This is a genomic window from Deinococcus sp. AJ005, from assembly GCF_009017495.1.
Lineage (GTDB): Bacteria > Deinococcota > Deinococci > Deinococcales > Deinococcaceae > Deinococcus.
The window spans coordinates 1,331,302-1,386,169 of record NZ_CP044990.1; the positions used below are offsets into that span (position 1 = coordinate 1,331,302).

Consider the following 54,868-nt stretch of genomic DNA (forward strand, 5'->3'; position numbering starts at 1 on the left):
GTTCGGGTGGTGCTGGACCTGGGACCGGGCATCCCACGCGGCAGCCCAGCGATTCTGGAGCGGGTCACGCGCCCATTAATCGTGCTGGACCCGGTCAAGGTGGTCGGAATTGGTCGCGATCCCACGCTGGACGTGGCCCGCCGCGCCGCCGAGATGCTGACCAAGGCAGGTTGGCAGGTGCAGGTGACCCGTGACACGGCCAGCGCCCTGAGCCGCGATCAGAAACAGCAACTGGCCCGCCAGAGCGACGTGTATCTGGCCCTGGACCTGGGGCGCTTTCCCGGCTCGCCCCGCAGCGGCGTGACCGTCTATGAGCCGAGCGGCAAGGCCCCGTCCCAACTGGTCAACGGTGTGCGCGTGGGCAGTACGTTGCCCTACGGCTCGTTGGTGGTGGGCGATACCGGGGGCACACGCCGCCTGAGCGAACTGCTGCGCGGCGAACTCAAGGGCGGCAACATCACGGCGGGGCAGGGCAGCCTGTCCAGAGTTATGACCCTCAGCGAGGCCCCGCAGGCCGCGCTCCTGCTGGAACTGGGCTGGGCCAGCAACTCTAAGGATCTGGCGAACCTGAGCGTCGAGCGGCGCTTGCAGGCGCTGTCGGTGGCGGTGGCCCGCTCGGTGGCCACCTACCTGACCGCCCGCGCCAATAACAACGCCAACGTCACGGCCACCACGTCTGGAGCGACGCCATGATCCGCCGCCTGTTCTCGCTGTTCAACGTGATCTGTGCCGCGCTGCTGGCTGCCGCCGTTCTGGCCTATCAGGCGGTGCAAAAGCCCCCCGCGCTGCCGGAAGCCCCCAAATTGCAACTGGCCGAGCGCACCGCCATGAAGGTGCAGGTGTATTTCACTGATCCACAGGTCCGCGCCCTGAAGCCTGAGACCCGCACCGTGCAGGTGACTCAGAGCAACCCGCGCGCCGTGGCCCAGGCCGCCCTGAACGTCTGGGCGGCGGGTCCCAGCAGTGCGGCCAATCTGGCGGTGGTGCCTGTGGGAACGGCGGCCCCCAAGGTCTACCTGCGCGGCACGCATTACTACGTCGATCTGCCGGCTGCCTATGCCAACCTCCGCTATGGTGCCAGCGGCGAGCGCATGCTGCTGTGTACCCTCACCCGCACCCTGCTGGACACGCGCGGCGACGACGTGTCTTTCGTGTTGAACGGCCAGCCGGTGGACACCTTGGGCCAGATCAACATGCGCGATCCGTTTACGCGGCAGGACTGTGCTGATGAATAGGGAGGGAATGTCAAACCGTCTAACGGTCTAACCGTCTAACCGCCGAAGAGATAAGGACTTTAATTTTTGGTCCTTTTGCGGTTTGACAGTTTGACGGTCAGACGGTTTGACCCGCAGCCATGCTGAGGTCCATCACCCTGCAAGGTTTCAAGAGCTTCGCCGAGCGCACGCGGCTGGAGTTCGGCCCTGGTGTCAGCGCCGTGATCGGTCCCAATGGCAGCGGCAAGAGCAACGTCGTGGAGGGCCTGCGCTGGGTCACGCAAGGGGCGCGGGCGCGCGAGTTGCGGGCCGGGCGCGGCAGCGAACTGATCTTCCACGGCAGCGGCGGCAAGGCTCCGCTGGGGTTGGCCGAGGTGCAACTGGAATTGCAGACGCCGGAGGGCCGCGTCAATCTGTCGCGCCGCATCTACCGCGACGGTGCAGGCGAACAGGATCTGAACGGCAAGCCTGTGCGCGCCCGCGATGTGCAGGCGGCCCTGCGCGGCACCGGGCTGGGGCCAGGGGGGCTGGCGGTGATCGGTCAGGGCGAGGTCAGCGGCGTGGTGGGCGCGGAGGGCCGCACGCTGCTGGGCTACGTGCAGGAGGCCGCCGGGCTGTCCCGCGCTGTCAGCGCCCGCCAGGAAACCGAGGCGCGGTTGAAGGAGGCCGATACCCATCTGGCCCAGTTGCGTCTGTTACTGGATGAGCGGGAGGGGGCGGTTTCAAGGCTGGAACGCGCCGCACAGCAGGCTCGACGCTGGCGCGAATTGACCCTGCGGACGCTGACGCTGGAGGATGCCCTGAAGCGCGAACGTCAGGCCGCATTGCACCGTGAAATTTCCGGGGCGCGGGGGGAAACGGTGCAGCTTGAGCTTCAGAGTGCCGCCCTTGCCGCTCAGGTCCAGACCGCTGCTGCCGGAGTGGAGATGGCCCGCGAAGCCGCTCAGGATGCCCGCGCCCGCCGCGATGCCCACGCTGGGGCTTTGGACGCGCTGAAAGCTGCCCGTGACGCGCATGCCCAGGCCGAACGCTACTGTGAACATCTGCGCGGGGAAGTCGCCGCATTGGTGTCTGAACTGTCTGGCCTGCCCACCTCGCCCCCGGCCCAGACTGCCCCCGATCTGGTCGCGTTGGAAGCCGCCTCCGCCCGGATTCGCAGCGACGCTGAGAATGCCGAACGCCGCGCCCGTACGCTGGACGCCGAACTCACCCGCGCCCGCATGCTGGCCGCCCGCGCTGCCGAGGGGCTGGCCCGCGCCGACGCCAGCCGCGAAACCCTGCGTGCTGAATTGGAGCGGGCCGAGGGGAATCTGGAAACGGCCTCTCAAGGACTGGAGGCGGCTGCCGAACGCCTCGCCACCTCGCGCCATGCCCGCGAGTATGCGGAGGGGCAGTACGCCGCACTGGCCGCCGAGCGGGAGGCTGCCGTGAATCAGGAACGCCACCTGGCAAACGAACTGGCCCGCGTGAATGCCAGTGTGGCCCCCTTAAGGCGCGAGCGTGAACGCCTGCAAACCGCTCTCAACAGCTATGCCCGCTACGGCGAGGGCGCGCGCAACGCCCTGCGGCTGGACCATCCCGGCATCGTGGGTTCGGTGGCGGACCTGCTGACCGTGCCCGCGGAGTACGAGACCGCCATCGGCGCGGCGCTGGGGCGGCGGCTGGAGCAGGTGGTGGTGGGCCGCGCCGACGACGCCCGCGACATCATTGAGGAGCTGAAGCGTTCGGGCGGGCGGGCCACCTTCCTGCCGCTGGACCTGATCCGCGCCCGCCCCCGCCGCGACGCCCAGTTTCTGCACGAGCTGGGTGTGATTGGCAATCTGGTAGACCTGTGCCCCAGTGATCCGCCGCTGGTGGGCCAGGCGATTCTGGCCGATACGCTGGTGGTGCAGGACCTGCGTGCCGCCAACCGGATTGCCCGCTCTCACAGCAACCGCCCGCGTCTGGTCACCCTGGACGGCGAACTGGTGGAACCGGGGGGGGCTATCACCGGGGGCAGATTGCGTGACAGCGGGGCGGGTGTCCTCGGGGATCAGCGCCGTTTTCAGGAACTGGAGGCGGAACTGGAAGAGGCCGATGCACTCGGAACGCGCTTCTCGGCGGATCTGGAGCGGCTCAGGCTGACCCTGGAAGGCGGTTCTGAGCGACACGACGCGCTGGTGGCGGCCCGCGAACACGCCGCACGCGAGGAACGAGATGCAGAGCGTCGCGTCACCGAACTGACCGCGCAGGCCCGCAGTCTGGGCGAGAACCGGGACCGTCTGCTGGCGCGATTGGGGCCGGACGTGGAGCTTGTTTCTCTCCCAGAGTTGCCGGATGTGGAGGGGTTGGAAGCTGAATTGACCGCTGCGCGTCAGGCTGCCGAAACAGGCCGGGCATCTGAACGGGAAGCTGTCGAAGCGCTGGCGCTGGCCCGCGAACTGTCTGCGGCGTGGCGGGCTTACGAATCGGCCCAGAACCGCGCCGCCGACCTGCGCTCCCGGCTGGACGCCAATACCGCTGCTGCCATCACCCAGGACACGCATCTGGGTGCTGCCGCCGCAGAACTTTCGCGCCGTGAGGTTGCCCTGGGCGAACTGAACGAATCGGAGTTCCCCCGCGCCGAGGCTGCCCGCGAGGCTGCCGCCGTGGTCTACGCCAACCTGATCGGCAGCCAGAATAAGGTGCGCGCCCGCCTGGACGACTTGCGCTTATTGATCGCCCGCCGCGAGGGTAGCCTGGAACCGTTGCACGACGGCTGCACCCCATTCGGCACCCCGCGCGAGTGGACGGCGGAACTGGCCCGCGCCCGCGCCGAACTGGAAACGCTGGGCACCGTCAACGCCCGTGCCGAAGCCGATCACGCCGCCGAACTGGCCGAACTGTCCACCCAGCGGGCCGAGGCCGCCGACGCCGACGGGGCCACTGCCGAACTGCGCGTTCACCTTGGAGAGTTGCAGGATGCGGAAGGGGCCGCTACCCGCGCTGCCTTCACCCGTGTCAATGCCGCCTTTCGTGAGTACAGCACCGAGCTGCTGGGCGGCGAGGGCGAGTTGGAAGGCGAGAGCGACGAATCGGGCCGCCTGACTGGCCTGCGCTTGGCCGTGCAGCCAAAGGGCAAGCGCACCCGTAACCTCAACCTTCTGAGTGCCGGGGAGCGCACGATGGCGGGTCTGGGTTTCCTGTTCGCGCTGAACCACGCGGGCGGCGACGGCGGGGCGGGAGGATTACCCCTGGCCGTGCTGGACGAGGTGGACGCCCCCCTGGACGAGGCCAACATCCGCCGCTTCACAGCCTTTCTGGAGCGCTTCAGCGCACGCGGCGCACAATTTCTGCTGGTCACGCACCAGAAGGCCACGATGGAAGTCGCCACTGCCCTGTGGGGCGTCACCACCGACGGCAGCGGGGCCAGCCGTGTCCTGAGCATCAAGCAGGCCGAGGACGGCGTGCGGCGCGTGCTGGTGGAGGGTTAGGGCGTGGGTATGAAACCGTCCAGCTCCCGTTGCAACTCCTGATAAAACTGCGCGATGTGAAAGCCGTCGCAGGCCGCATGGTTGGCCCTTAGTGCCACTGGCATCAGCAGTCGGCCCGCGCTTTCCTCATATCGTCCTACCGTAAAAATGGGCAGGAAATAATCCGCTCCATCCTGAAGGTTCAACTCGAAGGCGCTGAAGCCCAGCCACGGCGCGACGGAGATATTCAGCGCGTTGGGTGGCGTCCCTGGTTTGGGCAGATAATCCGGCAAAGAGCCGTAGAACTGCGCGTCGGTGCGATGATTTTCGAGAAACTCCTCGAAACTGCTTCCCAGCTCCGTCCACAGGGCCGAGAAGGTTTCCGTCTCCGGGTGGAAGACCGTGTAGAGGGGCAACACGCTGTTCCAGACGCCGGGTTGATCCTCGTCTATCAGGCCCATTCGTAGCGCAGGCAGCCGGTTGACCACCGCGCAGATGCAGTAGATCAGGGCGGGGACGAAGGGCAGCTTCAGCTCTCGCAATCGGTTTCTGAATGCCGTCACGTCCACGGAAACGGTGACATTGAAGGTGCAGGGGTTCTGCCGGAAGTGCTGGTAAATCTGACGACGCGGCCAGACAGTCAGGTCAAGTGGACGGAGCATTTCAGCACTTTAGCGGTTGCTCTCACTGAGCCATTTTGCCGACCCCCCCGAATACGCCACAACGCTCAAGGCAACGTGAGACCGGATTTGAGATAATGGCCGTATGAATACTCTCACTCCGCAACAGGCACTGACCGAATTCCTGTCCTGCTGGCAGAAGCGGGACTATTCCAGCATGTCGCGGCTGCTGCCCGTCCACGGCACGCCGCCCAAGAAGCAGACTGTCAAGGCCACCAAGGAGCTGTACGGTACCCAGAAACTGACCGATTTCAACCTGCTGGCCGCCCGCGATACGGACCCCGCTGCCACCAACCTGGACGTGGAAATGCACTACCGCGAGGCCGGGGAACTGGAGGTCAAGCGCTGGCGCTTCCGCATGGTCTATGTCAACGACGCCGGGCAGCCGATTCCGCGCAACCAGCCGTCGGGGAGCTGGAAGCCGTACATCACGCGCGTCTTGCCGGACCCGCCTGCGCTGCGGGCCTGAGCTGGGATAGAAGAGAGGCACCGCAATTTGCGCGGTGCCTTTTTTGATGCCTGCACGTTTTGAGAAATGCGCGGGGAAGATCTACTTTTTCTTGGCCTTTGGAACCGCCACAGCCAGATCGGCGGCAGTGATCGGATGTTCCTGCGCGCCGAAGCCAGTGGCGGCCAGCGCTCCGGCGGCGTTCGCGGCGCGGGCACTCTCGGCCATGCTGCCCCCGGACAGGATCGCGTGGGCAAAGGTGGCGGTGAAGGTGTCGCCCGCGCCGGTGGAATCTACCACCGCGCCCTCGGGCGGCACGGCGTCTACCAGTTCGGTCTCGGTGGGGGTCCAGATGATGCTGCCCATCTTGCCCACCTTGACCACCACCTTCTGCGCCCCGGCTTCGCCCAGTTGCTTGAGGGCCGCGCTGATCGAGCGCGTCCCCGTCAGCGCCTGCAACTCGTGCTGGTTGAGGGTGAGGTAGTCCGAATTCAGCGCTTCTTCACGCAGGCCGGTGCCCACCTTGTTGACCGCGCCCGTGCCCAGGTCGATAAAGATGGGCACGGGTTTCTTGGCGCTACGGGCGTACTCGACGGCCTGCAAGGTGAACTCGCGCTGCGGCCCCTCAATCAGGCTGTAGGCGTTGACGATCAGGGCGTCGCTGGCCTCCACGTCCTTTTTCTTCAGTTTGGACGGATCGAGCTGGCGGTTGGCCGCGCCGTCGCTGATCATGGTGCGCTGGCCGTCTGCCGTCTGCATCAGGGTGATGGTACTGGTCAGGTGATCGGTGCTGCGCTGGATGGCGGCCTCGCCCACGCCGCTCTCGCGCACGCGGCTCAGGGCATAGTCGGCAAAGGGGTCGTCTCCTACACATGCGGCCAGCGTGACCGTGTGCCCCAGCCGGGCCAGTGTGACGGCGATGGTGCCGCCCGCGCCGCCGGGTTTCATGCTGGAGCGCAGGGGCGTGACTTCCTCGCCGGGCCGGGGCAGTTTGTTCAGGTGGTACAGGTGGTCAACGGTCACGTCGCCGATTACGTAGAACTTCAAGGGGAAACCTCCAGGGCGGACCCCGTATCGAGAAGAAGTTGGTGCTGGAGCGGGCTGATGGTCACCGGGCCACTCAAAAACCGGGACATGCGAGGCGAGCGGCCCCATCACACAGAGGGTCAGATAGAACGTTCACAGGCATAGAATCGTACCTGTTACCCTAGCACGCCCAGCCGCTCTGCCAGTTCCCGCAGGGCGTCCAGCGGCACGTCCTCGGCGCGCACGTCCGGGCGCAGCCCCCCTGCTTCCAGTGCCGCATCGATGGCCGCTCCGTCCTGGCCGATCATGCGCAGGTTGTTCCGAAGGGTCTTGCGGCGGTGGGCCAGGGCCGCCTCCACGAATTTCAGCAATTCTGGCGGTGGCGGTGGCCGCGAGCGGTCAAAGTCCAGCCGGATCACGCTGCTGGTCACGTCCGGGGCCGGGAAGAACGCCCCTTTCGGCACGTCGCGGACATGCTTGACCGTGCCGTACAGCGAGGCCAGGGCCGTGAGAAAACCGTAGTTGTCCTCGCCGGGCCGGGACGCCAGCCGCTGCCCCACTTCCTTCTGCACCAGCACGGTGGCCGACACGATGGCGGGCGCACGCATGAAGCGTGACAGCAGTACCCCGGTGATGTAGTACGGCAGGTTGGCGATCACGCGTGTGCCCTGAGGCAAAGAGGAATAGTCGAACTCCAGCGCGTCGCCCCACACCACGTTCACGTCCAGCCCGGCCAGTGTCTCAGCCAGCACCGGGCGCAGTTTCTGGTCTTTCTCCAGCGCCGTGACCTGTGCGCCGCGCGTGGCCATTTCACGGGTCAGGACGCCCAGGCCGGGGCCGACTTCCAACACGGGTGTGCCCTGGGCTGGGCCGCCGCTCAAACCCGCCTCGGCAATCGCGCGCAGGATGTTGCCGTCGATCAGAAAATTCTGGCCCAGGCTCTTGGTGGGTTTTAACCCGTGCTGGGTCAGCAGTTCCCGCACCCGCGCGGGCGAGTACAGTGGGGCGCTGGAGCTGGGGGAGTCGGTGGTATCGGGGGACAGATCATCGGGCATGGGAAAAATCTCCGTGGTGGGGGCCAGAGCAGATGGACTGTCGGGGCGCGTCAGTATACCCGCGCTGCCAACAGCGCCGCGTCGCATATTCGCGCCCTGCGCCTCGCACAAGGCTGGACGCCGTTTCTCACCCTTCCCATCCAGTTTCAGTGCGTGTCCTCTCCAGCCTTGATGCTCCCTTGCCCATTCCGGTTTCTGGAAAACCTTCCGCTACAGTCGTGACACGCTGGTTTTGCCAGTGGGAGGGAAGATGAACGGACAGGATATAACGAATCTTTTTGATCTGGACGGCAAGGTGGCTGTGGTAACCGGGGGTGGCAACGGTATTGGCCGCGCCTCCGCGCTGATGCTGGCTGGGGCGGGTGCGGCGGTGACCGTGGGTGACCTGAAAGTGGGTGACGCCCAGAAGGTGGCCGATGAGATCACGGCGGCGGGTGGCCGCGCTATTGCCGTGGCCTGCAACGTGACCGTGGACGCGGAGCTGGTGAACCTAGTGGAGCGCACGGTGGCCGAACTGGGTGGCCTGCACATCCTGGTCAACAATGCTGGGGGCGGCGGCGCGGGCCGCGAGAATCCCTTCAAGATCGGGGTGGAGGACTTCGCGCGGGTCTTTGAACTCAACGTCTTCAGCGCGTGGCGGCTGTGCCAACTGTGCGTGCCGCATATGAAAGACGCGGGTTACGGCTCGGTCATCAACATCACCTCGATGGCCAGCATCAACCGCAGCCCCAACATCAGCGCCTATGCGTCCTCCAAGGCGGCGCTGAACCACATGACGGCCAATCTGGCGATGGACTTTGGCCCGGAGGTGCGCGTCAATGCTGTCGGCCCCGGCGCGACGCGCACCCACGCCCTGTCCACCGTCCTGACACCCGAGATTGAGGCGCAGATGCTGGCCCACACCCCCATTAAGCGTCTGGGTGAGCCAGAAGACATCGCCGGGGCGGTGCTGTACTTCGCCGCGCCGATTTCGGGCTGGGTCAGCGGACAGGTGCTGTTCGTCAACGGCGGCGGCGTTCAGACGCTGGAGTAGCAGGAGTTGTATCGGGGGTGCGGCCTTCCCGTCGCCCCCGCCTACAGGGTCACACAAAGCCCCTCTGCCTTCACAGGAGAGGGGCCATTTTCTGTCGCAGGAGGTCTGGATCTCCGTTTCTGATGGGTATCAGTGCAGTTCGGCCATCGCCTCGATTTCCACGCGCACATCACGGGGCAATCTGGCCACCTGCACGGTGCTGCGGGCCGGGGACGGGGCGAGAAAGTGGCGCTCGTAGACGGCGTTCATGTCGGCGAATTCGTTCATATCGGCCAGGAACACGGTGGTTTTGACCACGCGGTCCATATCGGTGCCTGCCGCCCGCAGCACGGCGCGCAGGTTCTGCATGACCTGCTCGGTCTGGGCAGTGATGTCCTGCGCCACCAGTTGGCCGGCGGGGGTCAGCGGAATCTGGCCGCTGGTGACCACCAGATTGCCAAAAACGACGGCCTGGCTGTAGGGGCCGATGGCGGCGGGGGCGTCGGCGGTCTGGACAATGTCTTTCATGCCCCGAGCATAGCGGTCTGTTGGGCGGGGTGCGAGACCTTCTGTCGAAGCTGTTTAGGCGTCAGGTGTGCAGGGGTAGGATCCGTGTTCAGGTGTCCTGGGTGGAGTGCTGCGATTTGGGTGTGGATGGGGGCCGGATGGGCACGCTCCTGGCCTGCTCAAGGACAGCGCTGGGACGGCCCAACTGTCCGCTGGCCCGGCGGATCAGGGCCAGCCGCTGAATCAGCAGAATCCCGGCCAGCAGCGCGGTGCCGACAACAGCGATCAACACGCGCTGGCTGGGCAGCAGGATTACGCCCAGCAGCGTGAAATAGGCCAGCATCAGCAGCAGGTAGGTGTTCAGGCTGTTGCCCCGTTGCGCGCTCAGCAGCGCGTCCACGTAATCGGGACCGCTGTTCTGGGGGGCGGGCAGGTTGTAGGTGGGCAGGTGCTGGTCCTGCTGCACGTCGATCACCAGCGCCGTGATGTTGTCCGGGCCGCCCGCGTCGTTGGCGGCGTCGATCAGGCAGCGCACCACCGAGTCCGGGATCAGTGGACGGGCCAGCAGTTCCAATAGTTCAGTATCGGTGACCACGCTGCTCAGGCCGTCGCTGCACAGCATCACGCGGTCCCCGGCGCACAGCCGCAGCCCGAAGAGTTCCAGCCGCACCCGTTCCTCACCGCCCAGCGCGTTACTGACCACGCTGCGCCACTGGTGGTCCCGGGCCTCTTCCTCGGTCAGGTGGCCCAGGCGCACCTGTTCGCTGACCCAGGAGTGGTCCTCGGTCAGGCGGTGCAGTTGGCCGCCGCGCAGCAGGTAGGCGCGCGAATCGCCGACGTGGGCGATCATCAGCGCGCCCCGGTCGATCAGCGCGGCAATCAGGGTGGTGCCCATGCCCATGTACTCACCGACGGCGTGGCGCAACACGGAGACATTAGCCGCCTGCACGGCCTCCGCCAGCCGTGCGGGCGGCGAGGTGCGGCGGGACAGATAGTGGCTGCTCAGGGCTTCCAGCGCCAGCGTGGCCGCGAGTTCTCCGGCGGCGTGTCCCCCCATACCGTCGGCCACCGCAAAAAGGCCGCCCTGGGGCAGGTTCAGCGCCAGGGCGGCGTCCTGATTGACCCCACCTCGTCGCTGACGACCCACATCCGTCAGCAGGCCGTATGACCAGTTGGACGCTCCAGCAGCCTGCATGCGCCCACTATATGTCACGCGCCCTTACGCAACTCTATAAAACATCTCATCTTTCTGATGAAGCGTCGTTCGCGACATTTTTGTGTGTTTAGAGGCTGAATTTTTGCCGGACACGGTCAGGAAAAGTATCATTCTGGAGCTGTTTTCTGAAGCGGGTGTCGACTTGCGTGAAGATCGGCAGGGTGCGGATGAGCTGGTCCCGCAATACGGATTCCATCTGGAACGCGGCAGAAAGCGGGACTGGGCCGACGCCCATTCTCCACGCCCTGAACCTGTTTTCCCCCGCTCATTGTCCGGCCCAGAACAGCGCCCACGGCTGGGACAGCTCAGAGAGTGGACGCCTGAACGCCTCGCCTGTTCAGATCTCTGGCATTTTCAATCGGAGTTCGTATTGCCTGCGGAGTTGTGCCGGGATGCCCTTGATCCGGTCAAGGCTGAATAGACATGTTTGCGGCGGTCTGCGGCAAGGCAGCACTTCTGGTGGCGGCACTTGCCCCTGTTCACAGCCCAGTACACTGGCGCGGTATGCCGTCCCCGTCCACTGACCCCCACTCTGCCGCCGAACTCATCCGCACCGTGCAGGCGGGTGAAACCACCGCTGCCGCCCTGCTGGCCGCCGCCCGCGCCCGCGCTGAAGCGGCCAGCGGGCTGAATGCGCTGATCAGCCTGAATGACCGCGCCGATGAACAGGCGACGGCGGTGCAGTCGCGCCGGGATGCGGGCGAACCCCTGCCGCTGGCGGGTCTGCCCATCATCATCAAGGACAATCTCAACCTCTCTGGCACGCGCACCACCTGCGGCAGCCGGATGCTGGAGCAGTACGTCAGCCCCTATACCGCCACTGCCGTGCAGCGCCTGCTGGACGCGGGCGCGGTAGTCGTGGGCAAGGCCAACATGGACGAATTTGCGATGGGCAGCTCCGGCGAGAGCAGCGCTTTTGGCCCCACCCTGAACCCCTGGGACACGTCGCGTGTGACGGGCGGCACCAGCAGCGGCAGCGCGGCAGTGGTGGCAGCGGGTCTGGTACCCGTGAGTCTGGGCAGCGACACGGGCGGCTCGGTGCGGCAGCCTGCGGCGCTGTGTGGGGTGTACGGCCTCAAGCCCACTTACGGGCGGGTCAGCCGTTATGGGCTGGTGGCCCACGCCAGCAGTCTGGATCAGATCGGCCCCATTGCCCGCAGCGCCGCCGATCTGGCCCTGCTGATGAACGTCATCGCCGGACATGATGGCCGAGACGCCACCAGTCTGGACGCGCCGCCCGCCTTTGCCGCCGGAACGTCCGAAGACCTGCGTGGCCTGCGCGTGGGCGTGATCACGGAAAGTCTGGGCGGCAATACGGCTGGGGTCAGCGCCGTTCTGGTCGCCACCCTGGACGCCCTGCATGGTGCGGGCGCAAGCGTGGGCGAGGTCAGCCTGCCCGCCCTGAGACACGCCATCGCCACCTATTACCTGATTTCCATGCCGGAAGCCAGCAGCAATCTGGCCCGCTACGACGGCATGGTCTACGGCTCCCGCGAACCAGGGGGCGACGTGCTGGGCAGCATGACCCGCACCCGTGAACGCGGTTTTGGGCGCGAGGTCCAGCGCCGCATCATGATCGGCACCTACGCCCTCAGCAGCGGTTATTACGACGCCTATTACAGCAAGGCCACCCGTGTGCGAAGGTTGATCGCCAACGAATTCAGTGCCGCCTTCGCCGACTTTGACGTGCTGGTCACGCCCACCAGTCCATTCCCAGCCTTCCGCCTAGGCGAGAAGATGAACGATCCGCTGACCATGTACGCCGCCGACGTGGATACAGTGGCCGTCAATCTGGCTGGCCTGCCTGCCCTGAGCGTCCCCGCCGGATTTGAAGAGGTGGACGGCAAGCGGTTGCCCGTGGGCATCCAGTTCATCGCCCCTGCCTTGCAGGACGAGTTGCTGGTCAGGATCGCGGGCGGGTTGGAAGGGATTGGGGCAGTTCGGGCAGAAGTGGCTCCAGCTTTTTAAGTTGCAGGATGCGGTGTCCGAACCCCGCTCATGCCCACACCCGCACCACCTTCAACTGCTCCCCATTCCCGTCCACCACGGCCACCAGTTCGCCGCCCAGCGTGACCACGTGCCGTCCCACTTCCGGGCGCTGGGGGCGTTTGCCCTGGCGCAGTTCGCGGGCCATCAGGTCGTCGGCTTCAATGCACGGAAAGTCCAGCGCGTTCAGATCGCTCAGGCCAGTCGCGGCCTCTAAATTCTCCATCTGCACGGCGTCGGCGAGTCTGTAGCGGCCCACGCGCGTCCGCACCAGACCCGAGAGGTGGGCGGGCAGACCCAGAGACGCGCCCACATCCCGCGCCAGCGAGCGCAGATAGGTGCCGCTGCCCACGCTGGCGCGCACCAGCAGGGTGGGAAACTCGCCCAGCGCGTCCGGCAAGGTAAAAGTCAGTCCCGTTTCGGCAGGAGTCCAGCTTTGCGGGTCAAAGGTGCGCGGCGCGTCCTGCACGCGGTCATAGACGCCCAGCAATTCCAGCGAGTGAATCATCACGTCCCGTGCAGGCAGGTCCAGTTCGCCCCCCGCCCGCGCCACCGCGTAGGCCCGCACGCCGCCCACCTGAATGGCGCTGTACTGCGGAGGAATCTGTTTCTGGGGTCCAGTGAACTGCGCCAGGATTGCACTGACTTCATCAGCGTCCAGTGGAGAAACGTCTACCGTCTCGCTGATTGGCCCCTCGGCGTCCAGCGTCGGCGTTCCCGCGCCCAGGCTGATCCAGGCCAGATAGTCCTTGCTGTCGGCCTCCATGAACTGCACCACCTTGGTGCTGCCATCCACCGCCAGCACCAGCACCCCGGTGGCCAGCGGGTCCAGCGTCCCGGTGTGGCCCACCCGCTTAGTCTTGCGGGCGCGGCGGGCACGGTTCACCACGTCGTGCGAGGTGAGGTGCAGGGGTTTATCGACGGCAATCACGGGCATGTTGGGAGTGTAAAGGGTTGAAGGTTGATGGAAGGGCAGTCCTGACCGTCTGTCCGCCTCTGGACCCTCCCGTCTGTCCGCCCACTGATTCTCCTGACCTGACCCCCTAAACTACCGGGCGTGCTGCGTGCCTCGTTCTGGTTGACTGCCCTGCTGTTTATTCCGCTGGGGCTGCTGTTGTATTTCCTGCCGCCTGCGCTGGCGGCCACGCTGGGCGTCTCGCCGCTGTGGCTGCCGCGCGTGGCGGGCGGGCTGCTGCTGGCCTGGGGAGCCTTTCAGGTGGCGGCAGGTTTTGCCCCGGACGCGGTCAGGGTGGGGGGGCTGGCCGGGGGCAATCTGCTGACGGTGGCGGCTTTGCTGCCCGCCGCCCTCCGTGGCGACGCATTGCCGCCCGCTGTGCGGACGCTGATGCTGGCGCTGTCGGGGGCGCTGCTGCTGCTGGCGGTGGTGGCCCTGCTGTCGTTGCCGTCCCGCCGCAGTTCGTCCGCTAAGGTGGAGCAATGAGCGCTGAGAGATTACAGAAGCGGCTGGCCCGTGCCGGAGTCGCCTCACGCCGCGCCGCCGAGGAAATGATCAAGGCCGGGCGCGTGCAGGTTAACGGTATGGTGGCCACGCTGGGCCAGACGGTCACCGAGGCCGACGATATTCGACTGGACGGCCAGTTGCTGGACACCGGGGCGGTGCAGAAGGTGACCTACGCGCTGTACAAACCGCGCGGCTATGTGACCACCGCCAGCGACGAGTACGGGCGCAAGAACGTGCTGGACGCCATGCCGAACATTCCCGGCCTGCATCCGATCGGACGGCTGGACCGCGATTCGGAAGGGTTACTGCTCCTGACCACCGACGGCGATCTGACCCTGAACCTGACCCATCCGCGCTATGGCCACGAGAAGGCGTACCGCGCGTGGACGCATGGCGAGGAGCCGCCCACCCAGGACGAGCTGGACCAACTGGTGGCGGGCGTGATGCTGGAAGACGGTTTGGCCACCGCCATTACCGCCACCCCGGCCAGCGACGGCGCGTTTATCACGCTGGGCGAGGGCCGCAAGCGTCAGGTGCGCCGGATGCTGGAAGCCATCGGGCATCCGGTGGGCCGCCTGATGCGCTACCGCGTGGGCGGCTACTGGCTGGGCGACATGGACGTGGGCGAATACGGCGAACTCAGCGAGCGCGATTTGCAGGGGCTGCTGGACCCGCAGACCATCCCGGCGGCAGTCTGGGACGGCAAATGGGAATTGATGGGACGGCGCTGGGGATAGGGGAAGGGTCAAACGGTCTGGCCGCAGGATAAGCTTCCGATACTGACTTGACGTGATCGTGACCTCTCTCCATCATCCCGCGTCTGCTATCCTTCCCCGCGCGGGGGAACGTTCGGCCACGCTACCCCAGTTCATTCGTGGGCTGGGGGGTGAGGAAAGTCCGGGCACCGCAGGGCAGGATGCCAGTTAACGGCTGGTCGGCGAGTCAAGTGCCCACATGCGCGCCTGCGGGTGGGTGGCGGCGAAGCCGAAGGACAGTGCCACAGAAACTTAGACCGCCAGTTCCATATAGGCCGGGCGTGGGCCGGGGCTGGTCAGGGTGAAACGGTGCGGTAAGAGCGCACCAGGCCGCAGGGAGACTTGCGGCGTCTGGTAAACCCCATCCGGTGCAAGACCCGATAGTGCGCGAGGAACGGCCCGTTCCTTTGACCGCCAGGATGGTCGCAACGAGGCGCGGCGGCGACGCCCGCCCCAGAGAGATGGCCGAACAGTCACGTCAGTGATGGACAGAACCCGGCTTACAGTTCCCCCGCACCACCCGCCGCCTCTTCCTTTCCGGGAGGGGCGCCTTCTTTTGCTGGTTTCTGTCCAGGCTGGGCCAGTTTCAGGCCGATCAGCACGGCGATCAGCAGCGTCAGCAGCACCATACGGATGGGGGAGAGGTCTTCCCCGAACATGCTGGCCCCGACGATCACTGTGCCCACCGCGCCGATGCCCGTCCACACGGCGTAGGCGACGCTCAACGGAATGGTTTTGATGGCCCGCGACAGCGCTTCAAAGCTGAGGACGGCGCAGATCAGGAAAGCGACGATGTATCTGGAATCCTGCTGCTCCAGCTTCAGCGCCGTGGTGAAGCCCACCTCAAACACGCCCGCCAGCGCCAGCCACAGCCAGCCGTTCACGAGGTCACCTTAAGTCCGATAATCAGCAGCACGGCGACGCCCAGCAGGCCCAGGCTCAGGGCGTTGGTGCGGTCCTTGAAGATCAGCGTGCCGACCAGGGTGGTGCCCACCGCGCCAATTCCGGTCCAGACTGCGTAGGCTGTGCCCAGCGGAATGGTCTTGATCGCCTCGGCCAGAAAGCTGAAGCTGACGACGGCGCACAGCAGGAACAGCCAGACATACTTCTTATTCTTCTGTTCCATCTTCAGGGCGGTGGTGAAGCCGACTTCAAATAGTCCGGCCAGCAGCAGGGCGATCCATCCCACGGGGGTCTCCTTTCGGATTTAGCACACTTTTGCTAAATCCATTCAGCAGGGATACCACAGGTTCACGGTTATCGCAAGAGTGTGCTAAAACGTGTGGATATGCCCCGCATCGTCGATCACGATCAGCGCCGCACCGAGTTGACAGAGGCGGTCTGGAGTCTGATCCGCGAGCAGGGGCTGTCCGGGGTGACCATCCGCAACCTGTCGAAGCGCAGTGGGTGGTCCAGCGGGGCCATTCGCCACTACCTCCCCAACCGCGAGGCCATCCTCAATTTTGCGGCGCAGCAGATCGGTGAGCGGGCCTGGCAGAGGCTTCAGGCCATTCCCGCCAGTGACGATCTGTTTCAGGATTTTCTGAACCGTCTGGAGGTCACGCTGCCGCTGGATGAAGAAGGACGCGTGTGGCTGGAGGTCTGGTTGGCTTTTGTGGGTGCGGCGGTCAGCGATCAGGATTTTGCGGATGCCCAAGGCGTGCTGTACCGCGATCTGAACGCCATTTTCGTGGAGGCGTTCACTGAGTTTGCTCGGCGCGGCTGGCTGCCTGCGTCTACCCCCCAGGCGTCGGCCACCGAGATTCACGCCCTGCTGGACGGCCTGAGTGTGCATCTACTTTTGCATCAGATCACGCCTGGGCAGGCCAGAGAAACCCTAAAAATCGCACTGGCCCGGATGCTGGTCAGGCCAGAAACTTCAGCCTGATCGCCGGAAGTCCACCGCTGCCAGCACGAATCCGGCGATCAACAACACACCGCCAATCGGGGTAATCGCGCCCAGCCATTTCACGCCCGTCAGCGCCAGGATGTACAGCGTGCCGCTGAAGATCACGGCCCCGCCCAGCAGCAGCATGGGTGCGCGCCGCTGCTCCGGCTGCGTGCCCAGCGCCAGCAGGGCCAGCGCGGCGTACATCTGATAGCGCACGCCGGTCTCGAAATCGACCAGCAGTCCCGGCTCCAGCGTGCCCTTCAGCCCGTGCGTGGCAAAAGCCCCCAGCGCCACGCCCAGCGCGGCCAGAATGGCCCCGGTCTGAAACGCGGGCAGCGAGGCGGCGGGGCTGGCGGAACGGGTCATTCGCATGTCTTCAGCTTAGGCGGGCGGTGGTGGGGATTTGTCCTGACAGGTGGGGGAGAGGCGGAACCGCGCGATGCCCCCACAGGTGTTCGCGGAAGTGCTCATTTGCCGTCAATAGCGGCTTTCCCTAGCCCGCGCAGCACCCGAAGCCCCACTCTTGGCTCCAGTGTATGGGGAAGACAGGTGGGAAAAAATGGAGGATCAGGGGGAATCTGGAGAAAATTGTGGGAGCAGGTGGTAATTCGTGGGTGGGCTTGTTACACTCCTTAAGACAACCTGAAGTCCTCCACATTGCGCCTTTCAGGTTGAGAGGCTGGCCTCGCCCCTGTGCCTGCCATGTGGGAGCGGGTGGGAAAAGCCGAACTGGGCTTCAAAAATGTAGTGCTTCAAAAAAACAGTACTTCAGAGAATTGTGCTTCAGAGAACAGCGCTTGACAAGAGGAAAAAGGAGAGGAAAAGGATTTGCCGTTCGGAGAATATCCCTACACCATCGACGACAAGGGGCGCGTGGTCATGCCACCAGCCTTCCGGGAGTTCGTCGAGGACGGCATGATCCTGACGCGTGGGATGGAAGGCTGCCTGTACGTCTTTCCGCTGGCCAGTTGGCGGCGGGTTGAAGAACAGCTTGAGGGTCTGCCCCTGACCGACGCTCAGTCCCGCTCCTTCGTCCGTTTCTTTTACTCCGGGGCCAGCAAGGCGCGGCTGGACAACCAAAGCCGCGTGTCCGTGCCCCAGCCCCTCCGCACCTTCGCGGCCCTTGACGGCGACGTCGTCGTGGCGGGCGCACCGGGCCGTCTGGAACTGTGGACCCCGGCCCGCTGGGACGCTGCCATCAGCGCCGTTCAGGACAATCCCCCCCAACCCGATCTGCTCATCAACTTCGTGGCGTGACCCATGAACAACAATGTTTCCGACCCTTTCCGCGATCCCCTTGACGAAACTGCCTCTGCCACCCTCTCTCCCGCCCTGTCCCACACTCCTGTTCTGGCTGCCGAAGTGCTGGCGGCGCTGAACCCCGCCCCCGGCAAGACCATCGTGGACGGCACGCTGGGCGGCGCGGGCCACACCCGCCTGCTGCTCTCGGCGGGCGCAACCGTCTACGGCATCGATCAGGACCCCTTTGCCCTGGCCCGCGCCCGCGAGGCCGGTCTGGACGGCCTGAACGTGCTGGAAGGCAATTACCGCGATATGCAAAAGCTCCTTGCAGATGTCGGCGTGTCCGAGATCGACGGCGTGCTGCTCGACATCGGCGTCAGCTCGTTTCAGCTCGATGATACGGACCGGGGCTTCTCGTACCATTCCGAAGCCCCGCTGGACATGCGCATGAGCCAGTCTGGCGAGAGCGCTGCCGAGGTGGTCAACACCTACCCCGAAGAGGAAATTGCCTCGATCATCTACGAGTTCGGCGAGGACCGCCTGTCGCGCCGGATCGCGCGCGGCATCGTGTACGCCCGCGAGAAAGCCCCGATTGAGACCACTGTGCAACTGGCCGAGATCGTCAAGCGGGCCTACCCAGGCTTCAGCAAGGGCATCCACCCGGCGCGGCGCACCTTCCAGGCGCTGCGGATTCACGTCAACGACGAGCTAGGGGCCTTGCGCGACGGGCTGGAAGCTGCCGAGGCACTGCTCAAACCCGGCGGACGGCTGGCCGTGATCAGCTTCCACTCGCTGGAAGACCGCATCGTCAAGCGCTTCTTGCTGGGTAGCGCCAGCCTGCGCGCGCTGACCAAGCGCCCGGAAATCGCCTCCGAGACCGAGCAGGCAGGCAATCCGCGCGCCCGCAGCGCCAAGCTCCGCAGCGCCGAGAAGCTTGAGCCAGTAGAAGTGGTGGACCCGGAGGGGGCGGCATGACCTCATTGCCCCCGCTGCGCCCGCGCCTGGACCATCTGGACCTTACGGAAGCCACCTGGCGGGGCCGGGCCATCCGCTACGTGGCGATCTATCTGGCGCTGGCGCTGCTGCTGGTGGGCGCGCGGTATCTGACCCAGGACATCCGCCCGGCGTTGCGCGACGTTCAGGATCAGGAAGCGAAGTTGCTGACCCAGCGCAACGATCTGGCCGTGACAGTGCAGACGCTGGAAAACCCGCAACGCATCCGCGACTGGGCCTTCGCCAACGGCATGATCCGTTTCGCCGAGGCGCCCAAGGAGTCGCAGGTCATCCTGCCGCTGCCACCTCCGGGTCAGGAAGCTGTTCCAGCCAGCTCAGAGATTGCCCCCCCCACCTCGCCTGACAGCCCGGCTCCGCCCTCCATATCAGCCCAGCCCGCCACTTCGACCTCGTCAAGCAGTTCAGCCTCGTCCGCCAGCCCAGCCCAGAGCAGCCCAGCCCAGAGCAGAAACGATGTGCCCGACAACACCGTGGAGGTGAGAACGCAGTGGAAGTAAAGATTCGCAACCGGTCCCGATTGATGCAGTTTCTGGCGACGCTGATGTTCCTGAGCCTGGTGTGGGCCTACGCGCAACTGGAGTGGAACGCGCCACAGGGGGTCAGGCGCACGCTGGTGCAGGCTCGCGGCACCATTACCTCCAGCGATGGCAAGGTGCTGGCCCAGAGTGTGGACGGCAAACGCGTCTACCCGCAGGGGCATCTGGCCGGGCAGGTGCTGGGCATGATGGGCACCACCAACGGCCTCGAAGGGCTGGAGTACGCCTATGACCGCCCGCTGGAAGCCGGACAGAACCTGAAACTGACCATCAATACCGGGGTGCAGGCCGCCGCCGAGTCCGCGCTGAGCAAGGCCATTCCCGAGCATCAGGCCGACTACGGTTCGGTGGTGGTCATGGAAACCCGCACCGGGCGCGTGCTGGCCGCCGCCAGTTACCCGCAGTTCGATCCCAACCGCTGGCGCGACTTTCCGCTGGAAGCCCGGCGCAACCGCCCTTTTCTGGACGTCTACGAGCCGGGTTCGGTGATCAAGGGGTTGGTGGTGGCCGCCGCGATCAACGAGGGCCTGACCACCCCGAAGACCACCTACGACACGCCCATGAACCGCCACGTCGGCGGGCGCTGGGGCAGCGTCATCCACGACGCGGTAGACCATCCCGCCACCCTGACCACCAAGCAGGTGCTGCGCTACAGCAGCAATGTGGGCATGAGCCACATCGTCGAGAACTTTGGGTCCGAAAAACTGCGCAATTACTACACGGAGTACGGCTTCGGCAGCTATCCGGACATGCCCGTGGTTCCCGCCGCCACCGGGCAGCTTCAGCCGCTGCGCAAGTGGGACGATCTGGTGCGCGTGACCAACGCTTTCGGGCAGGGGATGAGTACCACCACGCTGCAACTGGCTTCCGCCTACAACGCCCTGGCCAATGACGGCCTGTACTTGCCGCCCCAGCTCATCGAGGGCGTGGCCGCCAGCGGTGAGCGGCGCGAGATCCTGCGTCCAGAGGTAGCCCGTACCACCCGCGACATGTTGCAGGCCGTGATCGAGGAAGGCATTCCGCACGCGGCTGGGGTCAAGGGCTACGCGCTGGGCGGCAAGACCGGCACGGCCCAGGTCGTGGTGGACGGGCGTTATTCCTCTACCGTCTACAACAGCGTCTTCACAGGCTTTTTCCCGGTCGATGCCCCCAAGATGACGGTTGTGGTGATGGTCCACGGGGCGAAGATCAACTACCACGGCTCCATGCTGGCCGCCCCGATCTTCAAAGAAATCTCGACGGAAGTGCTGTCGAGCTTGGGGGCCGCACCGAAAATGGAGACGCCCAAGACCACCGAGAAGTAGATCAGAAGTAGATCAGAAAGAGTGCCGTTGACCAGAGGGGTGGATGTGAGTTCGGGCATCCATCCCTCTGCTTTGTGGTGAGCTTTTACTGAGGGTCTGTGTCCTGATGGGGATAGGTGAGGTTAGAGGAAGGCCCCAGGTCCTGATATGGTCTTGAAGTGTGATCTTCCGCACTAAAGGGACTGAAAAAATGGAAATTCACTGCGAATCTGATTAAAAATTTATGTAACGGCTCGTTTGAAAATGAGAGAAGGGCAGTCCTGTTGAACCTCGTCTCATCTTCGGAATTCCATATCAGCCGTCATTTTCTCTTTTTTTTGAACCTGGAAAAATATTTGCGCGGCAATTTGTGAGACTGGAGACAGGTCAGGCTCATAAGCTAATGATGTTGTCCCTCTAGGCTCACTTCTGAGGTCGGGGGTGTCTTGACTGCTGCCCTCAGACTTGATGACGACCCAATTCATACCGTGCGGCCTGTCTTTTGACGGCGCACCGGAGGCGGGCTGCCCCACCGCCCATGCCCCAAGGAGAACACATGGTTTCAAAACTTAATCGCTGGACCTTTGCCGCTCTGTTCGGCTTTGCGGGTCTTGCCTGCGCCACCCCAGCCCTGCCCGCCAGCTCTGTCGCCAGCGACGCCGTTCGTCAGGCGATGGTGGTGACCCCGCCCCCCGCACCCGCGGTGGTTCGTGCCCCGGTTCAGGTGGCGCGTCCGCAGCCCGCGCAGGCTTCCGCACAGAGTACTGTGGCCGCTAATGCCGCTGCCCAGGCCCGCGCCGCCGCCATTGCCCAGACGCAGCGGCAGCAGGCCCAGCAGGCCGCCGCACCTGTGGCTGCCATCACCGCGCGCGGCAGAACGGCCATCGTGCGCGCCACTGCCTATAACAGCCTGGCGGGGCAGACCGACAGCACGCCGTTCATCACGGCGACCGGCACCCGCACCCGCCCCGGCGTGGTGGCCCTGAGCCGCGACATGCTGCGCTCCTTTCCTTACGGCACCCGGATCACCATCGAAGACCTGAGTGGGCGCTACAACAACCTGCTGCGGGGCCGGACCTTTATCGTCGAGGACACGATGGCCGCCCGCAAGACCGGCAGCCTGGACATCTGGATGAGTACCCACAGCCAGGCCATCAACTTCGGCGCACGCCAGGTGCGGATTACGGCCCTTCGCTAAACTGCTTCTCCGCAATTGAGAGCCGTCCAGATGGGCGGCTCTTTTGTTGGTCTGTTCAGCCCGGTGGTCCCGCTGCACAGGTGGAATTGGGGACCATATGAAGCTGGAGGGGGACTTATTTTTGCCGTCCCCACAGGCCACACCAGATCTTTCCCGTTCTGGCCAGTAATGGGATCGACAAAACCCGCCGTCCCTAGCGTTCAGCGTCCCGTCTGCTATCCTCCGCTTCGCATGGCTTCCGTCCGCCCCACACTGCCGCAGACCTCCGCACCGCGCCCCTCGGGTCTGGCGTGGTCCATCGCGCGGGCGCACCTGTCGCGGCGGCGGACCCAGAACATTCTGACCATCGGCGGTATCGCGGTGGGCGTGATGGCCCTGATCGCCGCCCTGAGCCTGACCAACGGCTTTACCCGTGCGCTGGTGGACGCCACGCTGCGCGCCAGCCCTCACCTGAGCCTGTCGTCATTCAGCCCTGAAGGCCGTGACCCCGAGATGGAACGGGTGCTGAAGGTAGACCCGCGCGTGGCATCGTTTACCCCCTTTCTGGCCGACAAGGGGCTGATCACCCGTCCGGCGGGCCTGGGCAACCGCGCGGGCGTGGACTTTGCCACCCTGTTCGGGGTGACACCGCAGGCCGCGAAGGTGCTGCAACTGCCGCCGGGACAGAGCGAGTTGCTGGAAACGCTGGGGCCGGGCGAGATCCTGCTCGGCTCGGCGCTGGCCCGCAGCATCGGCGGCTTTACTGGCGACGAGGTGCGGCTGCTGAACAGCAGCTATCGCCGGGGCAGTTTCAAGGTCAAGGGGATTTTCACCACCGGCAACTACCTGATCGACAGTGCCTACGCCTTTACCAGCCTGGGAACCTTGCAAAAATTGCAGGGCACGGGCAACATCACCGGCTATCAGGTGCGCCTGACCGATCCCAATCTGGCCCCTGTTGTCGGCACGGACCTGACCCGCAGCCGCGCCTACAGCCCGCTGCCATGGCAGAGCATCTACGGCACGCTGCTGGATCAACTGGCGTTGCAAAAGAAGGTGATTGGCTTTGTGGTCTTTCTGATCGTGATCGTCGCGGCCTTCGGGATCGCCAACGTGCTGACCCTGGCCGTGTTCGAGAAGACGCAGGAAATCGCCATCCTGCGCGCCATCGGGGCCACGCGTGGGCTGATCACGCGCATCTTCTTGCTCGAGGGGCTGGTGCTGGGGCTGGGCGGTCTGCTGGTGGGCAACCTGCTGGGCCTGGGCATCAGCGCGTATTTTACCGTCAGGCCCTTTCAGATCCCCGGCGACCTGTACTTCATCACCTCGCTGCCCGTGGAGGTGCGCTGGACCGATCTGCTGGGCGTGAACGCGGTGGGTCTGATCACCACGATGCTGGCCGCCCTGATCCCCGCCCGCCGGGCCGCCAGCATCGAACCAGCGCGAATTATTCGCTGAGAGGGTGTCAATTTCTAACTGATATGTCAGCGGTTTTCGTGCCCAGCACAGGCTTTTTTGGCTGCATAAGGCAGGATGTCAGCACAGGGCGGAAAGCCTGGAATGTCATCTTTCGACTGTGACGAGGCTGTAGTGGCGCGCTACATGTGCCATTTTTTCGATCTGGACATGAAAAACCCGCCTTTGTGGCGGGCCTGCGAACGGGCAATAGCCTTCTCAAGTTAGTTCAACAAAATCACTGGCTGAGCGTACCGATGATGCTGAACATCGGCAAAAACATCCCCGCCACGATGGTCCCCACAATGCCGCCCAGGAAGACGATCATGATCGGTTCGATGGCCGCCGTCATGCTCTCGACGGCCTCATCCACTTCGCGGTCATAGAAGTCGCCCACCTTGCTCAGCATCGAGTCCAGCGCGCCGGTTTCCTCGCCGATAGAGATCATGCTGACCACCATCGGCGGAAAAACCTTGCTGGTGGCCAGGCTGGAACTCATCTGCTCGCCCACCATCACCACATTCTTGGCGTTCTCGATGGTTTCCTCGACGATGGCGTTGTCCGCCGTGCCCTTGGTGATTTCCAGCGCCTCGATGATGTTCACGCCGCTGCTGATCAGCAGGCCGAAGGTGCGGGCAAAGGATGCGATGGCGCTCTTCTGGGTCAGGTTGCCGAACACGGGCAGCTTGAGCTTGATGTCGTCAATGATCACCCGGCCCTTGGGCATCTTGTACACCCAGCGGTAGGCGAAGGTGATGATCACCGCGAAGACCACGAGTAGCCACGCCGAATGTTGCAGGAATTCCGAGACTGCCATCAGCATCTTGGTAATAAAGGGCAGCGGCGCGTTGAGCTGTGCCAGGATGCCCGCGAACTGCGGCACGATGGTGGTCAGCAGGAAATAGGTGATCAGGATGGCGAAGACCAGCACCACCACCGGGTAGGTCAGCGCGCTCTTGATCTTGCCGCGCAGGATCAATTCCTTTTCCTGGAAGGCAGCGATGCGCTCCAGCACCGAGTCCAGGGTGCCGCTGGTTTCCCCGGCGCGCACCAGATTGACATAGAGGCGGTTAAAGACCTTGGGATACTTGGCGATGGCCTCGCTCAGGGGCGTGCCTGCCTCTACCTCGCTGCGCAGGGATTTGACGGTCTTCTGAAAGCCCTTGTGTTCGATCTGGCCCTGCAACACCGCCAGCGACTGCACCAGCGGCACCCCGGCGTTGATCAGCGTGGCGAGCTGTTTGCTGAAGATCGACACCTGCTTGAGGCTGGGCGGGCGGTCATCCAGAAAGGGAATCTTGAGGTCCGCGTTCAGGCCGGACTTGGGGGCCTTGATCTCGACGATCATCAGGTTCTTGGCCCGCAGCGTGTCGCGGACCTGGGCCTCCGTTTCGGCCTCCATCTGGGATTTGAGGATCTTGCCAGAGCGGTCGCGTGCGCGGTATTCGAAGACGGCCATATTGGGGCCAGTATAATCTGGAGTGGTCTTGCGCTGGCCTTACAAGCGCCCCCTTCTATGCCTGAATCCCTGAATCCCCTGACTGAAAACGAAGTCGCTCTCGCCGTAGACACCGCCTGGGCTGTCCTTCAGCGCGGCGGCGTGGTGGCCTATCCCAGTGAGACGGTCTGGGGGCTGGCCGCTGTGCCGGATCACCTGGAGGCCGTGGAGCGCCTGTACGCGGTCAAGGGCCGCGCTGCCCACCGCCCGGTGCAGGTGTCGTGCCAGGACGCCCGCGCCGCGCTGGAACTGGCTCGGCCCAGTGCGGCCCTCACGGCGCTGTCTGTCCTGTGGCCTGGCCCGCTGACGCTGGTGACCCCGGCCCGGCCCGGGACCCCGCCCACGCTGGCCCCCGGCGGTCTGGTGGGCCTGCGCGTGCCGTCGCATCCGCTGGCGCTGGCCCTGCTGCGGCGCTGTGGCGGACGGCTGCTGACCACCAGTTGCAATCCCAGCGGCCTGCCCCCAGCCCTGACGGCGGCCCAGGCGCAGGACATGGCGCTGGCGGATTTCGTGTTGCCCAATGTGCAGGCTGCGGAGGGGGAGCCGGTGGGCGGGCAGGCCAGCACCGTGGTGCAGTTGCCGGAAGGGACGGTGCTGCGCTCTGGCCCGCTGGACGGCGCAGTGGCCGCGCTGCTGGCTGGACTGCGAGAGTGACCGACTCCGGCTCCCCGCCACGATTGTCCGCCTTGATCGGCGCGGCGCTGTTGGCCGCCGGACGCCCTGTGAGCGCACGTGAACTGGCTGAAACGCTGGATATTCCCGAGGGTACGGCCCAGCGTGAACTGGAAACGTTCGCAATCACCCTCGCGTCGGCCCATCTGGGTTTTGTCGCTGAGGCGGTGGCGGGAGGCTGGCGCCTGATCGTGCCTCCCGCGCTGGCTGCCCGCCTGTCGCCGTTGCTGGCCGCGCCGCCGCTGCCCGCGCTGAGCAGCGCCGCGCTGGAGGTGCTGGCGGTGATCGCCTACCGTCAGCCGGTGACCCGCGCCGAGATTGAGGCCATGCGCGGCGGCAGCGCAGGCACGGTGGTCACCTTGCAGGAGCGCGAACTGGTCAAGGTGGTGGGTCGTTCGGACGCGGTGGGCGGCCCCCTGCTGTACGGCACCACCGCGCGCTTTCTGCTGGACTTTGGGTTGGGCGGCCTGGAAGACCTTCCGGCATTGCAGGACGGCGGGTTCTCCCATCTGTTGCGCGGCTAGAGCGGGGCGGACCATACCGCGCCTGGGCTGCTGTCGGGGGTATCTGGGTGGAGTCCCCCCCGGAGGGCGTGTTGACTTCTGGCCTTTGCCGTTACACTCACTGTGCAAATAGACCCACTGTGTAAAGGGATTCACCTTGCAAACGTGACCTGCCCCCCAACACCCCCATGAACAACACCACCAGCCTCGAAACCTTTGATTTTCTGCAATTGATGTACCTGCTGAGCGAGCAGGGCCGCACGGGCGTGCTGACCGTTCACCGGGCAGACGGGCCGTTTCAGGCGTTTCTGGAAGGCCAGCGGGTGCGGCATTTTCAATTCGCTGCCCAGACTGGGGTTCCCGCCTTGCTGCGGTTGCTGCGCGATCCGCAGGGCCGTTTTCAGTTCGACGAGGGTGTGGTGCATCCCAATCCGCTGCTGAACGTCAATCTGGACGACGTGGCGCTGGAGGTACTGGACGACCTGCCGGAAAAGCCGCTGCCGTACACTGGCCCGGCCAAGATCACCTCGCCGGAGCGGGTGGCGCGCATCCGCTGGGGCCTTAAGGAGCAGGCGATCCTCAAGCAGATCGAGGTCCAGCGGCCTGTGTCCGTGCTATCCCAGGACCCCGACGCCCGCAAACTGCTGCAAAAGATGCACCAGATCAAGCTGATCGCGCCGCGCAAGTCCCGCGTGGCCCGCCTGAGCGTGGCCGTGACCCGCGAGGTCCGGGGCGTGGCTGTTATCGACGAACTGATCCTCAAGCGCTGGAAGGAGGACATGCTGCGCCCACCGCAGAACATCGCTATCCGAACCGATGATGGGCAGGTCCACACCCTGCCGGTGCGCGGCGGCCCGAACCTGTCCAACTCTTTGCTGATTCCTGCCGAACTGCTGATGAGAACCGGCCTGCGCGCTGGAGACAGCGTGCTGGTGCGCCCTGCATGAGCTGAGCTGGGTGAGTTGGCTTCCGCTCAGCGTGCCGTAAATCGGGTAGCCTCGGCGCATGACCAGAACTGCCCAACTCCCCGCCCAGACCGTGAAACTGGCCGTGATCCAGATGCATGTGACCGATAGGCTGGACGACAACGTGGCCCGTGCCGAGGCGCATGTGCGCGACGCTGCTGCTCAGGGGGCGCAGGTGATTCTGCTGCCCGAACTGTTCGAGAACCTGTATTTCTGTCAGGTGGAGCGCGAGGACTACTTTGCCCTAGCCCACCCGCAGGAGGACCATCCCTTTATCGGACGCTTCCAGAATCTGGCGCGCGAACTGGGCGTGGTGCTGCCGCTGAGCTACTTCGAGCGGGCCGGGCAGGCGCACTACAACAGTCTGGTGTGCATCGACGCAGACGGCACGGTACTGGGCAACTACCGCAAGACCCACATCCCCGACGGTCCCGGCTACGAGGAAAAGTATTACTTCAACCCCGGTGACACCGGCTTCAAGGTCTGGCCCACCCGCTATGGACGCGTTGGCGTGGGCATCTGCTGGGACCAGTGGTATCCGGAAACCGCCCGCGTGATGATGCTCCAGGGCGCGGACTTTCTGCTGTACCCCACCGCCATCGGCAGCGAACCCGCCGAGGTGGACACGCCCAACACCCACCACATGTGGCAGCGCGCGATGGTGGGCCACGCCGTCAGCAATTCGAGTTACGTGGCCGCAGCCAACCGCATTGGCACCGAGACGGTGGAAGGGCTGAGCCAGACCTACTACGGTCACTCTTTCATCAGCGACTACACGGGGCAACTGGTGGCCGAATTCGGTGACACCGACGAGGGTGCGCTGACCCATGACCTGAATCTGGCCGAGGCCCGCAAGTTCCGCGCGGGCATGGGTTTTTTCCGGGACCGCCGCCCGGAGTTGTACGGCCCTCTGCTGACGGTGGACGGCGTGACGCGCCGGGGCTGAAGAAGAAACTGCTCAGGTCTTCTGGCCCTCCCGCACTTTCGTTCGGGAGGGTCAGTCTTTCTGTTCTTGGCCCAGCCAGAAGTTCGGCGCGAGACGGTTTGCAGCCTCCAAGCCCTCAACGCTGATTACGGAGCCTGCCCCGCATACGGCCCACTCAATACGCGTCTGGCTCCCCGGTAACGCGGTGCCCAGTAACGGTCCGCCATCAGGGTGTCCAGCGAGACCTTGCCCTGGTAGCTGTTGGCGCTGACGAAGGTATCGCCGCCCAGATAGATGCCCACATGCGAGATGCGCCCGCCGCCCGCCGTGTCGAAGAACACCAGATCGCCGGGTTGAAGTTGGTCCGCCGCCACTGGCTGGCCCACCCGCGCCTGATCGGCACTGACGCGGGGCAGCCGCACGCCCAGCGGCGTGAAGACCTGCAACACGAAACCGCTGCAATCCAGTCCGCTGCGGGTGGTGCCGCCGTAGCGGTACGGCGTGCCCAGCAGCGCCATCGCCATGCCGCGCCAGTCGCCGGGCAGCGTGGAGGGCACCTCCGGCTCTGTCGGGCCGGGTGTGGGGAGAACTGGCCCCTCCGAGACGGGCAGCGGCTCGCCGTGGGAGGGCTGGCTGGGCAGGGGCTGCACAGGCAGTGGCTCGGGCGGCTGGGGAACGCTCAGAACAGGCGGAAGCGTCAGGGTAGAGGCCAGCGAGAGGACGGGCACGACAGCAAGTGGCCCCGGCGTGGGAGCCAGGGCGACGGGCTGAGCTTGCGTGTTGGATGGCAACGTGGCGTTCGTGGGCAACAGCAGCACCTGACCCACGCTGAGAATCGCGCCTTCGGGCAGGGTGTTTTCTGCCAGCAGCGCGTCCACGCTGACCCTGTAGCGTTTGGAAATGGCGTACAGCGTTTCCTTCGGCCCGACGACATGCCGCGCCGCACTCGACACCCGCAGCACCTGCCCGACTTTCAGATCAGGGCTGTGCAGGCCGTTCAGCGCCAGTAACGCGTCCACGCTCAGGCCCGCGCGCTTTGCGACAGCGTAAGCGGTGTCTTTGGCCTGAACCGTGACGGTCATGCCCTGAAAGCCGCCAGTCTGCGCGCCCGCCAGCCCGCCCAGGGACAGCAGGGCGCTCAGGAGCAGGGCTGGAATAGACGGAACAACTGAGGGCTGGGGCATCAGGAATAGGCTCGCAGGGGGCGAAAAAGTGAATTGACTCGGACACAGGAAGAAAAAGATTGTGCGTACCGTAACACATCATGAAGGATTGAAAAAGGAGAGGGAGATGAGAAACGTCATCCGAAAGATGGTTGACAGGTGGCCCGCCACGCGGTGGATGAAGATTCCCGCAGTCCTCACAGCCCCTCTCATCGGCTGTGCAGCCTGACATTCTCCCAGGCGGCGGGCGTATGGTGGGCGGGTGTTTGCGCGTGTAGGCGAGTGGCGGATCAATACTTTCAGGGCGCTGGGGCATCCCAACTACCGCCGCTACTGGCTCTCGCAGTTGCTGTCGCTGGTGGGATCGTGGATGCAGACCACCGCGCAGCAGTATCTGGTACTGGAACTGTCCGGGGGCAGCAGCGCGGCGCTGGGCTACGTGACGGTGGCGCAGTTTATGCCCAGCCTGCTGCTCTCTCTGTTCGCCGGGGCCATCGTGGACCGCGTCCCCCGGCGGCGGGTGCTGCTGACCACCCAGTTCGTGCTGCTGACCACCGCCCTGACGCTGGCGATCACCACCCACCTAGGCGTGGTGTCGCTGCCCTTGGTCATGATCCTGGCTTTCGTGTCGGGCTGTGCCAATGCCTTCGACATGCCCGCCCGCCAGAGCATGGTGGTGGACTTCGTGCCGCGCGAGGCTGTGACCAACGCGGTGGCCCTGAACAGTCTGTCCTTCAACGTCAGTCGCACGCTGGGGCAGGCGCTGTTCGGGGTGGTGGCGGTGCTGGGCGTCCAGCTTCTGGCCGGTGGGGACGCCACGAACATCGCCCGGCTGGCCTTTCCCTTCTACCTGAACGTGGCGTCGTTCGGGGCCGTGATCTATGTGCTGGCCACGCTGCCTTTCCCGGCGCGTCCCGGCGTGCAGCGCGGCAAGGTGGGCGACGACATCCGCGAGGGCCTGCGCTACGTACGCGCCACGCCCAGCGTCCGCAACGTGATGTTGCTGGTGGGACTGCTGAGCCTGACCGTCATCAACTTCAACGTGATCATCCCCTACTTTGCCCGCGTGGTCTACGGCGAGCGTGAGGCGGCCTTCGGCCTGCTATCGGCGTTCTTCGGTGTGGGCGCGATGGGCGGCGCGCTGTGGCAGGCCAGCAAGCCCAATCCGGTGCGGAACCTGCGGTACGGCGCACTGATTCTGATCGCCAGCACCGTTGCGCTGGCCCTGACCCCTGGCTCCACGCTGGCCGCGCCAGTCCTGGCCGCCTGCGGTTTCGGGATGCTCACGCTGCTGGTCAGCGCCAACAGCACCGTGCAACTGACCATCCCGGACCACCTGCGCGGACGGGTGATGAGCCTGTATTCCTTCGTGCTGGTGGGAATGGGACCGCCCGGCGCGCTGCTGTCCAGCGCATTGATCAATAAAGACGGCCCGCTCGGCTCGCGCTGGGGATTGATCGTGCTGGCGGCGCTGGGCCTGATCTCTCTGCTGGCGCTGTGGCGCAGGCTGCCGCGCAAGTTGGAAGAGCCGAAAGTGGCAGCCGACTGACCTGGCCGCCATCTCACCCCCTCTTTCTCAACCCGGTTCAAATCCTGCCCCGCGCGCAGACTGTTATGCTTCACACATGGTTTCAGACCGCACCCACGAACATTCGCAAGTGCTGATCACCTGGACGCTGATCGTGATCGGCATCGGCGCGGTGATCGGCATCGGCACCGCCGCCGCTCTGATGGCGCGCAAGGATCGGCCCCTGCTCGACGATCCCGACGCGCCGCTGTTCATCTGAGGGCACTGGCCCCTCGCCCCCAACCCCTCTTCTCAGTGAAGAGGGGTTTTCTTCTGCCCTCCCGCTCTGCTGGAACTCGATCTGCCGGAACTCGCTCTCCTAGAACGGCCACACGCGGGGAATGATCAGCAGGGAGACCGCGAACGTCACCAGCGTCAGGCCAGAGCCGACGCGCACGAAATCCATAAAGGTGTAGCGTCCGGGGCCGTAGACCAGCATGCACGACGGCTCCAGCGGCGTGATGAACGAGTTACTGGCCGCAATCGTGATCCCGATGATGAAGGGGCGCGGATCGTAACCCAGCGTCTTGGCCGTGCCAATCGCCAGCGGCAGCATCACCAGGGCCGCCGCCTGATTGCTCATCGGCTGGGTCAGGGCCACCGTGACCACGAACAGCGCGGCCAGCAGGCCATAGGGTCCCAGCGGTTCCAGCACACCCGACAGCGCCCCGGTCAGCACGCCCGCCGCCCCGGTGGCCTCGAAGGCCGTACCGAAGGCCAGCATGGAAGCGATTAGCACGATGATCGGCCATTCCACCGCGCCGTACGCCTCCTCCGGCGAGATCAGGCGGAAGATCAGGCTCAGGGCGACGGCCACCACCACCGCCACCGACAGGGGCACGACACCGAATGCACCCAGACCCACGGCCCCCACGAACAGGGCCACCGCCAGCGGCGCGCGGCGCGGGTCACGCACGCGCTCGGTCAGGTCACCCATCACCGCCAGATCATCTCCCAGCGAGTCGATGCGGGCCGCATTCCCCTGGATCAGCAGCAGGTCGCCCACGGCCAGCCGCACCCCCGCCAGCCGCTCGAAGTTCTGTGCGCGGCGGTGCAGCGCCAGCACCGAGACGCCGTAGCGTTCGCGGAAGCGGCCCTCCTTGAGCGTGCGCCCCAGCAGCGGCGAACCAGGGAGGACGACGGCCTCGATCAACCTCACGTCTCCGTCCTGGCCCGGCTCTGCGCGCAGCTTCTGCTCGGACTTGCTTACCACGCCCAGCGTACTTTTCCCGGCCAGGATGCGCTCGGTCTGGCCCTCCACCGCCAGCGTGTCGCCGGACTGGACCATAAAATCTGGCCCCGGCGCGTAGAAAGTCTGGTTGCCCCGGCGCACGGCCACCACCGTCAGTCCGTAGTCGCGCCCCAGCCCACTGTCGCGCAGCGCCCTGTCGGCCAGCGCACTGCCGGGGGCCACGGTCAGGTCGGCCAGATAGTCGCGCAACGAGTCTTCCAGCGCGGGTTCGCGGTCTGGCAGCAGGCGGGGGGCTACGAAAAACAGATACAGCAACCCCACCACGGCCACCGGCAACCCCACCCAGGCCAGCTCAAAAAAGCCTAGAGGTCTCTGCCCGGTGGTGGGCAGCGCTCCCGAGACCACCAGATTGGTGGTGGTGCCGATCAGGGTGATGGTGCCGCCCAGAATGCTGGCGAAGGCCAGCGGCATCAGTGCCCGGCCCGCGCCGATGCCCGCCCGTTTGGACAGGCCCGCCACCACAGGTAAAAAGACGGCGGTGGTGGCCGTGTTGCTGGTAAATGCGCTGATCCCGGCCACCGTCCCCAGCAATCCGCGCAGCATGGCTGGGGCGTTGCGGGCGCGGCGGGCCAGTGACGTTCCGATCCACTCGATCACCCCCGCCCGCAGCAGCACCCGCGTCAGGATGAACAGCGAGGCCAGCGTGAGTACGGTGTCGCTGCCAAAGCCCGCGAATGCCTGCTTGGGTGTGACCAGCCCGGTCAGCAGCAGCCCCGAGAGCAGGCCCAGCGCGGTCACGTCCACCGGCAGCCATTCGGTGGCGAACAGCACCAGCGCGGCCACGAACAGGATCAGAATCAGGGTTACGGGGTCCATACAGTCACCTGTGGATCATCGGAAGTAGGGGAGGAGCAGGGAAGTGGGACAAAGGGGGTCTGGAACTGTCCAGAGTGTGCGCGGGGCCAGGGTTGGTCAGATGAGACGGTCTAGATCAGGTCTGATGGTGGCCCGGCTCCACTCCTCTGGGCAACCTGCTGCCGCGCGGTGGCACGGAAACGGCGGCGCTGATACTGTGATCCGACACAGGCCGCCTATCCCCGCCACCCAAAGGAGTCCCCATGCCCACCGTCCATGTCTTTGCCCGCGATCACATCAACACCGACGAGATCATTCCTGCCCGCCATCTGACCACCGACGTGGAGGCCGAACTGGCGAAATTTGCGATGGAGGATTACGACAAGACCTTCGTGAAGCGCGTCCAGCCCGGCGATCTCATCGTGGCCGGGGCCGACTTCGGCTGTGGCAGCAGCCGCGAACACGCCGTCTGGGCCTTGCGCGGTGCGGGTGTCAGCGCAGTGATCGCGCCCAACTTCGCGCGTATCTACTACCGCAATTCCATCAACAACGGCTTTCTGGCGCTGGAATGTGACGGCATCGTGGAAGCTTTTCAGGACGGCGACAATGCCGATCTGGACTTGCAGGCGGGTACCATTACCAACACGCGCACCGGGCAAGCTTTAACCTTCGTTCCTGTGCCGCAGTTCGCGCTGGACGTGCAGAAAGCGGGCGGCTGGCTGGAATACATGAAGGAACACGACGCCGCCGATCTGGAGGCCGAGACGTTGAAGGCAAAGAGTACCGAGGCAGGCCACGGCCACCCCGGCGAGCGTTCGGAAGAGGAGAAAACCCATGCCTAAGATTGTTACGTTGCCCGGCGACGGAATCGGCCCTGAAGTCACCGCCGCCGCCGTGGAAGTGCTGCGCGAGGTGGCCCCGGACCTGACCTTTGAGGAACACGCCATTGGCGGGATGGCCTACGACGCGCATGGCGATCCTTTTCCCCAGCGCACTCGCGACGCGCTGGCCGACGCCGACGCCGTGCTGCTGGGCACCGTGGGCGGGCCGCAGAACAGCCCCTGGAACAGCCTGCCGCGCCCGATGCGCCCCGAGAGCGGGCTGCTGGCCCTCCGCAAGGCGCTGGGCTGCTACGCCAACCTGCGCCCGGTGCGCGTACAGCCGGGGCTGGAACACCTCTCGCCCCTCAAGCCCGAACTGGCGCGCGGCGTGGACATCCTGATCGTGCGTGAGCTGCTGGGCGGCGTGTACTTCGATCAGGACCGCAAGATCGACGGCGACACCGCCTACAACACCATGCGCTACACCACCCCCGAGGTGGAGCGCGTGGCGAAAATGGCCTTCTGGGCCGCCGAGCAGCGCAAGGGCCGCGTGACCAGCGTGGACAAGGCCAACGTGCTGGAGGTCAGCGAGTTGTGGCGGCGCGATGTGCAGGCGCTGCGGGACCGCGAGTACCGCAACATCCACCTGAACCACGAGTACGTGGACAGCGTCGCCATGCTGATCGTCTCCGATCCCAGCCGCTATGACGTGATCGTCACCGAAAACCTGTTCGGCGACATCCTGAGCGATCTGGCCGCCGTGATCCCCGGCAGCCTGGGCCTGATGCCCAGCGCGAGCTTAGGCGACGGTGCGGGCCTGTTCGAGCCGATTCACGGCAGCGCCCCCGACATCGCTGGAAAGGGGATTGCCAACCCCGCCGCCGCGATCATGAGCGCCGCCATGCTGCTGCGCCACGGCCTCAAGCGCAGCGACGCCGCCAACCAGATCGAGCGCGCCGTGGCTCTGGCCCTACGCGAGGAACCTACCCGCGATCTGGGCGGCAAGGCGGACACCAGAACGTTCACGAACGCCGTGCTGGAAGCGATGGGTACGCCCGTCGGCTGACCGAACCAGGCAGTCCGGGGGCGGGGTGCTGGTTGGCCCCGCCTCTTTCTCGTTTTCCCCATGCCAGCCACACGCTATCCTGCCCGCATGCGACTGGTCAGAATGCAACACGGCGGCGGGGCTTCCTGGGGAGAAGTGGAGGGCGAAACGGTGCAGTTCACCGACGGTATGGGCGGGCCGCGCACGGGCCAGAGCGCTCCGCTGGACACGGCGGCGCTACTGGCTCCCGCCGAGCCGTCCAAGATCGTCTGCGTGGGCCGCAATTACCTGGACCACATCCGTGAGCTGGGCAACGACACGGGCGACTTGCCCACTGAACCCGGCATCTTCCTGAAAGGCCCCAACACCCTGGCCGAGCCGGGTGGCACAGTGGACGCCCCCGACTGGAGCGACAACTTCCACTTCGAGGGTGAGCTGGCGCTGGTGATGGGGACGCGGGCGCAGGGGCTGACGCCGGAGAACGCGCTGGACGCCATTGCTGGGTACACCTGTGGGCTGGACCTTACCGCGCGGGACCGCCAGAAGACGGACCTGCAATGGTTCCGGGCCAAGGCGGCGGACCGCTTCTGCCCGCTGGGACCGTGGCTGGAAACCGAGCTGGACCCGGCGGACCTGCGCGTGCAGACCCGCGTGAACGGCGACACATTGCAAGACAGCCGCACCAGTCTGATGATCTTTGACGTGCCCGCGATCCTGGCCTACGTGACCCGCTTCGTGACGCTGGAGCCGGGCGACGTGGTGCTGACTGGTACGCCCTCGGGCGTCGGTCCCCTGAAGTCGGGCGACATGGTGGAAGTGGAGGTGGAGGGCATCGGGGTGCTGGTCACGCAGATCGGCTGAGGTCTGGTACCACCCGGATCTCGGCTGTTCCCCCAGCCCAGGCGCTAGCCTGTGTGCGTGACTCCTGCCGACAAGCATGACTATGACCTGACCACCCTGGCTGCCCGCGCGGGCGAGGAGGCCAGGCCCAACGCCTCCGTGCCGCTCGTCGAGCCGATCTACCAGTCCACCGTCTACGCTTTTGCCGATCTGGACGCGCTGGACGGGGCCATGAGCGGCGCGGAACCTGCCGCCTTCTATTACCGCAATGGCACCCCCAACGGCGCCACGCTGGAACGCGCCCTGGCCGTGCTGGAAGGCACTGAGGCCGCATTGGTGGCTGCCAGTGGGATGGCCGCGATCAGCGCCGCCTTTCTGGGGGTACTGAAAACAGGCGATCACGTCATCACCGACGCTCGCGTGTACGGCGTGACCTACGCCCTGCTGGCCGAGGAATTCCCGCGTCTGGGCATTGAGGTCTCCTTCGTGGATGCCTGCGATTTAAACGAGGTGGAGGCGGCCTTCCGTCCCAACACCAGACTTGTGCATGTCGAGAGCCTGACCAATCCGCTGCTGACCGTGCCGGACGTGCCCGCCCTGGCAAAGCTGGCGCACGAGCGTGACGCGCTCCTCAGCGTGGACAACACCTTCGCCAGCCCCGCCGTCTTCCGCCCAGCCCTGCACGGTGCGGACCTGGTGACCCACAGTGTCAGCAAGTACCTCAGTGGGCATAGCACCGCGTTTGGCGGTGTGCTGTGTGCCCGCGCCGATTTGGTGGCGCTGGCCCGCACCCGCCTGTTGCGGCTGGGCGGCACCATGTCCGCCTTCGATGCTTGGATGACCATGCAGGGCCTCAAGACGTTGGGCCTGCGGATGCGGGCACATTCCGGCAACGCGCAGGCGGTGGCCGACGTGCTGGTCAACCACCCGCGCGTGGGGGCGGTCTACCACCCCGGCCTGTCCGATCACCCGCAGTTTCATCTGGCGATGGACCTGTATCCCAACGGCTTTGGCGGCATGCTGGCCGCCGACATCGAGGACGCCCCCGCGTTTGTCAAGGCGCTGGCGGGCCGCATTCCCCTGGCCCCCAGTCTGGCCGACGTGATCACCACCCTGTCTTGGCCGTGGGGTACCTCGCACCGCGCGCTGCCCGAGGCCGAGCGCCGCCGCCTGGGCATCACGCCGGGGCTGCTGCGGATCAGCGTGGGCATCGAGGACATCGGGGACCTGCTTGGAGATTTCGAGAGCGCGCTGGAAGGCTGAAGTTAAGGCAGCGGCAGCCGGGTGGGAACGGGAGCCGCAAAGTCGGGCTTGAGTGGAGGAATCTGCTGTCTCAGGGGCCGGAGCGTTGTGGAACGGCAACGGTCTACGCCCCGCTCGTCCGCTCTGAAGGCGGGCGTCTGGCCCGGTTTGACCCACAACTGGTACTGCCGGATGCTTCCCACCGCCGCTCCCTCAGATTGGCCGGGTTCGCACCTCTGCGTCGCCGCCGTGAAGCGGTAGGGCGTGGTGGGCAGGCCCCCGGCAGCCACCCGCCTGAAATCCCAGACGTTCAGCCACTTCAGGCCCACGCCCGCGTCTCCGAAGTTTTCCAGCATCGCCAGTTCGCGCAGGCCGTCGCGGTTGATGTCCAGCACACTGTAGACCTCGCTGATCGCGCTGGCCTCGAAAGCGACGTGCAGCACGGGTGTCCCGGCGCGCGTGATCAGCAGGCCCAGCGTGTCTCCCATGTAGATCAGGCAGGTCTGATAGACCAGCGCCGTTTCCTGCGCGCCCGCTTTCAGGAACGGTCCCGGCGCACGCCCAATCAGCTTCGGCGCTGCAAAACGCTCTCCCAGCGCGCAATCTTCTCCCCCGCGCAGGGCGGCTGCCCGTCCGATCAGCGCGCGTTCCCGGGGCGTGGCCTGCGGGGGCGTGAGTATCAGATCTGCGCTATACAGCACGCGCCAGCCTGCCTGGGCATCTGCCCCGCCTCCCAGCAGCATCAAGGAGGCCAGGCCTGCCGTCACCCTTTTCAGGAGGTTCATGCTCCAGCGTAACAGGTGTGGGCCAACGGTCAGTCAGGGCGCAGCGCAGTTGGGGGCAGTGGGGGCGCGAACGGTCTGTGCCTGGAAGGAGTCGGTAGATTTTCCAACTGGATGGGGGAGGCTGTGCGTTCTTCCGCTGTGCCCTGGCTTGCTGCCCTGCTTTCCTGGCCCGCCAATTCAGAATCGGGCCGTCTATACTGGGCCGTGTGAAGCCCATTGGCCCCTACGTGGCAGTTCAAGCCCTGCCTCCCCCGGCGAATGGGGTGGCGGCGGCTGACAGCCCCATTCAGACCTTTCGGGCCACGGACCGGCTGACTGGAATTCCTGTTCTGCTGCACATCCTTCCCTATGCACAGGGGCTGCCGGAGGTGCCGTTCTCGCCCCATCTTCTGCCGGTGGTAGACAGCGGTGTGGACGGCGAACAGGCGTATCTGGTGACCGAACTGCCGCTTCAGGCCCACCCTGCGCAGGACCCGGAACTGGCCGCGCGCGGCGCACTGGCGGCCCTGAGCGTCCTGCACGGGCGGGACATGACACACGGCGGTGTCAGCGGGGCACAGCTCTGGAACCACGACGGTGGGGTCGCGCTGGCCGGGGCGGGCCTGCCCTGGCGCGAGGACGCCACCCCGCAGGGTGACCTGAGCGATCTGGCCCTGACCTTGCAGGCGCTGGGTGCGCTACCGGAGGTCCTGCGGCCCCTGCTTGAGCAGCCCGGTTCCCTGAGCGCACACGAAGCGCTGGCACTGCTCGGCGGCGATGTGGCAGATCAGGAGCAGAAAACGGCGGGGCAGCAGGAAGCCGCAGCGGAGTTGCCTCTGGATCAGCCTGCCGCGCTGGGGCAGTCATTGGAAGAAGAGGCTGCAGCCACCCTGGCTGGGGCTTCCGACTCCGAGGTGTCGGGCGGCCAGCCTATTGTTCCGCTGACTTCCCCTGAGGAGGTTTCGCCTTTGCTCCCTGGCAAGGATGCGGCTTCCAGCCCGTCTGGGACCGGAGGGCGGGGAATCGGCGGCGAGGGGAGTGTCGTCGGATCTGCCCAGACTGGGGCGACAAGGCCCGTGTCTGAACAGGCACAGACTTCGGCGGTCTCTCCCTTCTCCAATGCGCCGACGGGGCAGTCGGAAACGCCGCAGGAGCGCCGCAGACGCCAGAACGACGAGCGCCAGGAGCAGGCCACGTTGGACAGCCAGGCCGCCGCTGAGCGCCGGGCGGCGTACCTGAAAGAACAGAGCGAACAGGAAACGCGTGAGATTGCACAGGCTGCCGAACTGGCCGCGCGGGGTGTACCGGTGCCCGAGCCGTTTCAGATGGGCTTCGCGGCTGAGAGTACGGGCGATGTGGGCGGGGCTGTTGCTGGTGTGCAAGCGCGTCAGGTTGAGCGTCTGCCTGCTTCACTACGCCGTCCGAGCGGGGAAGAGATAGACGGGACGGGTACGGTGCAGCGGCTCCCCAGTGCAGTCTCGACTGGGGGGACCCCAGCCCGGCGTGATCTTCCGCCGATCCGGATCGGCTGGGATGAGGACGACTCCTGGCGGGTGGTCCGAACCGCACCGAAGAGCAGTCAGCCCTCGCCACTGCTGCGCTGGGTGCCACTGGCGCTGGTGGTCATCGTGTTGCTGGGTGCGGCCCTGCTGTGGGCGCTGCGGCCCTCGCGCGCGGCCTCTACTGATGCTGATGACGCCGCTACGGGCGCACCCGCACCGTGCTGCAACGTGGACTTTACTTTGCGCGGCGCGGCGGGCGTCACGGCCCAGTTGAACGTCGTCTCGGCTCCGGCCAGCGCGAAACTGGCGGCGAACCAGACGCTGGGCCTCGCGCCAGGGAAGGTCAACTTTCCAGTTCAGGGGACGTACCAGTTGAACGTGGTTGCCGAGGGCTACCGGTCTGCGCCGCTGACCGTCGTCGTTCCACGCACGCAGCCCGTGACCATCGATTTGGGCAATTAGCGTCCAGCCGAAGCGGGTGCCGATCTGGGCGACTTCCCCAATTTCCAAGTGAATCTGGGACACTTTCTGTCCCATGCGATCTTGGAGACGTTTGGCGCAGATGGTACTGATTCCATCTCGCGTCCCGATCCGCCCTGGCAGTTGTCTCCCCAAAAACCAAAAGAGGAAGCGCACGTTGCTGACGCCTCTTGTTTCTGTTCTCGTTCTTTCGTCGCAATTTGATGTAACGACTACCGTGAAAATACGCTGATCTGCAAGAACAGATAGGTGGCGGGTACGGCGAACAGCAGGCTGTCGATGCGGTCCAGGAAACCGCCGTGGCCGGGCAGACTGGTGCCGCTGTCCTTGGTTTTCAGGGCGCGCTTGACCAGACTCTCGGCCAGATCGCCCAGTTGGCTGGCACTGGCCACCAGAATGGAGTACAGCAGCGATTCCAGCGGGGACCAGATGCCAGTCAGGCTGGCGATTGCCAGCACAATCAGAAAGCCCGCCAGCAGGCCGCCGATGGCCCCCTCCACGGTCTTGCCGGGACTGACCTCCGGGGCCAGCTTGCGGCGTCCAAAGTAATAACCGCCGAAAAAGCCCCCGATATCGGCGGCAAAGGTGGCCAACAGCGGCAGCGCGAAGTACAGCAGGCCCGCCGTGGCGTCCGGGCTGTAGCGCAGCAGCAGAAAGTAGCCCAGCAGCCACGGAATGTACAGCAGCCCGAACACGCTGTAGACCACCCGTTCCAGCGGGCGTTCGCCGGGGCGCACCACCTCCATGACCAGCAGGTAGGCCACCGCGACCGTCAGGACCACCTCACGCCAGGAGCCGCCGGGCCAGGGTGGAGTCTGTGCCCAGATGGGCAGGCTGGCGATGATGATGGCGGCAGCGAACACACCCAGACTGGCCCGGCGCACGTCGATGTCGTTGCGGTCCAGCATGCGGATGTACTCGTACAGGCCCATCACCGAGACGAACACCAGTGCCGGAAGCATGGCCCACCAGCCGATCCACACGATGGCGCTCACGATGGCGAAGCCCACCACCGACGTCAGGACGCGGGTACTCAGCGTTTCCATGACCCTTCCTGACAGCGTGTCTTCTGATGGCACGACTTCACATGGCATGACTTCTCATGGCGGGGTGCAATGGAAAACGTGGAGCGTGGTGATCTCCCACGATCCACGCTCCACAGGCCACGTCCGGGCGCAGCTTTCACCCGAGGATTTCCTGCTCCTTCTTCTGGAAGGTGCTGTCCACGCGCGCGATAAACTCGTCGGTGATCTTCTGCACGTCGGCCTCGCCGCGCTTGATGTCGTCGTCGCCGATGCCTTCGAGCTTCTTGACGTCGTCCAGCGAGTGCTTACGCAGGTTGCGTACAGCAATGCGGGCGTCCTCGGCATAGGTCCGGGCGTTCTTGACCAGATCCTTGCGGCGTTCCTCGGTCAGCACAGGCATGCTCAGGAAGATGGTGTCGCCCTTGTTGTTGGGATTCAGCCCCAGATCGCTGTCGCGGATGGCCTTCTCGATGGGGGCCAGTGCGCCCCGGTCCCAGGGCGTGATGACCAGCGTGCGCGCGTCGGGCGTGCTGACGCTGGCGACCTGATCGATGGGCATGGACTGGCCGTAATAGTCCACCACGATGCGCTTGAGGATGCCGGGATTGGCGCGGCCCGTGCGCAGGACGCTCAGGCTGTTTTCCAGCGACTCGATGGCCTTGCCCATCTTTTCGCGGGTTTCGGCCTGGATGGTTTTCATGTCGGACATGGGGAAACACTCCTTTGAATGATTGGAGGCGAATGTATGATGGAGCAGAGTTTAGCGTGTAGAACCGGCGGGAACGAGGCACCCTTCTTTATCTTCGCCTGTCCCATATGGCTCGGGCGCCTAGCTCTGGATCAGCGTGCCGACCCGTTCGCCGCGGAACAGCCGTTCCAGATTGCCCGGCTCGAACAGATCGAAGACCACGATGGGCAGCCCCTTATCCATGCAAAGCGTGATGGCGGTGGCGTCCATGACGGCCAGACGGCGCTCCACGACTTCATGGTGGGTCAGGGTGTCGTATTTGACCGCCCCCGGATTTTTCTGCGGATCGCTGTCGTACACGCCGTCTACCTTGTTCTTGGCCATCAACACCACTTCCGCATTAATTTCCAGGGCGCGCAGGGTGCTGGTGGTGTCGGTGGTGAAGAACGGTGCGCCGTTGCCCCCACCGAAGATGACCACACGGCCCTTTTCCAGGTGGCGCATGGCCCGGCGGCGGATGTACGGCTCGGCCACTGCCGCCATCGGAATGGCGCTCATGACTCGGGTGGGGCGTCCGGCGGTTTCCATCGCGTCTTGCAGGGCCATCGCGTTCATCACGGTGCCCAGCATGCCGATGTAATCGGCAGTGGCCGGGTCCATGCCCACGCCGTTGCGCGCCCCGCGCCAGAAGTTGCCGCCGCCGATCACGATGGCCAGTTCCACATCGCTGCCTTCCAGTGAAGTGGAGATCAGCCGGGCGAGGCGGGCCGTGGTGTCGGGACTGATGCCGAAGCCCTCTTCTCCGGCCAGGAATTCACCGGAGAGTTTGAGTAGAACGCGCTTGAACATGGGCATGGGATACCACCTCGCAGGAGAAGATCACAGAAAGTCAAGAAAAAACCCGGCAACCGCTGGGGCCACCGGGAAGACAGGAATGCGGCCCAGAAAAAAGGGCGGCCAACTGCGCCGCCCCCTCCACATTTACGAACCGATCTCGAAGCGGACGAAGTTGCTCACCGTGGCGTCGCCCAGATACTTGCCCACCGTCATGGAGTTGTCCTTGACGAACTTCTGCTCGGGCAGCACTTTTTCCTCGTAGAACTTGCCGATCTGACCGCTCACGATCTTCTCGACGATCTGCTGGGGCTTGCCCTCGTTGAGCGCTTTGTTGGTCAGGATCTCGCGCTCTTTCTCGATGTCGTCGCTGTTGACCTGCTCGCGCTTGAGGTACTGCGGGTTCTCGGCGGCCACATGCAGGGCCACGTCCTTGGCCTGGGCCGCGTCGCCGCCGTCCAGGTCCACCAGCACGCCGATCTTGCCGTTACTATGAACATAGCCGGCGATCTGCTGGCCTTCCATGTAGGTCACCCGGTTTAGAACCAGATTCTCGCCGATGCGGCCAGCGGCGGCGGCCAGCACGGTGCCCACCATTTCACCGTCGTCCATCTTGAAGTTCTTGAACTCCTCGACGTCGCTGGTCTTGGCCTGGAGTGCGGCTGCGGCCAGTCCTTCCACGAGCTTCTGGAAGTCGGCGTTGCGGGCCACGAAGTCGGTCTCGCTGTTGACTTCCACCATCGCCGCATGGTTGCCGTCCACCACAAAGCGCACCAGACCCTCACGGGCTTCACGGTCCGACTTCTTGGCCGCCTTGACGATGCCGCGTTCGCGCAGCAAGGCCACAGCCTTGTCCTCGTCGTTGCCCGCGTCGGCCAGCGCCTTCTTGACGTCCATCATGCCCGCGCCAGTCATTTCGCGCAGTTTCTTGATCGATTGCAGCATAGTGATTCCTCCTGAAAAGTGTTTAGAGCAGGGTCTTGAGAGCAAAAATAGGGGGCGCGGCCCGCTCACCGCGCAGCGACGCCCCCCACCAATGAGCGGGTTTAGCTGCGGCCCTGGGTGCTGGTGACCTGGGCAGTGTCGCCCTCGGCACCCTGCTCGGCGTTCTTCATGTCGGCGTTCTCGCCTTCCACGCGCTCGCCGGACACGTCCTCGCCGCCGCCACGCGCCTCGACCAGCAGGTCACCGATGCGGTGCGTGATGAGCTGGATGCTGCGGATGGCGTCGTCGTTGCCGGGCACGATGTAGTCGATCACGTCGGGATCGCTGTCGGTGTCGGCCAGCGCGATGACGGGAATGCCCAGCTTGTTGGCTTCCTTGACGGCAATGACTTCCTTGGTGGGGTCCACCACGAAGATCGCGTCGGGCAGGCGGTTCATCTTGCGGATGCCGCCCACAAAGCGCAGCAGACGCTCGCGCTCGGTGCTCAGGGCAATACGCTCGGCCTTGCCACGGTCATTGATGCGCTCGGACTCGAACAGGTCGTCCAGTTCGTTCAGGCGGTCGATGCGGGTGCGCATGGTCTTGAAGTTGGTGAGCATGCCGCCCAGCCAGCGGCTGGTGACGAAGGGCATCCCGGTGCGGCGCGCTTCCAGTTCCACGATTTCCTGCGCCTGCTTCTTGGTGCCGACGAACAGAATGACTCCGCCGCGCTCCGCGAGTTCCTTGATGAAATCGAAGCTGCGGTCCACCTGCTTGAGGGTCTTTTGCAGGTCGATGATGAAAATACCGTTGCGTTCGGCGAAGATGAACCGCTTGAACTTGGGGTTCCAGCGCTTGGTTTCGTGACCGAAGTGAACTCCGGCTTCCAGCAGTTGCTTCATGCTGATGTAGGACATGTGGCTCCGTAAGCGTTGAGTGGGAAGAGTTTGCCAGTTTCGTGCCAGCCCAGCGTCTGTTCTCGCTCTGTTTGTCGTGAACGCTGTGGGCCAGGCCGATGCGCGACGCTTGAGCGCGCACGGCGGGTCACGGGGGCACCCAACCGAGGAGTATAGCGCGTCTGGGGAGATGAGGGAAGTCATGGCTGCCCTCTGAACTCTGAACTGCGGTATCCATCTGCTGGAAGCTCTGGTGATTGAATGGAACGGCAATCGGGCTGAAAAATTACAAATGGAAGAAGCGTGGACACCCTCCTGGGTGCTCCACGCTTCCTGATTGATATGTGGGTGGGCTAGAACGCCACCTGTGCCTGGAGTTCCTGGGTGGTGCGGAAGGTGGTCTGCGCGCCGCCTGCCGTGGAATTGGCCATCGTTCCCGAGCCGCTGACCTGGGCCAGAACGTTGGCGCTGGCCTGGATGTTCAGCTCCACGACGTTCCAGCCGGGCTGGACGTTGACGGCCACCGTGACCGGCAACTGGGAAATCTGCGGGATGCTCAGAATTTTCGCGCAGTCCATGGTGCCCCGGAGCTGGGTGGCGCTGTCGCTGTACAGCCACACACGGACATTCACGCGGCGGCTAAGGAGGCCGGGTTTGCTGCCGGTCATGGCACTGGTCTGGCGCGCTCCAGCACCGTCTTTTGCGTTTAGGGACATCAGCGCAAAGGCGCGGACGTCCGGCTCACTGCTCTGCACGCTGCCCATACAATCCAGCTTCCCTGCGATCCCAGTGATGGGCAGGCTCTGCTGGGTCAGTTCGGCCTCACCGGGAAGGGTCAGGGTAAATGAACCGTCCGTGTGGACGCTGGAAGACGCGCCCGGCAGGCCGGAAACGGCCACCCGCCCCTCGCCCTGCCACCCCGAGACCTTGCCGCTGATGGTCTGCACAGTGGGCTGATCGGACGCCTGTGGGGTGGGGAGGCCGCCGCCGCACGCCACCAGTGCCAGGGACACTCCGCCCAGAAGTCCCCATTTCATCCCTTGAATCTTCAACACGTTCTGCATGCCATCAGGGTAAACAGACGTCCCTGACGCGCCTCTGACAGATTCGCAGATTGGGTGGGCATTTGTCACACGGTCAGGTCAGTGGAGTGGGGAATTCGTCTGGCGCTGGGGTTCTGGCGACAGAATCCACCAGCGCTGTGGTCTCTGTCCGCATCTTCTGCCTGTCGTCTCTGGTTCCCGCTTCTGGCCGCCGTGGTCACGCCCTACCCCTGCTACACTCCCCGGCGATGACGCAAGCGCCGCTCTACATTCTGGGCATCGACACTTCCTGCGACGATACGGGGGTGGGCATCGTGGAGCTGAAGGCTGACGGCAGCGTGCAGGTGCGCGCCAACCGGATCTGGACGCAGGCCGTCCACGCGCAGTACGGCGGCGTGATGCCCGAACTCGCCAGTCGGGAGCATGTGGAGCGCATCGACGGCGTGATGGTGGATGCGCTGGCCGAGGCAGGTTTGCAGGTGTCCGACATCGGTGCGGTGGCGGCCACTTCTGGCCCCGGTCTGGTGGGGGCGCTGCTGGTGGGCCTGATGTACGGCAAGGGACTGGCGCAGGCGCTGGACGTGCCGTTCTTCGCCGCGCACCATCTGGAGGGCCATATCTTCGCCGCCGCCTCCGAGGACAACCTGCAAGCGCCGTATCTGGCCCTGGTGGTCAGCGGCGGGCACACCCACCTGTTCGACGTGCCGGAGGAAGGGAAATACATCCTGGTGGGCGCGACCCGCGACGACGCGGCGGGGGAGGCGTTCGACAAGATTGCCCGTCTGGCGGGGCTGGGTTATCCGGGGGGGCCAGCCATTGCCGAAGCCGCCCTGCGTGGCAACCCCGACGCCGTGCCGTTCAAGGAACCCCTGCAAGGTCAGAAAGCCTTTGAGTTCAGTTTCAGCGGGCTTAAAACTGCCGCCTTGCTGGCGCACAAGGCCGGGGCGAAGCCCGACGATCTGGCTGCCAGTTTCCAGCGGGCCGCCGTGCATGTGCTGGTCAAGACCACCCGCCGCGCCGCCGAGGCATACGGACGGCAGACGGTGGTGGTGTCGGGCGGCGTGGCGGCCAACACAGCTCTACGCGAAGCCTTCCAGTCAACTCATCTGCACGTCGTTTTCCCCGGCAAGGGTCTGAACACCGATAACGGCGCGATGATTGCTCTGGCGGGGGCTGCTGCGCTCCGGGCAGGCCGTGCGCCCAGCCTGCTGGCGGCGGGGGCGACGGCTTACGCGCCGCTGGCGAACGGGTAGAGAGAACCAGAATCCTCATTTCTGCTGGCCAAGAAAAGTCCCCCCTTCGTATGGAGGGGGGTATTCATACATCCTCCTCTTTATGCGCTCGGCTGCCTCACCCGCGCCTCCCTGGCCTCCTCGGCCAACTGGCGGCGCAGGATTTTCATGGCCGCCGTCTTGGGCAATTCCTCGTCGCGGAATTCCACGCTGCGGGGGGACTTGTACGCGCTGAGATGCTGGCGGCAGAACGCGATGATCTCGGCCTCGGTGGCGGTTGCGCCGGGCTTCAGGTGAACCACGGCATGGACCGTCTCGCCCCGGTATTCGTCGGGCAGACCCACGACGGCAGCTTCCAGCACGGCGGGGTGGGCGTTCAGCACCTCGTCCACCTCGCGCGGATAGACGTTGTGGCCGCCCGCGATGATCAGGTCCTTCTTGCGGTCCACGATTCGGAAATAGCCGTCGCCGTCCACCGTCGCCATGTCGCCGGTCAGCAGCCACGTCAGGCCGTGCATTTCGCGCATGGTCTTTTCGGTGGCGTCCGGGCGCTGCCAGTAGCCCATCATGATGTTTGGCCCGGCCACCCACAGCTCGCCCACTTCACTGGTGTCCACGATCTCGCCGTCCTCGCCTACCACGATGGCGTCCACCCCTGGCATGGGCAGGCCGATGCTGCCTTCCTCCTGCCGCCCGAAGATGGGGTTGGTGTGCGTGATGGGGCTGGCTTCGGTGAGGCCATAGCCTTCCACCAGATTTGCGCCCCCGGTGATCTCGCGGAACTTGCGGGCGGTTTCCAGCAGCAGGGGCGCGCTGCCGCTGATGCACGCGCGGATGCTGGTCAGGTCATGTTTGGGTGTGTCGGGGTGGTTGTTAATAGCGTTGTACAGCGTCGGTACACCGGGAAACAGCGTCGCCCTGGAGGCTTCGATCTGGTCCAGCACCATTCCGATGTCGCGGGCGTTGGGGATCAGCGCCATCGTCGCGCCGATCAGGATGCTGAGGTTCATCGCCACGGTCATCCCGTAGACATGGAAGAAGGGAATGGCGGCCAGTGTGACCTCCTGCCCGTCTTTCAGGTCCGTCATCCACACGCGGCCCTGCTCAGCGTTGGCGATCAGGTTGCGGTGGCTGAGCATCGCGCCCTTAGGAACGCCAGTGGTGCCCCCGGTGTATTGCAGCAGCGCCAGATCGCGGGGTTGCCGGGGCGCAGGTGCGGGCGTGGGTGGCTGGAACTTCAGCAGATCGGCATACTGGAGAAGATGCGCGCTGTCCGGTATATCCACCCATGTGCCCTCGCGCCGCGCCTTGATGGGGTACAGCAGATTTTTTGGAAACGGCAGGGCATCCTGAATCCCGGTCACGATCACCCGTCTGACGGGTACACGGCCCTGAATCTGGGCGTAGCGCGGGTAAAAGGTGTCCAGCAGGATCAGTGTCTCGCTGCCGCTGTCGTTGAGCTGGTATTCCAGTTCGTCGGCCACGTACAGCGGACTGGTGTTGACCACCACCGCCCCGGCCAGCAACGTGCCAAAAAAGGCTGTAACGAACTGCGGGCAGTTGGGCAGCATCACCGAGACGCGGTCCCCCGGCCCTACGCCCATTTTTTGCAGTGCCAGCGCAAACTTCTGGGCGTCCTGCCAGAGTTCGCGGTAGGTGGTATTTGCTCCTAGAAAGGCCAGTGCCGTCCGGTCCGGGTAGGTCTGTGCGGCGCGTTCCAGCAGTTGCGGCAGCGTCAGGTTGCTGGGCGCGAAGTCGTGTGGCACGCCGGGTTCGTAATGCGTGAGCCACGGACGGGGCAGGGTTGATGGGACGGGCAGGGTAGGGGACACGGCGCTCCTCCAGGGGTGGGGCGAGGGGATGGAGTGAATTGACGCGGCGCTGATCGGGCCGGAAGCCAGAAGGAAAAAATTAAACTTGGTCCAATTATTACCGAAAGAAGGCCTGATCTTCAAGCCACACCCCCACCATTGCCCCCGTATGTGTATCGCCTGAAGTTTTTTTACGCGAGTGATGAATGTTGCGCTGGACGTTTGGCGGGTGGCCGACTGCCAGACTGAGGGCATGACCCCGCCCGCTTCCGATATGTCCGTGCATGAAGCCTATCTGCGTGAAACCCTGGCCCTGGCCCGCAAGTCATTGGAAGTTGGGAGTTCGCCTATCGGTGCTGTCCTGGTGGGCAAAAATGGGGAAGTGATCGCGCGGGGACGCAACCGCGTGGGCGAACCCCAGACTGCCCGGCGGGTAGGCGACGCCAGCGTGGCGCACGCCGAGATGGACGTGTTTTTTCAGGTGGGCAAGCTGGAAAATCCCCAGGACCTGACCCTCTACACCAGCCTGGAACCCTGCCTGATGTGCGGCGGGGCCTCCGCGCTGCTGGAAGTGGGCCGGATCGTGTGGGCCACCGCCGATCCCTGGGGCGGCGCGGGCCGCCTGCTGGCGTGGTCCGATCACCCGGCCATGCAGGAAACGGAAATTGTTCCCTGCCCTTTGCCAGATCTGGAAACAGAGGGTGCGAATCTGTTTGCCCCCGAAGCCAAGCGGGCTTTCCCCGACGAGGGCTGGGCGCTGTGGCGCGAGAAGTACCCGGAAGAAACCCAGGGCGTCTGAGGTCTGAGCAACGCAGCCTCTGCCCGCCTATCATCCTTGCCATGAAGCAACTCGATCTGGAGCCTGAATGAGCGTGCTGGTGGTGGGCAGCGTCAATGCCGATCTGACCGTGCGTGCCGCGCGCATTCCCGGCCCCGGGGAAACGGTGTTGGGCAATGAGGCGCGGACCTCGCCCGGCGGGAAGGGAGCGAACGGTGCAGTGGCGGCGGCGCTGGCTGGGGCTTCCGTGTCAATGGTGGGAGCGGTTGGAGAGGATGCTTTTCAGGAGGTGGCCCTCTCTGGCCTGAAACGGGCGGGCGTGGACCTGTCCGGCCTGCTGACGCTGGACGCCCCCACCGGACTGGCCCTGATCACCGTCTCAGACGCGGGAGAGAATGCCATTACGGTAGCGAGCGGCGCGAATGCCCGGTTGACGCCGGACCATCTGCCTGCCGACTTCACCCCCTTCACCCATCTGCTGACGCAGCAGGAACTGCCGCCCGAGATCACGCTGGAGGCGGCGAAACGTGCCTCGGCGGCGGGTCTGACGGTGCTGCTCAACGCTGCGCCTACCCGCGACACCTCCTCTGAACTGCTGCGCCTGACCCATCATCTGCTGGTCAACGAACACGAACTGGCTGACCTGGCTGGCGACGGGGAAGTGGAAATCGGCGCCCGCTCATTGCTGGAGCGTGGTCCGCAGGCCGTCACAGTCACCCTGGGCGGTGAGGGCAGCCTGACTGTAACGGCAGGGGAAACGTATCGCCTGCCCGCGCATCCGGTCAATGCCGTGGATACCACCGGGGCGGGGGATACCTTCTGCGGCGTACTGACCGCGCGGCTCTCTCACGGCGACGATCTAAAAATGGCGTTGTACTGGGCCGGGATCGCCGCCGCCCTGGCCTGTACCCGCCCCGGCGCGCAGGATGCTATGCCCACCTGGGAAGAAGTCGTGCGGGAGAGTGAACGCTGAGGTGTGGTTCCGGTCCTGGTTGCCTGTTAGCCTGAACCCATGCGTTACCGGATTTTTACCGAACACGACAACAACGCGCTTCAGGCGCTGGACCTGACCGTGCAGCGACATCTGGACCCTACCTTCGACGCCTTGCCCGAACGGGAGCGCGAGGGCCGCATCAGCACCAGCCTTCCCGCCCTGAAGTTCTACGAGCGCAGCGAGCATTCCTTTGTGGCCGAGGACGAGGGGCAACTGGCAGGCTTTATCTTCGCGCAGTCGGTGTGGCAGGGCGACAAACCCATCGTGCTGGTGCGGACGCTGAGCCTGTCGCCCGACGCACCCGTGGAAACGGCGCAGGGCCTGCTCCACGCCACCATTAAAAGTGCTTACGACACCGCCGTTTACGAGGTCCACTTTCCCCTTGTCCCCGGTCTAGAGGACACTGCGCGGGCCGAGGAAGCCGTCACGCTGGGCGCTTACGCGGTGAGGCACCTGGGCAGCCGTCTGGAAACCTCGCCGGGTGTGCGGCTGAGTCCCCCGTCACACCCCGCTGGGGGTGGTGAGGTTTCCGGTATTTCGGGCGCGGACATCGGCGCATAATGGCGGGCATGACCACTCCCGCTACCCGTGTGCTGCTGGGCGTTCGCGGCATGTCCCGCGAGGCCGGCAAGACTGTCGCCGCTGCCCTGTCTGCCCTGCCCGGCGTCTCAAAAGCTGCCCCGGACGACGGCCAGATTGAAGTGCATTACGATCCCTCGCAACTGACCATCATGGATCTGGTGCGGGCGGTGCGGGGTCAGGGTTTCCTGGCCGGAATGCTGTAGCGGTGGCGCTGGGTTATGTGGGTGTCCTGACCGTTCGCCTGGAAATGCCCTGGGTCAGTAACCTCAAGGAAAAACGCGCCCTGGTGCGCCCGGTGGTGGAACGTCTCAAGGTGCGTTTTCCCCTGACCGTTGCTCGCCTGGACGGCCTGGACGCCCATGACTGGGAAGTCATCGGCGTGGCCACCATCAGCAACGATTATGGGTGGGTCAAGGAAACGCTGAAGATGGCTGCCGACTACATTGCCAGCGAGGGGCCGTACCGCGTCACCGACGAGGAAACTGAGATAACCATGATCGGAGAGGGCGATTTGGAGGAGGACGAGCTGGAGGACTGAACGGGGATTTACTCAACCCTGTTACAGCCAATTCCATCACCCCGTTTAGGGCTTGAGCCAGGATAGATTTCTCCGTACCCAGACGATAAAAAGTGAGACGATATGGCTAGATATCGTCTCCACCACAGTTTAGGCCGTCGCCGCAACATTCGTACCCTCCATCGCTGGGCCAAACGACACTTTAATGACCAGAAAAAGTGTCGTCATCAGAAGGTCACCGATGCCATGCTCATCGCCCTATTGCTGGCACGCTTGATCTACAAACAGGCGTACCCATCGGTCTGGTGGAGTGATCTTAAGGCAGACCGCCCCGGTCTGCCGTCCTACACGCAAGCTTTCAACCGGGCCAACGGTCTGCTGGCCGTCTTGGAGAAGGTCTGTACACCGTCCCGATCCTGTGCTGAGGTGGTGATCGACTCCATGCCTCTCCCCATTTGCCGTCCCAAACGAACGCGGCGCTGTCACTTTCCTGGAGCCAGATGGGGGCACAGGACACAAGGGAAGTTTTTTGGGTACAAGCTCCACGCGTGGGTCCTGGAAGACGGTGAGGTTGCGCAATACCTGATCAGACCGGCCAATTTGCACGACACCACCGTGAGCTACGAACTCAATCGACGCCATCCCCGACTTCGACGGGCCAAAAATTGTGGGGGATAAGGGGTCCTGCTGCGTGGGCGACATCTATCCACCCAAAAGCAACTCCCGGTATGACACCGGATGGCGGCCAGACCGCCATCCGAAACTCCGCAAACGCATAGAAACGGTGTTCTCCCAACTGGTTGCAGAGGGGATTCGGTCTGTTCAGACCAAAACACTGGCCTCATTGCGGCTGCGCGTCGTCCTGGCCGTCATCGCCCACAACCTTACCAAGCCCTAAACGGGGTTCCATCATTGTCCCGGTCCAGTCCTGGCGTGTAGCTAGGCTCATTCCTCCTGATATCGAACAGCCCAATTTTGCTTAACTCGGTGCAGCGCCCATACCTTGCCTTGATCAGCGGGCGCTCTACCCATCCTGTTTTGCTCTGGGCCGTGACCTTGCACCATTTCTCGTTGCAGGCGATGATTTCCAGAGCAGCTTTGGCGGGCAGCGTAGCCACCACTGGACTGGATTTGCTGGCCTGCGTGTAGAGGCGGGCGGTGGCTGGGACGCTCCCCGGATGGGCGTGAGCATTCGACACAGTGGCGGCAAGCAGCACGGCGAGGAGTCGTTTCGTCTGCGCTTCATCATGGCCTTTCAGCGTGCCGGAAGTGCGGATAGATACCGGTCTGCGCGTCCGCCCTGACCCGTGTTAGCCTCCCAGCGTGATCGAACGTTACCTGACCCCTGAAATGAAGACCCTCTGGTCCGAGGCCAGCAAGTACCGCGCGTGGCTGCGCGTGGAACTGGCGGCGATGGACGCCCAGGCCGATCAGGGCGAGGTGCCGCGCGAGGCACATACGGCGCTGCTGGAGCAGACGGGGGCCGATCCGATTGACGACGCCTTCGCCGCCCGCGTGGCCGAGATCGAGGCTGTCACCCGCCACGACATCGTGGCCTTTACCCGCGCGCTGAGCGAGCGTTACGGCGACGAGGCCCGCTTTATCCACCACGGCCTGACCAGCACCGATGTGGTGGACACTGCCCAGAACCTGCTTCTGGATGAGGCCCTGACACTCATCCTGGCCGATGCTGCCGCGCTGCGCGAGGTCTGCCGCACGCAGGCGCTGGCCTACAAGCACACGCCCACGGTGGGCCGCACCCACGGTATTCACGCCGAGCCGATGACCTTCGGCCTCAAGTTCCTGAACTGGATGGCGACGCTGGACCGCGATCTGGAACGGCTGACGGCGGCCCGCAAACGTATTCAGGTGGTCATGCTCTCTGGCTCGGTGGGCACCTACGCCCACGTCTCGCCGCAGGTGGAGGTGGAAGTCGCCCGCGCCTGGGGGTGGGAGGCCGCGCCCGTCACCAACCAGACTCTGGCCCGTGACCGCCACGCCGAGGTGCTGGCCGCGCTGGCCATCTTCGGCACCACGCTGGAAAAGATTTCCGTCGAAATCCGTCACCTCCAGCGCTCGGAGGTCCGCGAGGCGATGGAACCCTTCGGCAAGGGGCAGACGGGCAGTTCCTCCATGCCGCACAAGAAAAACCCGATCCTGACCGAGAACGTCACTGGCTTTGCCCGCCTGCTGCGCGGCTTTCTGACCACGGGCCTGGAAAACGTGGCCCTGTGGCACGAGCGCGATATCAGTCACTCCAGCGCCGAGCGCGTGATTCTGCCCGACGCCACCGCCGCCGCCAGCTACGCCACACGGCGTCTGACCGGGGTTCTGCGTGGTCTGGTGGTCTTTCCGGAACGGATGCTCAAGAACATGAACGATCTGGGCGGTCTGGTCTTCAGCCAGCGTGTGCTGCACGCTTTGATTGACGAAAAGGGCATGTCCCGCGAGGCCGCCTACGATCTGGTGCAGCGCCACGCCCTGAAAAGCTGGGAAACCGGCGAGGGCCTGCGCGAACTGCTGGCTGCCGATCCCGAATGCCCCCTGAACGATACCGAACTGGACGGGGCCTTCGATCTGGCGTGGTACCTGCGCCATGTGGATGATATTTACGCGCGCTTCGGAATGTGAGTCGAAATCGCGCTCAGTTGAGCAGACGAATCTCGCACGTCCCCGCTCCACGCGAAGTCTTCCAGTCCGCGAAATAGTCCGAGATCGCCGCCCGCTGATTCTTGTCCGCAAAGACGAACTTGCAGCGCCCGGTTTCCTGATTCAACGCTGAGTACAGCGACAGTTGCATCGTCCTGATCTTGGAAAAATAAAGCAGGGTTGCGCCCCTGGCGACTTCACCGGCCATTAACGCGCTGGAATCGTCTTTCGGGGCGTCGATGGGCGTGGTGAATTTGACCGTCTTGATAGAAATTGTGCCAATGATCGGCGGCTGGCCCTCTGGCGTGGCCGTGTACTCCCAGAGCTGTCCGGCCCTGATCGGCAACGGTGCGGTGGGTGAGGTGGCAGCCGGGGCGCAGGCCACCAGTCCTACGCTGAGGATAAGTAAGATCTGTTTCACCGTGCCAGCGTAGCGTCAGCCCCATTCCGGCGGTGTCACATTCCCGCATCCCTTATGCTGCCTGTATGGGATTTATTCTTCGGCTTCTGGTCAATGCGCTGGCGCTGTATCTGCTGACTCAGGTGTATTCGGGCGTGTTCTTCGCGGGCGGTACGGGCGTGGGCAGCGTCCTGATCGCTGCGCTGGTCATGGGCATCGTCAACGCGCTGATCCGCCCCGTGTTGCTGCTGCTCTCGCTGCCGCTGACGCTGCTTACGCTGGGGCTGTTCACGCTGGTGGTCAACGGGGTGGTGCTGCTGCTGGTGGCGGCGGTCACGGCGCTGGATACGGCGGGCTTCGGCGCGGCCATCGTGGGCGCATTGATTCTGACCATCATTTCCTGGCTGCTGGACTCGCTGGTGGGTGTGCTGGGTCTGGACGGAAAACGTGACTGAGTTGACCGTGACTGAAACGGCCTCGCAGGTCAGACCACAGGTGGTCAGGTCCCCAGAAGACCTGCGCGCCGCGCTGGCCGGGCGGGGCCGCGTAGGACTGGTGCCCACGATGGGCTACCTGCACGACGGCCACGCCACCCTGATGCGCCGCGCCCGCGAGGTTTGCGACGTGCTGGTGGTCAGCATCTTTGTCAACCCGCTGCAATTCGGCCCCAGCGAGGATCTGGCCGCCTACCCCCGCGATCTGGAACGCGATCTGGGCGTGGTGGCAGGGGCCGGGGTGGACGTGGTGTTCATGCCGGATGTGGAGACGATGTACCCGCCCCGCTTCGACACCCGCGTGGTGGTCTCCGGCGTCAGCGAGGGGCTGGACGGTGCCTCGCGGCCCGGTCATTTCGTGGGCGTGGCTACTGTGGTCCTCAAGCTGCTGAATCTGGTGCGCCCGGACGTGGCTTTTTTTGGCGAGAAGGACTGGCAGCAACTGGCCGTGCTGCGCCAGATGGTCCGCGATCTGAATGTGCCAGTGGAGGTGGTGGGCCTGCCCACTGTTCGCGCCGGATCTGGGCTGGCCCTCAGCAGTCGCAACAGCTACCTGACCGCAGAGCAGCAGGCACGG

Annotated in this window: 57 protein-coding genes, 1 other RNA gene and 2 pseudogenes (2 of these 60 running past the window's edge); 38 read left to right on the forward strand and 22 right to left on the reverse strand. The window is 64.9% G+C overall.

Annotation, left to right across the window (positions count from 1 at the left end; translation table 11 throughout):
- From DAAJ005_RS08275 to DAAJ005_RS08285, 3 genes are all read left to right on the forward strand, one after another.
- On the forward strand, nt 1-693 hold the 3' portion of the coding sequence (locus tag DAAJ005_RS08275; RefSeq protein ID WP_226342643.1) for an N-acetylmuramoyl-L-alanine amidase. It extends 672 nt beyond the left edge of the window; 693 of the gene's 1,365 nt are visible here — the last part of the coding sequence; the start codon falls outside the window, past its left edge; it ends in the stop codon at nt 691-693.
- On the forward strand, nt 690-1,235 hold the full coding sequence (locus tag DAAJ005_RS08280; RefSeq protein ID WP_370519809.1) for a GerMN domain-containing protein: 546 nt from the start codon (nt 690-692) through the stop codon (nt 1,233-1,235). Before DAAJ005_RS08275 ends, DAAJ005_RS08280 begins: the two co-directional genes overlap by 4 nt.
- A 119-nt stretch (nt 1,236-1,354) precedes the next feature.
- Nucleotides 1,355-4,666 carry a chromosome segregation SMC family protein gene (locus DAAJ005_RS08285; RefSeq protein ID WP_151846701.1) on the forward strand — a complete coding sequence of 1,104 codons (3,312 nt, stop codon included), beginning with the start codon at nt 1,355-1,357 and terminating at the stop codon, nt 4,664-4,666.
- Here the strand turns inward: DAAJ005_RS08285 and DAAJ005_RS08290 are convergent.
- Complete coding sequence (locus tag DAAJ005_RS08290; protein WP_151846702.1) at nt 4,663-5,307, reverse strand: chloramphenicol acetyltransferase; 645 nt, start codon at nt 5,305-5,307, stop codon at nt 4,663-4,665. The two genes, DAAJ005_RS08285 and DAAJ005_RS08290, sit on opposite strands and share 4 nt — an antisense overlap.
- A gap of 103 nt (nt 5,308-5,410) precedes the next feature.
- Between DAAJ005_RS08290 and DAAJ005_RS08295 the strand changes: the two genes are divergently transcribed.
- Complete coding sequence (locus tag DAAJ005_RS08295) at nt 5,411-5,794, forward strand: hypothetical protein (protein ID WP_151846703.1); 384 nt, start codon at nt 5,411-5,413, stop codon at nt 5,792-5,794.
- 81 nt (nt 5,795-5,875) lie between these two features.
- On the opposite strand, the gene DAAJ005_RS08300 is transcribed toward DAAJ005_RS08295, so the two are convergent.
- The gene (locus DAAJ005_RS08300) at nt 5,876-6,820 is read right to left on the reverse strand and encodes a carbohydrate kinase family protein (protein WP_151846704.1); all 945 of its coding nucleotides are present in this window, start codon (nt 6,818-6,820) and stop codon (nt 5,876-5,878) included.
- Nucleotides 6,821-6,975: 155 nt separating this feature from the next.
- The gene (gene rsmA, locus DAAJ005_RS08305) at nt 6,976-7,854 is read right to left on the reverse strand and encodes a 16S rRNA (adenine(1518)-N(6)/adenine(1519)-N(6))-dimethyltransferase RsmA (RefSeq protein ID WP_151846705.1); all 879 of its coding nucleotides are present in this window, start codon (nt 7,852-7,854) and stop codon (nt 6,976-6,978) included.
- A gap of 250 nt (nt 7,855-8,104) precedes the next feature.
- Here rsmA and DAAJ005_RS08310 point away from each other — a divergent pair, with 250 nt between their 5' ends.
- A complete protein-coding gene (locus tag DAAJ005_RS08310) occupies nt 8,105-8,887 on the forward strand; it encodes a glucose 1-dehydrogenase (RefSeq protein WP_151846706.1) in 783 nt (260 codons plus the stop codon).
- Between the two features lie 129 nt (nt 8,888-9,016).
- Here the strand turns inward: DAAJ005_RS08310 and DAAJ005_RS08315 are convergent, their stop codons facing one another.
- Nucleotides 9,017-9,394 carry a RidA family protein gene (locus tag DAAJ005_RS08315; RefSeq protein WP_151846707.1) on the reverse strand — a complete coding sequence of 126 codons (378 nt, stop codon included), beginning with the start codon at nt 9,392-9,394 and terminating at the stop codon, nt 9,017-9,019.
- 88 nt (nt 9,395-9,482) lie between these two features.
- Nucleotides 9,483-10,568: a PP2C family serine/threonine-protein phosphatase gene (locus DAAJ005_RS08320; RefSeq protein WP_151846708.1), complete on the reverse strand. Its 1,086-nt coding sequence runs from the start codon at nt 10,566-10,568 to the stop codon at nt 9,483-9,485.
- Nucleotides 10,569-10,671: 103 nt separating this feature from the next.
- Between DAAJ005_RS08320 and DAAJ005_RS08325 the strand changes: the two genes are divergently transcribed.
- Together DAAJ005_RS08325 and gatA are read left to right on the forward strand one after the other, a co-directional pair.
- Complete coding sequence (locus DAAJ005_RS08325) at nt 10,672-11,010, forward strand: hypothetical protein (RefSeq protein WP_151846709.1); 339 nt, start codon at nt 10,672-10,674, stop codon at nt 11,008-11,010.
- An 83-nt stretch (nt 11,011-11,093) separates the two neighbouring features.
- Complete coding sequence (gene gatA / locus DAAJ005_RS08330; RefSeq protein ID WP_151846710.1) at nt 11,094-12,557, forward strand: Asp-tRNA(Asn)/Glu-tRNA(Gln) amidotransferase subunit GatA; 1,464 nt, start codon at nt 11,094-11,096, stop codon at nt 12,555-12,557.
- A gap of 28 nt (nt 12,558-12,585) precedes the next feature.
- Here the strand turns inward: gatA and truB are convergent, their stop codons facing one another.
- Nucleotides 12,586-13,512 carry a tRNA pseudouridine(55) synthase TruB gene (gene truB, locus DAAJ005_RS08335; RefSeq protein ID WP_151846711.1) on the reverse strand — a complete coding sequence of 309 codons (927 nt, stop codon included), beginning with the start codon at nt 13,510-13,512 and terminating at the stop codon, nt 12,586-12,588.
- Between the two features lie 120 nt (nt 13,513-13,632).
- On the opposite strand from truB, the gene DAAJ005_RS08340 reads away from it, so the two are divergent.
- From DAAJ005_RS08340 to rnpB, 3 genes are all read left to right on the forward strand, one after another.
- Complete coding sequence (locus DAAJ005_RS08340) at nt 13,633-14,016, forward strand: hypothetical protein (protein WP_151846712.1); 384 nt, start codon at nt 13,633-13,635, stop codon at nt 14,014-14,016.
- Nucleotides 14,013-14,774 carry a pseudouridine synthase gene (locus DAAJ005_RS08345; RefSeq protein ID WP_151846713.1) on the forward strand — a complete coding sequence of 254 codons (762 nt, stop codon included), beginning with the start codon at nt 14,013-14,015 and terminating at the stop codon, nt 14,772-14,774. Before DAAJ005_RS08340 ends, DAAJ005_RS08345 begins: the two co-directional genes overlap by 4 nt.
- A 100-nt stretch (nt 14,775-14,874) precedes the next feature.
- Nucleotides 14,875-15,311: RNase P RNA component class A (rnpB, locus tag DAAJ005_RS08350), an RNA gene on the forward strand.
- A 149-nt stretch (nt 15,312-15,460) separates the two neighbouring features.
- On the opposite strand, the pseudogene DAAJ005_RS19290 reads toward rnpB, so the two are convergent.
- Nucleotides 15,461-15,676: pseudogene (locus tag DAAJ005_RS19290) on the reverse strand (multidrug efflux SMR transporter); the annotation flags it as partial.
- The gene (locus DAAJ005_RS08360) at nt 15,673-15,981 is read right to left on the reverse strand and encodes a multidrug efflux SMR transporter (RefSeq protein WP_151846714.1); all 309 of its coding nucleotides are present in this window, start codon (nt 15,979-15,981) and stop codon (nt 15,673-15,675) included. The gene DAAJ005_RS08360 and the pseudogene DAAJ005_RS19290, both read right to left, overlap by 4 nt.
- A 99-nt stretch (nt 15,982-16,080) precedes the next feature.
- Between DAAJ005_RS08360 and DAAJ005_RS08365 the strand changes: the two genes are divergently transcribed.
- Nucleotides 16,081-16,680, forward strand: a complete 600-nt coding sequence (locus tag DAAJ005_RS08365; protein ID WP_151848466.1) for a TetR/AcrR family transcriptional regulator — start codon at nt 16,081-16,083, stop codon at nt 16,678-16,680.
- Here the strand turns inward: DAAJ005_RS08365 and DAAJ005_RS08370 are convergent.
- A complete protein-coding gene (locus DAAJ005_RS08370) occupies nt 16,672-17,055 on the reverse strand; it encodes a DUF423 domain-containing protein (RefSeq protein ID WP_370519810.1) in 384 nt (127 codons plus the stop codon). The genes DAAJ005_RS08365 and DAAJ005_RS08370 overlap by 9 nt on opposite strands.
- Before the next feature lie 456 nt (nt 17,056-17,511).
- Here DAAJ005_RS08370 and mraZ point away from each other — a divergent pair, with 456 nt between their 5' ends.
- The 6 genes from mraZ to DAAJ005_RS08400 all read left to right on the forward strand — a co-directional run bounded on the left by mraZ (nt 17,512) and on the right by DAAJ005_RS08400 (nt 23,393).
- A complete protein-coding gene (gene mraZ / locus DAAJ005_RS08375) occupies nt 17,512-17,940 on the forward strand; it encodes a division/cell wall cluster transcriptional repressor MraZ (protein WP_151846716.1) in 429 nt (142 codons plus the stop codon).
- A gap of 3 nt (nt 17,941-17,943) precedes the next feature.
- Nucleotides 17,944-18,900: a 16S rRNA (cytosine(1402)-N(4))-methyltransferase RsmH gene (rsmH, locus tag DAAJ005_RS08380; RefSeq protein ID WP_151846717.1), complete on the forward strand. Its 957-nt coding sequence runs from the start codon at nt 17,944-17,946 to the stop codon at nt 18,898-18,900.
- Nucleotides 18,897-19,436, forward strand: coding sequence for a hypothetical protein (locus DAAJ005_RS18910; RefSeq protein WP_192930904.1), 540 nt, complete (start codon nt 18,897-18,899; stop codon nt 19,434-19,436). The genes rsmH and DAAJ005_RS18910 overlap by 4 nt, the downstream gene beginning before the upstream one ends.
- Nucleotides 19,427-20,779: a penicillin-binding protein 2 gene (locus DAAJ005_RS08390; RefSeq protein WP_151846718.1), complete on the forward strand. Its 1,353-nt coding sequence runs from the start codon at nt 19,427-19,429 to the stop codon at nt 20,777-20,779. The genes DAAJ005_RS18910 and DAAJ005_RS08390 overlap by 10 nt, the downstream gene beginning before the upstream one ends.
- Before the next feature lie 535 nt (nt 20,780-21,314).
- Nucleotides 21,315-21,956 (forward strand): hypothetical protein, encoded by a 642-nt coding sequence (locus DAAJ005_RS08395; RefSeq protein WP_151846719.1) that lies wholly within the window; start codon nt 21,315-21,317, stop codon nt 21,954-21,956.
- A gap of 231 nt (nt 21,957-22,187) precedes the next feature.
- Nucleotides 22,188-23,393 (forward strand): ABC transporter permease, encoded by a 1,206-nt coding sequence (locus DAAJ005_RS08400; RefSeq protein ID WP_151846720.1) that lies wholly within the window; start codon nt 22,188-22,190, stop codon nt 23,391-23,393.
- A gap of 235 nt (nt 23,394-23,628) precedes the next feature.
- Here DAAJ005_RS08400 and DAAJ005_RS08405 read toward each other — a convergent pair whose 3' ends face one another.
- Nucleotides 23,629-24,849, reverse strand: coding sequence for a type II secretion system F family protein (locus DAAJ005_RS08405; RefSeq protein ID WP_151846721.1), 1,221 nt, complete (start codon nt 24,847-24,849; stop codon nt 23,629-23,631).
- A gap of 57 nt (nt 24,850-24,906) precedes the next feature.
- On the opposite strand from DAAJ005_RS08405, the gene DAAJ005_RS08410 reads away from it, so the two are divergent.
- The 4 genes from DAAJ005_RS08410 to aguB all read left to right on the forward strand — a co-directional run bounded on the left by DAAJ005_RS08410 (nt 24,907) and on the right by aguB (nt 27,974).
- Complete coding sequence (locus tag DAAJ005_RS08410; RefSeq protein WP_151846722.1) at nt 24,907-25,542, forward strand: L-threonylcarbamoyladenylate synthase; 636 nt, start codon at nt 24,907-24,909, stop codon at nt 25,540-25,542.
- The gene (locus tag DAAJ005_RS08415; RefSeq protein WP_226342644.1) at nt 25,539-26,084 is read left to right on the forward strand and encodes an SMC-Scp complex subunit ScpB; all 546 of its coding nucleotides are present in this window, start codon (nt 25,539-25,541) and stop codon (nt 26,082-26,084) included. The genes DAAJ005_RS08410 and DAAJ005_RS08415 overlap by 4 nt, the downstream gene beginning before the upstream one ends.
- Before the next feature lie 167 nt (nt 26,085-26,251).
- Nucleotides 26,252-27,010: a DUF4388 domain-containing protein gene (locus DAAJ005_RS08420; protein WP_151846723.1), complete on the forward strand. Its 759-nt coding sequence runs from the start codon at nt 26,252-26,254 to the stop codon at nt 27,008-27,010.
- 58 nt (nt 27,011-27,068) lie between these two features.
- On the forward strand, nt 27,069-27,974 hold the full coding sequence (aguB, locus tag DAAJ005_RS08425) for an N-carbamoylputrescine amidase (RefSeq protein ID WP_151846724.1): 906 nt from the start codon (nt 27,069-27,071) through the stop codon (nt 27,972-27,974).
- 125 nt (nt 27,975-28,099) lie between these two features.
- Here aguB and DAAJ005_RS08430 read toward each other — a convergent pair whose 3' ends face one another.
- Nucleotides 28,100-29,137 carry a C40 family peptidase gene (locus DAAJ005_RS08430; protein WP_151846725.1) on the reverse strand — a complete coding sequence of 346 codons (1,038 nt, stop codon included), beginning with the start codon at nt 29,135-29,137 and terminating at the stop codon, nt 28,100-28,102.
- Nucleotides 29,138-29,378: 241 nt separating this feature from the next.
- Here DAAJ005_RS08430 and DAAJ005_RS08435 point away from each other — a divergent pair, with 241 nt between their 5' ends.
- Nucleotides 29,379-30,665: an MFS transporter gene (locus DAAJ005_RS08435; protein WP_151846726.1), complete on the forward strand. Its 1,287-nt coding sequence runs from the start codon at nt 29,379-29,381 to the stop codon at nt 30,663-30,665.
- 76 nt (nt 30,666-30,741) lie between these two features.
- Nucleotides 30,742-30,903, forward strand: a complete 162-nt coding sequence (locus tag DAAJ005_RS18915) for a hypothetical protein (protein WP_169739084.1) — start codon at nt 30,742-30,744, stop codon at nt 30,901-30,903.
- 99 nt (nt 30,904-31,002) lie between these two features.
- Here the strand turns inward: DAAJ005_RS18915 and DAAJ005_RS08440 are convergent, their stop codons facing one another.
- Nucleotides 31,003-32,751 (reverse strand): SLC13 family permease, encoded by a 1,749-nt coding sequence (locus DAAJ005_RS08440; RefSeq protein ID WP_151846727.1) that lies wholly within the window; start codon nt 32,749-32,751, stop codon nt 31,003-31,005.
- A gap of 242 nt (nt 32,752-32,993) precedes the next feature.
- Here DAAJ005_RS08440 and DAAJ005_RS08445 point away from each other — a divergent pair, with 242 nt between their 5' ends.
- The 4 genes from DAAJ005_RS08445 to DAAJ005_RS08460 all read left to right on the forward strand — a co-directional run bounded on the left by DAAJ005_RS08445 (nt 32,994) and on the right by DAAJ005_RS08460 (nt 36,699).
- Nucleotides 32,994-33,572 carry a 3-isopropylmalate dehydratase small subunit gene (locus DAAJ005_RS08445; RefSeq protein WP_151846728.1) on the forward strand — a complete coding sequence of 193 codons (579 nt, stop codon included), beginning with the start codon at nt 32,994-32,996 and terminating at the stop codon, nt 33,570-33,572.
- A complete protein-coding gene (gene leuB / locus DAAJ005_RS08450) occupies nt 33,565-34,617 on the forward strand; it encodes a 3-isopropylmalate dehydrogenase (protein WP_151846729.1) in 1,053 nt (350 codons plus the stop codon). Before DAAJ005_RS08445 ends, leuB begins: the two co-directional genes overlap by 8 nt.
- 87 nt (nt 34,618-34,704) lie before the next feature.
- Nucleotides 34,705-35,457: a fumarylacetoacetate hydrolase family protein gene (locus tag DAAJ005_RS08455; protein WP_151846730.1), complete on the forward strand. Its 753-nt coding sequence runs from the start codon at nt 34,705-34,707 to the stop codon at nt 35,455-35,457.
- 57 nt (nt 35,458-35,514) lie between these two features.
- Nucleotides 35,515-36,699, forward strand: a complete 1,185-nt coding sequence (locus DAAJ005_RS08460) for a PLP-dependent aspartate aminotransferase family protein (RefSeq protein ID WP_151846731.1) — start codon at nt 35,515-35,517, stop codon at nt 36,697-36,699.
- 2 nt (nt 36,700-36,701) lie between these two features.
- Here the strand turns inward: DAAJ005_RS08460 and DAAJ005_RS08465 are convergent, their stop codons facing one another.
- On the reverse strand, nt 36,702-37,463 hold the full coding sequence (locus DAAJ005_RS08465) for a hypothetical protein (RefSeq protein WP_151846732.1): 762 nt from the start codon (nt 37,461-37,463) through the stop codon (nt 36,702-36,704).
- Nucleotides 37,464-37,669: 206 nt separating this feature from the next.
- Here DAAJ005_RS08465 and DAAJ005_RS08470 point away from each other — a divergent pair, with 206 nt between their 5' ends.
- Entirely contained in the window at nt 37,670-39,406 is a 1,737-nt protein-coding gene (locus DAAJ005_RS08470) for a hypothetical protein (RefSeq protein ID WP_151846733.1), read from the forward strand.
- Nucleotides 39,407-39,636: 230 nt separating this feature from the next.
- Here the strand turns inward: DAAJ005_RS08470 and DAAJ005_RS08475 are convergent, their stop codons facing one another.
- The 6 genes from DAAJ005_RS08475 to DAAJ005_RS08500 all read right to left on the reverse strand — a co-directional run bounded on the left by DAAJ005_RS08475 (nt 39,637) and on the right by DAAJ005_RS08500 (nt 44,855).
- Nucleotides 39,637-40,470, reverse strand: coding sequence for a phosphatidate cytidylyltransferase (locus DAAJ005_RS08475; RefSeq protein ID WP_151846734.1), 834 nt, complete (start codon nt 40,468-40,470; stop codon nt 39,637-39,639).
- Between the two features lie 136 nt (nt 40,471-40,606).
- On the reverse strand, nt 40,607-41,158 hold the full coding sequence (gene frr, locus DAAJ005_RS08480; protein ID WP_029480978.1) for a ribosome recycling factor: 552 nt from the start codon (nt 41,156-41,158) through the stop codon (nt 40,607-40,609).
- Nucleotides 41,159-41,278: 120 nt separating this feature from the next.
- Entirely contained in the window at nt 41,279-41,986 is a 708-nt protein-coding gene (pyrH, locus tag DAAJ005_RS08485; RefSeq protein ID WP_151848468.1) for a UMP kinase, read from the reverse strand.
- 132 nt (nt 41,987-42,118) lie between these two features.
- Complete coding sequence (gene tsf / locus DAAJ005_RS08490) at nt 42,119-42,916, reverse strand: translation elongation factor Ts (RefSeq protein ID WP_151846735.1); 798 nt, start codon at nt 42,914-42,916, stop codon at nt 42,119-42,121.
- A 101-nt stretch (nt 42,917-43,017) separates the two neighbouring features.
- Nucleotides 43,018-43,812: a 30S ribosomal protein S2 gene (rpsB, locus tag DAAJ005_RS08495; RefSeq protein WP_151846736.1), complete on the reverse strand. Its 795-nt coding sequence runs from the start codon at nt 43,810-43,812 to the stop codon at nt 43,018-43,020.
- 332 nt (nt 43,813-44,144) lie between these two features.
- Nucleotides 44,145-44,855: a hypothetical protein gene (locus DAAJ005_RS08500; RefSeq protein ID WP_226342645.1), complete on the reverse strand. Its 711-nt coding sequence runs from the start codon at nt 44,853-44,855 to the stop codon at nt 44,145-44,147.
- 227 nt (nt 44,856-45,082) lie between these two features.
- Between DAAJ005_RS08500 and tsaD the strand changes: the two genes are divergently transcribed.
- A complete protein-coding gene (gene tsaD, locus DAAJ005_RS08505; RefSeq protein WP_151846737.1) occupies nt 45,083-46,087 on the forward strand; it encodes a tRNA (adenosine(37)-N6)-threonylcarbamoyltransferase complex transferase subunit TsaD in 1,005 nt (334 codons plus the stop codon).
- A gap of 80 nt (nt 46,088-46,167) precedes the next feature.
- Here the strand turns inward: tsaD and DAAJ005_RS08510 are convergent, their stop codons facing one another.
- Nucleotides 46,168-47,898: a long-chain fatty acid--CoA ligase gene (locus DAAJ005_RS08510; protein ID WP_226342646.1), complete on the reverse strand. Its 1,731-nt coding sequence runs from the start codon at nt 47,896-47,898 to the stop codon at nt 46,168-46,170.
- A gap of 232 nt (nt 47,899-48,130) precedes the next feature.
- On the opposite strand from DAAJ005_RS08510, the gene DAAJ005_RS08515 reads away from it, so the two are divergent.
- From DAAJ005_RS08515 to DAAJ005_RS08540, 6 genes and pseudogenes are all read left to right on the forward strand, one after another.
- Complete coding sequence (locus DAAJ005_RS08515; protein ID WP_151846739.1) at nt 48,131-48,676, forward strand: nucleoside deaminase; 546 nt, start codon at nt 48,131-48,133, stop codon at nt 48,674-48,676.
- 67 nt (nt 48,677-48,743) lie between these two features.
- Nucleotides 48,744-49,628, forward strand: a complete 885-nt coding sequence (locus DAAJ005_RS08520) for a ribokinase (RefSeq protein WP_151846740.1) — start codon at nt 48,744-48,746, stop codon at nt 49,626-49,628.
- 39 nt (nt 49,629-49,667) lie between these two features.
- Nucleotides 49,668-50,210, forward strand: a complete 543-nt coding sequence (locus DAAJ005_RS08525) for a DUF1999 domain-containing protein (protein ID WP_151846741.1) — start codon at nt 49,668-49,670, stop codon at nt 50,208-50,210.
- Entirely contained in the window at nt 50,210-50,434 is a 225-nt protein-coding gene (locus DAAJ005_RS08530) for a heavy-metal-associated domain-containing protein (RefSeq protein WP_075832599.1), read from the forward strand. The genes DAAJ005_RS08525 and DAAJ005_RS08530 overlap by 1 nt, the downstream gene beginning before the upstream one ends.
- Nucleotides 50,435-50,436: 2 nt before the next feature.
- Nucleotides 50,437-50,769 (forward strand): DUF503 domain-containing protein, encoded by a 333-nt coding sequence (locus DAAJ005_RS08535; protein ID WP_151846742.1) that lies wholly within the window; start codon nt 50,437-50,439, stop codon nt 50,767-50,769.
- Nucleotides 50,770-50,871: 102 nt separating this feature from the next.
- Nucleotides 50,872-51,646: pseudogene (locus DAAJ005_RS08540) on the forward strand (transposase).
- Here DAAJ005_RS08540 and DAAJ005_RS08545 read toward each other — a convergent pair.
- Entirely contained in the window at nt 51,633-51,965 is a 333-nt protein-coding gene (locus tag DAAJ005_RS08545; RefSeq protein WP_151846743.1) for an SH3 domain-containing protein, read from the reverse strand. The pseudogene DAAJ005_RS08540 and the gene DAAJ005_RS08545 sit on opposite strands and share 14 nt — an antisense overlap.
- Before the next feature lie 106 nt (nt 51,966-52,071).
- Between DAAJ005_RS08545 and purB the strand changes: the two genes are divergently transcribed.
- Nucleotides 52,072-53,379: an adenylosuccinate lyase gene (gene purB, locus DAAJ005_RS08550; protein WP_151846744.1), complete on the forward strand. Its 1,308-nt coding sequence runs from the start codon at nt 52,072-52,074 to the stop codon at nt 53,377-53,379.
- Nucleotides 53,380-53,392: 13 nt separating this feature from the next.
- On the opposite strand, the gene DAAJ005_RS08555 is transcribed toward purB, so the two are convergent.
- Entirely contained in the window at nt 53,393-53,818 is a 426-nt protein-coding gene (locus DAAJ005_RS08555) for a hypothetical protein (RefSeq protein WP_151846745.1), read from the reverse strand.
- Nucleotides 53,819-53,883: 65 nt separating this feature from the next.
- Between DAAJ005_RS08555 and DAAJ005_RS08560 the strand changes: the two genes are divergently transcribed.
- On the forward strand, nt 53,884-54,252 hold the full coding sequence (locus DAAJ005_RS08560) for a phage holin family protein (protein WP_151846746.1): 369 nt from the start codon (nt 53,884-53,886) through the stop codon (nt 54,250-54,252).
- 1 nt (nt 54,253) lies between these two features.
- A protein-coding gene (panC, locus tag DAAJ005_RS08565) for a pantoate--beta-alanine ligase (protein WP_226342687.1) crosses the window boundary here: on the forward strand, nt 54,254-54,868 show its 5' portion. The gene runs 273 nt beyond the window's last position; 615 of the gene's 888 nt are visible here — the first part of the coding sequence; the start codon lies at nt 54,254-54,256; its stop codon lies beyond the right edge, outside the window.

Bases quoted from the DNA above. Each gene is read 5' to 3' on its own strand.
- DAAJ005_RS08560 (WP_151846746.1), top strand. From the start codon at position 53,884: ATGGGATTTATTCTTCGGCTTCTGGTCAATGCGCTGGCGCTGTATCTG.
- DAAJ005_RS08320 (WP_151846708.1), bottom strand. From the start codon at position 10,568: ATGCAGGCTGCTGGAGCGTCCAACTGGTCATACGGCCTGCTGACGGAT.
- DAAJ005_RS08280 (WP_370519809.1), top strand. From the start codon at position 690: ATGATCCGCCGCCTGTTCTCGCTGTTCAACGTGATCTGTGCCGCGCTG.
- DAAJ005_RS08440 (WP_151846727.1), bottom strand. From the start codon at position 32,751: ATGGACCCCGTAACCCTGATTCTGATCCTGTTCGTGGCCGCGCTGGTG.
- aguB (WP_151846724.1), top strand. From the start codon at position 27,069: ATGACCAGAACTGCCCAACTCCCCGCCCAGACCGTGAAACTGGCCGTG.
- pyrH (WP_151848468.1), bottom strand. From the start codon at position 41,986: ATGTTCAAGCGCGTTCTACTCAAACTCTCCGGTGAATTCCTGGCCGGA.
- DAAJ005_RS08290 (WP_151846702.1), bottom strand. From the start codon at position 5,307: ATGCTCCGTCCACTTGACCTGACTGTCTGGCCGCGTCGTCAGATTTAC.
- DAAJ005_RS08315 (WP_151846707.1), bottom strand. From the start codon at position 9,394: ATGAAAGACATTGTCCAGACCGCCGACGCCCCCGCCGCCATCGGCCCC.
- tsf (WP_151846735.1), bottom strand. From the start codon at position 42,916: ATGCTGCAATCGATCAAGAAACTGCGCGAAATGACTGGCGCGGGCATG.
- DAAJ005_RS08395 (WP_151846719.1), top strand. From the start codon at position 21,315: ATGGTTTCAAAACTTAATCGCTGGACCTTTGCCGCTCTGTTCGGCTTT.
- DAAJ005_RS08405 (WP_151846721.1), bottom strand. From the start codon at position 24,849: ATGGCCGTCTTCGAATACCGCGCACGCGACCGCTCTGGCAAGATCCTC.
- DAAJ005_RS08515 (WP_151846739.1), top strand. From the start codon at position 48,131: ATGACCCCGCCCGCTTCCGATATGTCCGTGCATGAAGCCTATCTGCGT.
- DAAJ005_RS08500 (WP_226342645.1), bottom strand. From the start codon at position 44,855: ATGCAGAACGTGTTGAAGATTCAAGGGATGAAATGGGGACTTCTGGGC.
- DAAJ005_RS08530 (WP_075832599.1), top strand. From the start codon at position 50,210: ATGGCGGGCATGACCACTCCCGCTACCCGTGTGCTGCTGGGCGTTCGC.
- DAAJ005_RS08475 (WP_151846734.1), bottom strand. From the start codon at position 40,470: ATGGAAACGCTGAGTACCCGCGTCCTGACGTCGGTGGTGGGCTTCGCC.
- tsaD (WP_151846737.1), top strand. From the start codon at position 45,083: ATGACGCAAGCGCCGCTCTACATTCTGGGCATCGACACTTCCTGCGAC.
- DAAJ005_RS08365 (WP_151848466.1), top strand. From the start codon at position 16,081: ATGCCCCGCATCGTCGATCACGATCAGCGCCGCACCGAGTTGACAGAG.
- DAAJ005_RS08525 (WP_151846741.1), top strand. From the start codon at position 49,668: ATGCGTTACCGGATTTTTACCGAACACGACAACAACGCGCTTCAGGCG.
- DAAJ005_RS08295 (WP_151846703.1), top strand. From the start codon at position 5,411: ATGAATACTCTCACTCCGCAACAGGCACTGACCGAATTCCTGTCCTGC.
- DAAJ005_RS08465 (WP_151846732.1), bottom strand. From the start codon at position 37,463: ATGAACCTCCTGAAAAGGGTGACGGCAGGCCTGGCCTCCTTGATGCTG.
- DAAJ005_RS18915 (WP_169739084.1), top strand. From the start codon at position 30,742: ATGGTTTCAGACCGCACCCACGAACATTCGCAAGTGCTGATCACCTGG.
- rpsB (WP_151846736.1), bottom strand. From the start codon at position 43,812: ATGTCCTACATCAGCATGAAGCAACTGCTGGAAGCCGGAGTTCACTTC.
- DAAJ005_RS08520 (WP_151846740.1), top strand. From the start codon at position 48,744: ATGAGCGTGCTGGTGGTGGGCAGCGTCAATGCCGATCTGACCGTGCGT.
- leuB (WP_151846729.1), top strand. From the start codon at position 33,565: ATGCCTAAGATTGTTACGTTGCCCGGCGACGGAATCGGCCCTGAAGTC.
- DAAJ005_RS08455 (WP_151846730.1), top strand. From the start codon at position 34,705: ATGCGACTGGTCAGAATGCAACACGGCGGCGGGGCTTCCTGGGGAGAA.
- DAAJ005_RS08310 (WP_151846706.1), top strand. From the start codon at position 8,105: ATGAACGGACAGGATATAACGAATCTTTTTGATCTGGACGGCAAGGTG.
- DAAJ005_RS08420 (WP_151846723.1), top strand. From the start codon at position 26,252: ATGAACAACACCACCAGCCTCGAAACCTTTGATTTTCTGCAATTGATG.
- rsmH (WP_151846717.1), top strand. From the start codon at position 17,944: ATGAACAACAATGTTTCCGACCCTTTCCGCGATCCCCTTGACGAAACT.
- DAAJ005_RS08445 (WP_151846728.1), top strand. From the start codon at position 32,994: ATGCCCACCGTCCATGTCTTTGCCCGCGATCACATCAACACCGACGAG.
- DAAJ005_RS08285 (WP_151846701.1), top strand. From the start codon at position 1,355: ATGCTGAGGTCCATCACCCTGCAAGGTTTCAAGAGCTTCGCCGAGCGC.
- DAAJ005_RS08370 (WP_370519810.1), bottom strand. From the start codon at position 17,055: ATGCGAATGACCCGTTCCGCCAGCCCCGCCGCCTCGCTGCCCGCGTTT.
- DAAJ005_RS08430 (WP_151846725.1), bottom strand. From the start codon at position 29,137: ATGCCCCAGCCCTCAGTTGTTCCGTCTATTCCAGCCCTGCTCCTGAGC.
- frr (WP_029480978.1), bottom strand. From the start codon at position 41,158: ATGTCCGACATGAAAACCATCCAGGCCGAAACCCGCGAAAAGATGGGC.
- DAAJ005_RS08345 (WP_151846713.1), top strand. From the start codon at position 14,013: ATGAGCGCTGAGAGATTACAGAAGCGGCTGGCCCGTGCCGGAGTCGCC.
- DAAJ005_RS08400 (WP_151846720.1), top strand. From the start codon at position 22,188: ATGGCTTCCGTCCGCCCCACACTGCCGCAGACCTCCGCACCGCGCCCC.
- DAAJ005_RS08410 (WP_151846722.1), top strand. From the start codon at position 24,907: ATGCCTGAATCCCTGAATCCCCTGACTGAAAACGAAGTCGCTCTCGCC.
- DAAJ005_RS18910 (WP_192930904.1), top strand. From the start codon at position 18,897: ATGACCTCATTGCCCCCGCTGCGCCCGCGCCTGGACCATCTGGACCTT.
- truB (WP_151846711.1), bottom strand. From the start codon at position 13,512: ATGCCCGTGATTGCCGTCGATAAACCCCTGCACCTCACCTCGCACGAC.
- rsmA (WP_151846705.1), bottom strand. From the start codon at position 7,854: ATGCCCGATGATCTGTCCCCCGATACCACCGACTCCCCCAGCTCCAGC.
- gatA (WP_151846710.1), top strand. From the start codon at position 11,094: ATGCCGTCCCCGTCCACTGACCCCCACTCTGCCGCCGAACTCATCCGC.